General features: G+C 73.1%; 49 protein-coding genes and 1 pseudogene (1 of these 50 running past the window's edge). 29 read left to right on the top strand and 21 right to left on the bottom strand.

Annotated elements, in window-relative coordinates:
• The 6 genes from ABZY91_RS16880 to ABZY91_RS16855 form a co-directional block, all read right to left on the bottom strand.
• Positions 1-321 carry the 5' portion of a hypothetical protein gene (locus ABZY91_RS16880; RefSeq protein WP_329882427.1) on the bottom strand. 114 nt of this gene lie to the left of the window's left edge, so 321 of the gene's 435 nt are visible here — the first part of the coding sequence; the start codon lies at positions 319-321; the stop codon falls past the left edge of the window.
• A gap of 161 nt (positions 322-482) precedes the next feature.
• Positions 483-1589 carry a winged helix DNA-binding domain-containing protein gene (locus ABZY91_RS16875; protein WP_355403080.1) on the bottom strand — a complete coding sequence of 369 codons (1107 nt, stop codon included), beginning with the start codon at positions 1587-1589 and terminating at the stop codon, positions 483-485.
• The gene (locus ABZY91_RS16870) at positions 1586-2314 is read right to left on the bottom strand and encodes a glycerophosphodiester phosphodiesterase (RefSeq protein ID WP_355403078.1); all 729 of its coding nucleotides are present in this window, start codon (positions 2312-2314) and stop codon (positions 1586-1588) included. The genes ABZY91_RS16875 and ABZY91_RS16870 overlap by 4 nt, the downstream gene beginning before the upstream one ends.
• 174 nt (positions 2315-2488) lie before the next feature.
• Positions 2489-2935 carry a hypothetical protein gene (locus ABZY91_RS16865; RefSeq protein WP_355403076.1) on the bottom strand — a complete coding sequence of 149 codons (447 nt, stop codon included), beginning with the start codon at positions 2933-2935 and terminating at the stop codon, positions 2489-2491.
• Positions 2936-2971: 36 nt separating this feature from the next.
• Positions 2972-3385: a TOBE domain-containing protein gene (locus ABZY91_RS16860; RefSeq protein ID WP_355403074.1), complete on the bottom strand. Its 414-nt coding sequence runs from the start codon at positions 3383-3385 to the stop codon at positions 2972-2974.
• 238 nt (positions 3386-3623) lie between these two features.
• Positions 3624-4880: an ROK family transcriptional regulator gene (locus ABZY91_RS16855; RefSeq protein ID WP_355403072.1), complete on the bottom strand. Its 1257-nt coding sequence runs from the start codon at positions 4878-4880 to the stop codon at positions 3624-3626.
• A 204-nt stretch (positions 4881-5084) separates the two neighbouring features.
• Between ABZY91_RS16855 and ABZY91_RS16850 the strand changes: the two genes are divergently transcribed.
• From ABZY91_RS16850 to ABZY91_RS16810, 9 genes are all read left to right on the top strand, one after another.
• On the top strand, positions 5085-6389 hold the full coding sequence (locus tag ABZY91_RS16850) for an MFS transporter (RefSeq protein ID WP_355403070.1): 1305 nt from the start codon (positions 5085-5087) through the stop codon (positions 6387-6389).
• Positions 6390-6752: 363 nt separating this feature from the next.
• Positions 6753-7322, top strand: coding sequence for an RICIN domain-containing protein (locus tag ABZY91_RS16845; RefSeq protein WP_355403068.1), 570 nt, complete (start codon positions 6753-6755; stop codon positions 7320-7322).
• Between the two features lie 104 nt (positions 7323-7426).
• Positions 7427-7969, top strand: coding sequence for an RICIN domain-containing protein (locus ABZY91_RS16840; RefSeq protein ID WP_355403066.1), 543 nt, complete (start codon positions 7427-7429; stop codon positions 7967-7969).
• Positions 7970-8029: 60 nt separating this feature from the next.
• Positions 8030-8563, top strand: a complete 534-nt coding sequence (locus ABZY91_RS16835; RefSeq protein WP_355403064.1) for an RICIN domain-containing protein — start codon at positions 8030-8032, stop codon at positions 8561-8563.
• A gap of 41 nt (positions 8564-8604) precedes the next feature.
• Positions 8605-9153 (top strand): RICIN domain-containing protein, encoded by a 549-nt coding sequence (locus ABZY91_RS16830; RefSeq protein WP_355403062.1) that lies wholly within the window; start codon positions 8605-8607, stop codon positions 9151-9153.
• 66 nt (positions 9154-9219) lie between these two features.
• Positions 9220-9981 carry a VTT domain-containing protein gene (locus ABZY91_RS16825; RefSeq protein ID WP_355403060.1) on the top strand — a complete coding sequence of 254 codons (762 nt, stop codon included), beginning with the start codon at positions 9220-9222 and terminating at the stop codon, positions 9979-9981.
• A 355-nt stretch (positions 9982-10336) separates the two neighbouring features.
• The gene (locus ABZY91_RS16820; protein ID WP_329882440.1) at positions 10337-10729 is read left to right on the top strand and encodes a cell division protein SepF; all 393 of its coding nucleotides are present in this window, start codon (positions 10337-10339) and stop codon (positions 10727-10729) included.
• Between the two features lie 137 nt (positions 10730-10866).
• A complete protein-coding gene (locus ABZY91_RS16815) occupies positions 10867-11463 on the top strand; it encodes a helix-turn-helix domain-containing protein (RefSeq protein ID WP_355403058.1) in 597 nt (198 codons plus the stop codon).
• Positions 11464-11510: 47 nt separating this feature from the next.
• Complete coding sequence (locus tag ABZY91_RS16810; RefSeq protein ID WP_355403056.1) at positions 11511-13070, top strand: MFS transporter; 1560 nt, start codon at positions 11511-11513, stop codon at positions 13068-13070.
• Positions 13071-13176: 106 nt separating this feature from the next.
• Here the strand turns inward: ABZY91_RS16810 and ABZY91_RS16805 are convergent, their stop codons facing one another.
• From ABZY91_RS16805 to ABZY91_RS16775, 7 genes are all read right to left on the bottom strand, one after another.
• Positions 13177-15642, bottom strand: coding sequence for a SpoIIE family protein phosphatase (locus ABZY91_RS16805; RefSeq protein ID WP_355403054.1), 2466 nt, complete (start codon positions 15640-15642; stop codon positions 13177-13179).
• A 148-nt stretch (positions 15643-15790) separates the two neighbouring features.
• Entirely contained in the window at positions 15791-16411 is a 621-nt protein-coding gene (locus tag ABZY91_RS16800; RefSeq protein ID WP_355403052.1) for a TetR/AcrR family transcriptional regulator, read from the bottom strand.
• A 157-nt stretch (positions 16412-16568) separates the two neighbouring features.
• Positions 16569-18152, bottom strand: a complete 1584-nt coding sequence (locus ABZY91_RS16795; RefSeq protein WP_355403093.1) for a 4-coumarate--CoA ligase family protein — start codon at positions 18150-18152, stop codon at positions 16569-16571.
• Between the two features lie 322 nt (positions 18153-18474).
• Complete coding sequence (locus ABZY91_RS16790; protein ID WP_355403050.1) at positions 18475-19662, bottom strand: acyl-CoA dehydrogenase; 1188 nt, start codon at positions 19660-19662, stop codon at positions 18475-18477.
• Between the two features lie 120 nt (positions 19663-19782).
• On the bottom strand, positions 19783-21741 hold the full coding sequence (locus ABZY91_RS16785) for a biotin carboxylase N-terminal domain-containing protein (RefSeq protein ID WP_355403091.1): 1959 nt from the start codon (positions 21739-21741) through the stop codon (positions 19783-19785).
• A 14-nt stretch (positions 21742-21755) separates the two neighbouring features.
• Positions 21756-23354 carry a carboxyl transferase domain-containing protein gene (locus ABZY91_RS16780; protein WP_329950758.1) on the bottom strand — a complete coding sequence of 533 codons (1599 nt, stop codon included), beginning with the start codon at positions 23352-23354 and terminating at the stop codon, positions 21756-21758.
• Positions 23351-25138 carry an acyclic terpene utilization AtuA family protein gene (locus ABZY91_RS16775; protein WP_355403048.1) on the bottom strand — a complete coding sequence of 596 codons (1788 nt, stop codon included), beginning with the start codon at positions 25136-25138 and terminating at the stop codon, positions 23351-23353. Before ABZY91_RS16775 ends, ABZY91_RS16780 begins: the two co-directional genes overlap by 4 nt.
• Before the next feature lie 299 nt (positions 25139-25437).
• On the opposite strand from ABZY91_RS16775, the gene ABZY91_RS16770 reads away from it, so the two are divergent.
• The 4 genes from ABZY91_RS16770 to ABZY91_RS16755 are packed head-to-tail and all read left to right on the top strand — an operon-like array spanning position 25438 to position 31621.
• A complete protein-coding gene (locus ABZY91_RS16770; RefSeq protein ID WP_355403046.1) occupies positions 25438-26241 on the top strand; it encodes a TnsA-like heteromeric transposase endonuclease subunit in 804 nt (267 codons plus the stop codon).
• Positions 26238-28472, top strand: a complete 2235-nt coding sequence (locus tag ABZY91_RS16765) for a transposase (RefSeq protein WP_355403044.1) — start codon at positions 26238-26240, stop codon at positions 28470-28472. Before ABZY91_RS16770 ends, ABZY91_RS16765 begins: the two co-directional genes overlap by 4 nt.
• Complete coding sequence (locus ABZY91_RS16760; RefSeq protein ID WP_355403042.1) at positions 28469-29734, top strand: AAA family ATPase; 1266 nt, start codon at positions 28469-28471, stop codon at positions 29732-29734. Before ABZY91_RS16765 ends, ABZY91_RS16760 begins: the two co-directional genes overlap by 4 nt.
• Before the next feature lie 9 nt (positions 29735-29743).
• A complete protein-coding gene (locus ABZY91_RS16755; RefSeq protein ID WP_355403040.1) occupies positions 29744-31621 on the top strand; it encodes a TniQ family protein in 1878 nt (625 codons plus the stop codon).
• Between the two features lie 115 nt (positions 31622-31736).
• Here the strand turns inward: ABZY91_RS16755 and ABZY91_RS16750 are convergent, their stop codons facing one another.
• Both ABZY91_RS16750 and ABZY91_RS16745 read right to left on the bottom strand, forming a co-directional pair.
• A complete protein-coding gene (locus ABZY91_RS16750) occupies positions 31737-32279 on the bottom strand; it encodes a DUF6368 family protein (protein ID WP_355403038.1) in 543 nt (180 codons plus the stop codon).
• Between the two features lie 80 nt (positions 32280-32359).
• Positions 32360-32830 (bottom strand): DUF4279 domain-containing protein, encoded by a 471-nt coding sequence (locus ABZY91_RS16745; protein ID WP_355403036.1) that lies wholly within the window; start codon positions 32828-32830, stop codon positions 32360-32362.
• 136 nt (positions 32831-32966) lie between these two features.
• On the opposite strand from ABZY91_RS16745, the gene ABZY91_RS16740 reads away from it, so the two are divergent.
• On the top strand, positions 32967-33209 hold the full coding sequence (locus ABZY91_RS16740; protein ID WP_355403034.1) for a hypothetical protein: 243 nt from the start codon (positions 32967-32969) through the stop codon (positions 33207-33209).
• A gap of 14 nt (positions 33210-33223) precedes the next feature.
• Here the strand turns inward: ABZY91_RS16740 and ABZY91_RS16735 are convergent, their stop codons facing one another.
• On the bottom strand, positions 33224-33586 hold the full coding sequence (locus ABZY91_RS16735) for a hypothetical protein (RefSeq protein WP_355403032.1): 363 nt from the start codon (positions 33584-33586) through the stop codon (positions 33224-33226).
• Positions 33587-33909: 323 nt separating this feature from the next.
• Here ABZY91_RS16735 and ABZY91_RS16730 point away from each other — a divergent pair.
• The 6 genes and pseudogenes from ABZY91_RS16730 to ABZY91_RS16705 all read left to right on the top strand — a co-directional run.
• Positions 33910-34725 (top strand): annotated as a pseudogene (locus ABZY91_RS16730) (site-specific integrase); the annotation flags it as partial.
• 517 nt (positions 34726-35242) lie between these two features.
• Positions 35243-35791, top strand: a complete 549-nt coding sequence (locus tag ABZY91_RS16725) for a SigE family RNA polymerase sigma factor (protein WP_355403030.1) — start codon at positions 35243-35245, stop codon at positions 35789-35791.
• Positions 35788-36366 (top strand): PASTA domain-containing protein, encoded by a 579-nt coding sequence (locus tag ABZY91_RS16720; RefSeq protein ID WP_355403028.1) that lies wholly within the window; start codon positions 35788-35790, stop codon positions 36364-36366. The genes ABZY91_RS16725 and ABZY91_RS16720 overlap by 4 nt, the downstream gene beginning before the upstream one ends.
• 725 nt (positions 36367-37091) lie before the next feature.
• Complete coding sequence (locus tag ABZY91_RS16715) at positions 37092-37604, top strand: hypothetical protein (RefSeq protein ID WP_355403026.1); 513 nt, start codon at positions 37092-37094, stop codon at positions 37602-37604.
• Between the two features lie 666 nt (positions 37605-38270).
• The gene (locus ABZY91_RS16710; RefSeq protein ID WP_355403024.1) at positions 38271-39503 is read left to right on the top strand and encodes a hypothetical protein; all 1233 of its coding nucleotides are present in this window, start codon (positions 38271-38273) and stop codon (positions 39501-39503) included.
• Between the two features lie 243 nt (positions 39504-39746).
• Positions 39747-40715, top strand: coding sequence for an HD domain-containing protein (locus tag ABZY91_RS16705; protein ID WP_355403022.1), 969 nt, complete (start codon positions 39747-39749; stop codon positions 40713-40715).
• A gap of 95 nt (positions 40716-40810) precedes the next feature.
• Here ABZY91_RS16705 and ABZY91_RS16700 read toward each other — a convergent pair whose 3' ends face one another.
• The 5 genes from ABZY91_RS16700 to ABZY91_RS16680 form a co-directional block, all read right to left on the bottom strand.
• Complete coding sequence (locus ABZY91_RS16700) at positions 40811-41401, bottom strand: DinB family protein (protein ID WP_355403020.1); 591 nt, start codon at positions 41399-41401, stop codon at positions 40811-40813.
• 136 nt (positions 41402-41537) lie between these two features.
• Positions 41538-41969, bottom strand: coding sequence for a nuclear transport factor 2 family protein (locus ABZY91_RS16695; RefSeq protein WP_355403018.1), 432 nt, complete (start codon positions 41967-41969; stop codon positions 41538-41540).
• A 220-nt stretch (positions 41970-42189) separates the two neighbouring features.
• Positions 42190-43449: a hypothetical protein gene (locus ABZY91_RS16690; protein ID WP_329950767.1), complete on the bottom strand. Its 1260-nt coding sequence runs from the start codon at positions 43447-43449 to the stop codon at positions 42190-42192.
• Between the two features lie 219 nt (positions 43450-43668).
• Positions 43669-44097 carry a nucleoside deaminase gene (locus tag ABZY91_RS16685; RefSeq protein ID WP_355403016.1) on the bottom strand — a complete coding sequence of 143 codons (429 nt, stop codon included), beginning with the start codon at positions 44095-44097 and terminating at the stop codon, positions 43669-43671.
• Positions 44094-44996 (bottom strand): LLM class flavin-dependent oxidoreductase, encoded by a 903-nt coding sequence (locus tag ABZY91_RS16680; RefSeq protein WP_355403015.1) that lies wholly within the window; start codon positions 44994-44996, stop codon positions 44094-44096. Before ABZY91_RS16680 ends, ABZY91_RS16685 begins: the two co-directional genes overlap by 4 nt.
• A gap of 382 nt (positions 44997-45378) precedes the next feature.
• Here ABZY91_RS16680 and ABZY91_RS16675 point away from each other — a divergent pair, with 382 nt between their 5' ends.
• The 9 genes from ABZY91_RS16675 (at position 45379) to ABZY91_RS16635 (ending at position 57604) form a co-directional block, all read left to right on the top strand.
• Positions 45379-46377 (top strand): aldo/keto reductase, encoded by a 999-nt coding sequence (locus tag ABZY91_RS16675; protein ID WP_355403013.1) that lies wholly within the window; start codon positions 45379-45381, stop codon positions 46375-46377.
• A 283-nt stretch (positions 46378-46660) separates the two neighbouring features.
• On the top strand, positions 46661-48100 hold the full coding sequence (locus tag ABZY91_RS16670) for a hypothetical protein (protein WP_329950770.1): 1440 nt from the start codon (positions 46661-46663) through the stop codon (positions 48098-48100).
• Positions 48097-49269 carry a hypothetical protein gene (locus tag ABZY91_RS16665; RefSeq protein WP_355403011.1) on the top strand — a complete coding sequence of 391 codons (1173 nt, stop codon included), beginning with the start codon at positions 48097-48099 and terminating at the stop codon, positions 49267-49269. The genes ABZY91_RS16670 and ABZY91_RS16665 overlap by 4 nt, the downstream gene beginning before the upstream one ends.
• Before the next feature lie 341 nt (positions 49270-49610).
• Complete coding sequence (locus ABZY91_RS16660) at positions 49611-50969, top strand: hypothetical protein (protein WP_355403009.1); 1359 nt, start codon at positions 49611-49613, stop codon at positions 50967-50969.
• On the top strand, positions 50966-51703 hold the full coding sequence (locus ABZY91_RS16655) for a hypothetical protein (protein ID WP_355403007.1): 738 nt from the start codon (positions 50966-50968) through the stop codon (positions 51701-51703). The genes ABZY91_RS16660 and ABZY91_RS16655 overlap by 4 nt, the downstream gene beginning before the upstream one ends.
• A 152-nt stretch (positions 51704-51855) precedes the next feature.
• The gene (locus tag ABZY91_RS16650) at positions 51856-53214 is read left to right on the top strand and encodes a hypothetical protein (protein WP_355403005.1); all 1359 of its coding nucleotides are present in this window, start codon (positions 51856-51858) and stop codon (positions 53212-53214) included.
• 84 nt (positions 53215-53298) lie between these two features.
• Positions 53299-54534, top strand: a complete 1236-nt coding sequence (locus tag ABZY91_RS16645; RefSeq protein WP_355403089.1) for a MoxR family ATPase — start codon at positions 53299-53301, stop codon at positions 54532-54534.
• Positions 54531-56063, top strand: a complete 1533-nt coding sequence (locus ABZY91_RS16640) for a VWA-like domain-containing protein (protein ID WP_355403003.1) — start codon at positions 54531-54533, stop codon at positions 56061-56063. Before ABZY91_RS16645 ends, ABZY91_RS16640 begins: the two co-directional genes overlap by 4 nt.
• A 176-nt stretch (positions 56064-56239) precedes the next feature.
• Complete coding sequence (locus ABZY91_RS16635) at positions 56240-57604, top strand: M14 family metallopeptidase (protein WP_355403001.1); 1365 nt, start codon at positions 56240-56242, stop codon at positions 57602-57604.
• Positions 57605-57671 lie beyond the last annotated feature (67 nt).

The raw sequence follows: 57671 nt of genomic DNA, 5'->3' as shown, positions 1-57671 counted from the left end.
ACCGTCGACCGGGCCGCCGGGGAGGACGACGTGGAAGGAGTACGGCTCGGCGGCCTGGTAGAGCACCCACTCGAAGGGCTCGGCGGCACCGACGACCTGCTGGTTCACCTCCGGCCTGCCCTCCAGCCCGAGGAAGCTGCCGTGCCGGAGGTTCTTGACGACGACGTTCCCGTTGCTCTGCGCGGCCACCTCCCACTCCTGCTCGCCGGGCCCACCGGTCGGCGGGAGGACGACCACGAACTCCTTCGCTTCCTGGAGGGTGAGCAGTTGCTCCTCCGGCTTGCCGATGGCGTAGACGCCGTCCGGTACAGGTGCTGCCATTGTCGACTCCACTTCACGGGGCGGCGCCGCGTGCGGCGCCGCCGTCCGACGGGTGGGTCGATTCAAGCCAGGCCGGCCGCTCCGTGCACGGACCACCCGCCGCAGGACACTCGAACGAGTCGCCCTCCCCGAACACCGGACCGACCGTCGAACGTCCGCCCCTACTCCGGGTCCTCGAAGCGGACCGCCCCGCCCCCGCCCGCGAACGCCAGCACCCGCTCGGCCTCCGCCTCGGCCGCACGCCGGTCGGCCCGGGCCTGCGGCACGAACGGGCGGACCGTCACCACCCGCTCACCGGGCCGGTCCTCGGCCAGCCGCCAGCTCCCGGCGACGAGTCCGTCCACCAGCAGGGTGCCGAGCACGATGCCGTTCTGCGTCATCACCCGGCCCCGGTACTCCTCGGGCAGCACGCGGGTGCGGTCGGCGTGCGAGAGGAGCAGGTTGTCGAACGGCGCGACCAGCCGGACCGGCGCCGGGGTGTCCGGGTCGGGCCGGGGCGCGTCGGGCAGGTCGTGGAGCAGCCGGCCGTGGTCGTCGCGGAAGGTGACCAGACCGGGGGCGAGGCGCTTCAGCACCGGGGCGAGCCGGCTGAGGCCGCACCACTTCTGCAGGTCGGCGACAGTGGCCGGACCGAAGGCCGCCAGGTAGCGCAGGGCGAGGTCGTCGAGCGAGGGCGCAGGATCGAGCGGACGGCCGAGCCAGTCCTCGGCGGTGGTGTGCGCGGCGGGGCCGCCACGGCCCCAGAGGCCGCGCGGCGGGACCTGCACCAGCGGCAGCAGGCAGCGCGCCGCCTGCGCCAGCGCGGCCGGGTCGCGGTCGGCGCGGGTGGCCGCCAGCTCGACGCCGAGCCGCTGGAACGTCCGGGGTTCCTCCTCCACCAGGGCGCGGGCCTCGGCGGCCAGCGCGTCGAGGTCGAGACCGTCCAGGCGCTTGCCGAAGGTGGCGCGCAGCCCCTGGTCCAGCACCGGCTGGAGCAACGGGCGCAGTGTGAGGCAGTCCTCCGCCGTGACCAGGTGGATGGTGCCGCGCTGGAGGGCGATCCGGACGGCCTGCCGCCCCTCGATCAGCTCGTCGAGCGCGTCCGGGGTGAAGCCGTCCAGCCGGGCGAGCAGCCCGAGGTAGGGCGGCTGCGGGACGGCCTGGGCCTGGAGGCCGCCGAGGTGCCCGATCATCGCGGCCGGGGTGGCGGCGGTACGGGTCAGCAGGTGCTGCCGGGCCAGCAGCGCGCGGCCGAGCGCTCTCGGCCCGAGGACCTCGCCGTCGTTCACCGGCTGCCGTCCAGGACGGAGCGCAGGACGGCGATCCGGTTGCTGGTGATCGAGTCGACACCTGCGGCGCGCAGCCTGCGCATGGTGCGGCGCAGGTCGGCGGTCCAGGTGGAGACGGCGAGCCCGGCGTGGTGCGCGGCTGCGGTGAACTCCGGGGTGGCCAGGCCGAACGGCGGGTTGAGGTAGTGCGGGCGCAGGTCGTCCAGCAGGGCGCGGACGGGCAGCCGGGGCTGCTTCCAGGTGAGCGCGATCTCCGCCCCGGGGGCGAGCGCGCGGACGGCGAGCATCGCGGTGGCCGGGCCGCAGAACGCGACCCGCCGCTCGGCGCCGAGCCCGGTGACGGCCTCCCAGGCCGCCGCGGCGGGCGTCGGGTCGTCGAGGTCGATGAGCAGCCTGGCCGTCGGCGACGCCTCCGCGGCCTTGAGCGCCTCGGCGAGGGTGGGGACGGCGTACTGCCCGTCACCCAGGTCGTCGAGCTGCTCGGCGGTGACCCGGTCGAGTGCGCGCGGGTCACCCCAGAGCCGTTCCAGCGTCGCGTCGTGCAGCAGGACCGGGACGCGGTCCCTGGTGAGCCGGACGTCGACCTCGACGGCGTCGGCCCCGGCGGCGAGCGCCGACTCGATCGACGGGAGGGTGTTCTCGCGGTACCGGTACGGGTCGCCCCGGTGGGCGACGGCCAGCACCGGGCGGGGGGCGGAGCCCTGCGGGCGGGGTGAGTCGGTCATCGGTCCGTTCATCGGTTCACTCATCGGTGCGCGCATCAATTCGCTCATCGGGTCGCTCGTCGGGTCGATCATCGGGTCGGTGGTCGGGTCGGTCGTCGGCCGGTGGGAGGTGCGCGGTCGAGGGGTACGCCGGGCCGGCGGGCACCGCGGACACTGCGGGCACCGGCCGGGTGGTCAGCGGATCTTCCCCGCGAGCCACGGGGTGAGGACCGGCAGGGTGACGGCCTCGCGGTAGGCGGGCTCACCCGGCACGGTGACGATCATGGTGCAGGCGGGCGGGAAGGCCCGCCGCTTGAGGTGGACCAGATCGGACCAGACCGAGTTCAGGAAGGCCGGCACGCTGTCGCGCGGGACGTCGAAGGCGATGTGGTCGACCGTCACCACGGCCTCGTCGTGGACGAAGAGCCGGACGGTGATCCCGGGCCGGCCCGGGATCTCCACCAGGGCCTCGTGGGGTATCGCGGCCAGCTCGTCACCACCGCCGCCGGTGCCGACCAGACCGGCGAAGGTCCGGTCGTGACCGATGTCGTGATCGGTGCTCACCGCACGGCCGTGCCGGGCGGCCATCGCCTCGATCGCGAAGACGGCGCTCTGGGTGGACGGCAGCGGGGGGTGGGGCATCGGGCGATCCTCTCCTGACGGGTTCTCGGGTCGCGCTCAGCGCCGTTCGATCATCACATTGGTGGACTTGATGACGGCAGTGGCAGGCGCTCCGGGCACCAGCTCCAGCTCCTCCGCGGACTCCCGGCTGATCAGCGAGACCACCCGGAACGGCCCGGCCTGGATCTCCACCTGGGCGGCGACGTCGCCGAGCACGACGTCGGTGACGATGCCGGGAAAGCGGTTGCGCGCGGACGAGGCACGCCCTTCGGTCGCATTCTCCGGGCGGGCCAGCTCGCGGGCGAAGGCGGCCAGCTGGGCGCCGGGGACGATCCGGTGACCGTGCTCGTCACGCTCGGCGACGACCCGGCCTGCATCCACCCAGCGCCGCATGGTGTCGGCGCTCACGCCGAGCAGCGCCGCGGCCTCGCTGATGCGGTACGGGTTGACCGGTGCCCCGGGCTGGCCCATGGTGCGACTCCTGACGATCGTTCGGGTGCCGGTACGCGTGACGGCGGACGCGGTGCGGACACGGCGGGCCCTGGCCGGAGCCCCCCGCGGCCATCCTGCCGTACCGGGTGCCCGCACGGCCAAGCGGCGCCCGGCCGGGCCGCCGCCGGCGACGGCACGGCCGGCCCGGATGGGTCCGTCGACCGGCCCGCCCGCCCGACGGCCGGTCCGCCGGAGGGCGTCCGCCGCCCCTGCGTGCCTACGGCTCGCCGAAGAGGTCCCGGCGGACGGCGTCACCGGCGGTGAGGACGGCGCCGCCGAGCACCGCGCCGCCGCCCGCCTCGCCGGCCCGGACCTCGGTGCGCAGCGGGGAGAGCATCGCGAGCCGACGTTCCACCCGGGCGGCGAGCTCGGCGCCGCCGGCCCGGCCGGTCTCGCCGCCGAGGACGACGCAGCCCGGGTCCAGGACGACGCAGACGGCCGAGGCCCCGACGGCGATCCGCTCGGCCAGCTCCTCCAGGAAGGGCCCGCCCGGCTGATCGTCACCGGGCGCGCGCAGGGCGGCCCGGACGGCGGCCTCGGCGGCGGAGGCGTCGTCGGCGGGGTCGGCGGGCAGCCCGTGGGCGCGGGCCAGCGCGCAGACGGCCGCGCTGCCGGCCAGCCCGTGGAAGCCGCCCTCGCAGCTGGTCGCACTGGGCAGGCCGGTGGAGCCGGGAACGGGCAGGAAGCAGATCTCACCGGTGCCGCCGCTCGCCCCGCGGCGCAGCCTGCCGTCGAGGACGACGGCGGCGCCGACGCTGTGGCCGAGCCAGATGAGCACGAAGTCCTCCCGGTCGCGGGCGGCACCGGTCCGGTACTCGGCGCGGCCGGCCAGGTTGACCTCGTTCTCCAGGATCACGTCGGTGCCGGGGAGCGCCCGCAGGGCGGCGAGGAGTTCGGCGTGCCAGGCGGGCAGCTCGCCGGTGGACTGGAGGCGGCCGGTGGCGGGGTCGACCAGGCCGGGGGCGCCGACGGCGACGGTGTGCAGGTGGCCGGCGCCGGCCCGGGCGGCGGTGTCGAGCAGGGTGCGGACGATCCGGGCCGCGGTGTCGCGGTCGGCACTCGCACGGTCGGCGGCGGGGCGGTCGACGGCGGCGGGGCCGTCGACCGCGGAGTCGCCACCGGGCACGTCGACCGGGATGTCCGCGGAGGCGAGGACCTGTCCGGCGAGGTCGGCGACGACCAGCGAGACGCCGCCCTCGCGGACGTCGACGGCCGCGAGGTGCGCACGGGAGGCGACCAGCGCGTAGAGCCGGGCGTTCGGGCCGCGCCGCTGCTCACCGCGCTCGCCGACCACGGCGACGAGCCCGGTGCGCTGCAACCGTTCGAGCAGGTCGGCGACGGTGGGCCGGGAGAGGCCGGTGAGGTCGCGCAGCTCGGTGGCGGTGAGGGGTCCCTGGTCGAGCAGCAGGTTGAGCGCCAACCGGTCGTTGATCGCCCGGGCGGTGCTCGGCGTGGCCGTACGCGCGGTGGTCATGGGCGGACATCCTTCCAGAGTGTTTCTATCAGGGTCCCTTCCTGATAATTTATCCCACGTCGCCGCCGCACACCGACGACCCCGCGCGGGCACCGATCACAGGTACCGCTCGACGGGTACCACCCCCAGCAGCAGCCACCCACCAGGAACCACCACCTCAGGGCACCGCCGCGCCTCCGGCGCGGCGGGGAGGGAAGAAGCCGGATGACCAGCACCTCGACCGCAGGACCACCCCTCGACACACTGGACTCACCACGCCGGGCCAGGGCCTCCATCTCCCTCGTCTTCGCCGTGCACGGGGCCGTGAGCGGCACGTTCGTCAGCCGGATCCCGTGGATCCAGGACCGTCTCGACCTCTCCCCCGGCCAGCTGGGCCTGGCCCTGGTGATGCCCGCGATCGGCTCGTCCCTCGCGATGCCGCTGGCCGGACGGTTCGTCCACCGCTACGGCGGCCGGGCGGCGGTCCGCGGGCTGCTCTCGCTCTGGTGCCTGGCCCTGATCCTGCCGCCCCTCGCCCCCTCGCTGCCGCTCCTCTGCCCGGCCCTCCTGCTCTACGGGGCCAGCGCCGGCATGGCCGACGTCGCGATGAACGCCCAGGGCGTGGAGATCGAGCAGCGGCTCGGCCGCTCGATCATGTCCGGACTGCACGGGATGTGGAGCGCCGGCGGGCTGCTGGCCGCCGGGTTCGGCATCGTCGCCGCCCACCAGGACCTCGACGCGCGCCTCCAGCTCGCCGTCACCGCGCTCGTCCTGCTGGCCGTCAGCCAGCCGGTCTGCCGCGCCCTGCCCGACCTGCGGGCTCCGGACGGGGCCGAGGAGCCGCCGCGGTTCGCACTGCCGCCGCGCAGCTCGCTGGTGATCGGACTGGTCGGCTTCTGCGCGGTGTTCGCCGAGGGCGCGTCGATGGACTGGAGCGGCGTCTACCTCCGGGACGTCACCGGCGCCTCGTCGACCGTGGCCGCCGCCGCGTACACCGCCTTCTCCCTCACCATGGCCGTCAGCCGGCTCGCGGGCGACGCGGCGATCCGCCGGCTCGGCGCCGTCCGGGCCACCAGGCTCAGCGGGGCGATCGCCACCGCCGGCGGCCTGCTGGTCGTCGTCGCCGACAGCCCGGCCCTGGCCATCCCCGGCTTCGCGCTGATCGGGGTCGGCGTCGCGGTGGTGGTGCCGCTGGCCTTCGCCGCGGCCGGCCGGATCGGCACCAACCCGAGCCAGGCCATCGCCGGCGTCGCCACCGTCACCTACACCTCCGGGCTGATCGCGCCCGCGATCGTCGGCGGGCTGGCGCAGGCCACCTCGCTCACCGTCTCGTTCGGGGTCGTCACCGCGCTCTCCGTCGCCCTGTTCCTCAGCGCGGGCGCCCTGCGCCGGGCCGAGCCCGACCGGGCGCCGGCCACCGCCCAGAAGCCCGCTCCGGAGCGCACCCCTCACCCCGCCCCGCACCCCGCACCGGCCGCCGTCCCGGGCCGGACCGACCGCACCGGAACCGGGCAGCGGAAGGACGGCTGAACCCGCTGCCGGAACCGTCCTCCGGCGCGCACCACCCGACCCCGCAACGCCCCGACCCCCCGACCACCGAAACGCCCCGGCCGCAGCCACCCCGCGGCCGGGGCGCACGCGTTCGCGCCCTCCGCCGCTCCCCGCACGCCCCGCCCGCACACCCTCGGCCACCGAACCCGGCCACTTCTCAGGGTTCATGAACTTTCCTCAGGTGCCGCACAACCCTTTCGAATGATCCTCAGTCGAACCCTGCGAACCGGTCGGGGGGACCGGGTACATCCGACCATCCGCCCTTGACTCCCGGCGCTTCGTGGTGAGCACGGACCGCCGTGTCCCAGGTATGTCCATATTCGAACACGCCGTGAGGGCCCCATGACCCGTCGCACCATCGTGAAGCGTCGTCCCGGCTCGGCCTCCGCAGCGGCCGTCCTCGCCCTCGTCACGACCGCCGTACTCGCCGGCGCCGGCCCCGCGGCGGCGTACGAGGTCCCGACGGAGATCATCACCATCGACCAGAACGTCGTGATCTCCCCGATCCACACCCGGATGTGCCTGGAGGTCGCCGACTGGCGCACCGACGACGGCGCACCCGTCCGGCAGTGGCCCTGCACCGGCGGCGCCAACCAGAAGTGGCGGATCACCGAAGGGGCCGTCGTCAACGTCCACAGCGGCAAGTGCCTGGAGATCCCCGGGTACAGCACCACCCCCGGCACCCCGGTCGGACAGTGGGCCTGCAACGGGGGGAGCAACCAGCGCTGGAGGATCACCGGTCTCTTCTACGGGTTGCGCACCTACCGGGAGTTCGTCAACGTCCACAGCGGGCTCGCCCTCGACGTGGCCGAGGTCTCCTTCGACCCCGGCGCCCCGGCGATCCAGTGGCCGCGCAGCACCGTCGTCAACCAGTTCTTCTTCGTCTGGAAGGACGGCAGCACCCCGCTCTGAAAGCGGTGGACCGCGCCGGTGCGGGGCGGGTCCGCCACCCCGCCCCGCACCGGTCCCCTCCGGTACCGCGACCACCCGACCCGACCCACCGTCAGGAGAAGACCGTGAGCACTCCCACCGCACTCGCCCGGCGGGCCGGCTCCACCGCCGCCTGCCTCGCCCTCGCCCTCGGACTGGCCGTCACCGCCCCGTCCCCGCCCGCGCACGCCGCGGACTCCGCGCACTTCCAGCTCGGGAACCTCGCCGTCGGCAAGTGCCTGGAGGTCGCCGACTGGCGCACCGACGACGGCGCCCCGGTCCGGACGTGGACCTGCACCGGCGGCGACAACCAGAAGTGGTACTGGACCGACCGCGACGAGCTGGTGAACGTCCACAGCGGCAAGTGCCTGGAGATCCCCGGGTACAGCACCACCTGGGGCACCCAGGGCGGCCAGTGGAGTTGCAACCGGGGACGCAACCAGACCTGGAGCGACGCCAACCGGCTCCACAGCGGCAGCCGCACTATCGTCAACCTGAACAGCGGCCTCAACCTCGACGTCTCGGGCTCCGACCCGGCCGACGGCACGCCCGTCATCCAGTGGGGTCCGACCGGCGGTTACAACCAGGTCTGGGCGCCCTCGCCGTTCCCGCCCGGCCCGCACCACTGACCCCGGAGCCGTCCGGGCCGTCCTCCCCGTTCGCGAACCCACCCCACCGCAGGAGGAACCATGGGCACCGCCCGCCGTACGCTCGCCGTCCGTCTCGGCCCCGCCGCCGTCCTCGCCGGTGCGCTCGCACTGGCGGTACCGGCGCCGGCCGGGGCCGCCGACAGCACCCCGTTCGAGATCAACAGCGCCGCCACCGGCAAGTGCCTGGAGGTAGCGGACTGGCGCACCGACGACGGCGCACCCGTCCGCCAGTGGACCTGCACCGGCGGCGACAACCAGAAGTGGGTCCGGACCGACCGCGGCGAGTTCGTCAACGTCCGCAGCGGCAAGTGCCTGGAGATCCCCGGATACAGCACCACCTGGGGCACCCGGGCCGGCCAGTGGACCTGCAACGGCGGGCTCAACCAGACCTGGACCGAGACCGTCGTCCACCACAGCGGGATCCGCACCCTGACCAACGGTCACAGCGGTCTCCTGCTCGACCTCACCGGCTCCAGCGCCGACGACGGCACCCCCGTGGCCCAGTGGGGGAAGAACAACGGCCTCAACCAGGTCTGGTTCTACTCGCCGTGGCCGGCCGGCAGCGTCCGCTAGACAACTCCAGCACCCCGTCTCGACAGCGAAGGGACCACCCCATGCGCGCATCCCTCGGCAGCCGGCTCGCCTCCGGCGCCGCCGTCCTCGCCCTCGCGTCCGGCCTCGCCGTGACCGGGTCGGCCTCGGCGGCCGCCTCGGAGCAGATACCGAGCTACACCCCCTACTTCGAGCTCTTCAACCACTCCACCGGCAAGTGCCTGGAGGTCTCCGACTGGCGCAGGGACGCGGGTGCGCCCGTCCGCCAGTGGACCTGCACGGGCGGGGCCAACCAGCAGTGGGCGGCCAACAGCAACGGGTTCCTGGTCAACCGGAACAGCGGGCTGTGCCTCGACATCCCGGGCGGCAGCACCGTCTGGGGCGAACGGCCCGTCCAGTCGCACTGCGCACCGCGACCGGCGTCGGGCAGCCAGCGCTGGTACGTCCCCGGGGTCAACAGCGACCCGGTCGGCACCGTCGGCAACGGCAACGGCCTGGTGCTCGACGTGGCCGGGTACGACGCGAGCGACGGCGCCCCGGTGATCCAGTGGGGCGCCAACGGGGGACTCAACCAGCTGTGGACCGGCCTCCGGCCGCCCGTCCGACTCTGAGCACGGGCGCGGGCACGGACGGTCCCGCCTCCCGGACCGGTGACGTCCGCGGTTAGGCTCGGGGGCGTGCCCGCAGCCGTGACACCCCCGACGCCGCCCGTACCGGCAGAGACCGGCCCCGTGCCGACGGACGCCTCGCCGGCGGTGTCCTCACCGACGGTTCCCGCGCCCGCGGGGCGTCTGCCGCGCGCGGTCCGGGTCCGGTTCGCGGCGCTCCTGGCGATCCTCGGTGCCGCGGCCGGCTCGCTCCTGCTGTGGAGCCCGACGGCGCTGCTCGACGGCGGGCTCCCGCCCGGCGTGCCGCCGGCTCCCGTGTTCGTGGCGATCTACGCACTGGGCACGGTGGCGTTCTTCCCCCGGCCGGCGCTCAACGCGGCCGCGGGGCTGCTGCTGGGCGTGCAGCAGGGCGTGGTGCTGGCCGTCCTCGGCACCACGCTCGGCGCGGCAATGGCGTTCGTCCTGGCCCGCCGGCTCGGGCGGGACGCGCTCCGCCCCTACCTGCGCGGGCGGCTGCTGCTCTCCCTGGACCGCCGCTTCACCGAGCAGGGCTTCCGCAGCGTCTTCCTGCTGCGGTTGCTGCCCGGGCTGCCGTTCCAGGCGGGCAACTACGGCGCCGCCTTCTCCGGGGTGCCGTTCGTCCCCTTCGTCACCGCGACGGCGCTGGGGGTGACGCCGTTGACGGCGGTCTACGTCACGGCCGCGGCCACCGCGCGCGAGCCCGGGTCGACGGCGTTCCTGCTGTCGGCCGGGGCCATCGGGGTGCTCTGCCTGGTGAGTCTGGTCTCGCTGTGGCGGGCCGCCGCCCGGCGGCGCTCGACCGCGGCCTGAGCGCCCGGCGCCCGACCCGGTGCGCCGGGCGCGTCGGACCCGCCGATCCGCTCGGCCGGCCGGGGGTCACTGTCGGACGTGTGTGAAATCGTTCCCGCATTGTTGACAGAAGGTCAATTGCGCGGTGACCGCGACCGATATGGTCTACGCGCGCAACCGTACGTCGCGCACCAGCGTCGCAAGAGGTGTCCGGGTCCGCCCGGGCTTCCGGCGCGGCACGACTCGTACGGGGGTCGCGAGCGGGCACGGTACCGGTGATCAGTGCGATACTCGGACAGTTCCGACGAGTGGATGACGTGTCAAAAGGACACGCGCACCCGGGGGACCTGTACGGAACGAGGCAGGGAGGCGCGGCATGGGAGCACTTCGCGACGAGCACCACAACGGGTGGCTGATGCCCTCCGGGAACTACCCGGCCGCGGTGTACGACGACGAGTGGGTCGAGCAGGAGACGGTGCAGTCCTCCCCAGCCCCCACCAAGATCGTCTCCCTGCGGCCGACCGGATTCGAGGCAGCCCGCACGGTCGGCGAGCACATCCGGGCCAGCATCCCGGTGGTCATGGACCTCACCGAGATGGACGAGGCCGAGGCCAAGCGCATGGTCGACTTCGCCTCCGGTCTGATCTTCGGCACCCGTGGCGGCATCGAGCGGATCGCCCGCCGGGTGTTCCTGCTGACCCCGGCGGACGTCGAGGTGATGGTCATCGACCGACCCCTGGACGAGACCGGGTTCTACAACCAGAGCTGACCGCAGAAGCCCGCGACCGGGGACGGCAGGTGCCGTCCCCGGTTTTTTGCTGCCCGCCGCCCATCGACTCTCGCCTCATCTGCGTCATCGGAATTAATTTTGAGACATCCATGTCTCATTCAGCGTACACTCGCTCCATGGCCACCGATCGTGACTCCGTCCTCGAAGCCGCTGTCGGCGTGCTCTCCCGCCGCCCGACCGCCCACCTCGACGAGATCGCCCGCGCCGCGGGCATCAGCCGCGCCACCCTGCACCGGCTCTTCCCGGGCCGTGACGCGCTGATCCGCGAGGTCGGCCTGCTCGGGCTCCGCCGGTTCGGCGCCGCGCTCGACACCGCGGCCGTCGAGGAGGGCGACGCTCACACCGCGCTGCGCCGCCTGGTCGACGCGGTCGTCCCGGACGCCGCGCTCTGCGCGTTCCTGGCCGGCGAGAACCAGCTCTACGACGACGCCGACATCAACGACCTCTGGGACTCCCAGATCGACCGGATGCACGCACTCTTCCTGCGCGGGCAGCAGCAGGGCGCCTTCCGGATCGAACTCTCGGCGGCCTGGCTGAGCGAGGCCTTCTTCGACCTGGTGGCCGGCATCGGCTGGGCCATCCAGGACGGCCGGCTCGCCCCGCGCGACGCCGCGTTCTCGCTGGCCGAACTGTTCCTCGGCGGCGCGCTGCGCAGCTCCCGGCCGCAGCCCCACCCGCAGCCTCAGCCTCAGCCTCAGCCTCAGCCGCACTGATCTCCACCATCCACGCACCTCGGACCGGAAACCGGACACCGATACCCATGAGCAGCACCGTCCACCTCCGCCCCCGCCAGCGCTGGACCGGCCTCGCCGTCCTCGTCCTGGCCGTCACCCTGGTCGCCGTCGACGCGACCGTCCTCTCGCTGGCCATCCCCTCGATCAGCGAGACCCTGCGGCCCAGCGGCACCCAGCTGCTCTGGATCGGCGACGCCTACTCCTTCGTCCTGGCCGGCCTGCTGGTCTCGATGGGCGCGCTCAGTGACCGGATCGGCCGCAAGAAGCTGCTGCTGGCCGGCTCCGCCGCGTTCGGCGCCGCCTCGCTGCTCGCCGCCTACGCCCCCACCGCCGGCTGGCTGATCGTCGCCCGCGCGCTGCTCGGCGTCGCCGGGGCGACCGTCATGCCGTCCACGCTCTCGCTGATCCGCTCGCTCTTCCCGGACGACCGGGAGCGGGCCACCGCGATCGGCATCTGGGGCGCGGCGGCCACCGCCGGCGCCGCGCTCGGCCCGGTGGTCGGCGGGGTGCTGCTGGAGCACTTCTGGTGGGGCTCGGTCTTCCTGCTCAACATCCCGGTGCTGCTCCTGCTGCTGGTGCTCGGTGCCTGGCTGCTGCCCGAGTCGAAGGACCCGAAGCCCGGCCGCTGGGACGTGCTGAGCGTGCTGCTCTCCCTCACCGGTGTGATCGGCGTGGTCTACGCGATCAAGGAGGCCGCCGCCCACGGCCTCGTCCGCTGGGACGTGCCGGTCGCGGCCGTCCTGGGCGCGGCGGCGCTGACCGTCTTCGTCCGCCGCCAGCTGCGGCTGGAGACCCCGCTGCTGGACGTCCGGCTCTTCACCGACCGTCGCTTCACCGCCGCCGTCCTCGCGTCGCTGACCGCGCTGATCGGGCTCTCCGGCGTGGTCTTCGTGACCTCGCAGTACCTGCAGCTGGTACGCGGCTACCCGCCGCTGAAGGCCGGCCTGGCCGAGCTGCCGGCCTTCGCCGGCGCGGTGGTCGGCGGCCTGCTGACCGCGCGGCTGGTCCGCCGCACGGGTGCCCGCACGGCGCTGACCGCCGGACTGCTGACGATGGGCGTCGGGATCGGCATCCTCGGCTGGATCCAGCAGGACACCACCTACCTGGTGCTGGCCGCCGCCTTCCTCCTGGTCGGCACGGCCGAGGGCGTGGTCTACACGCTCGGCGCCGACCTGGTGCTGGGTGCCGCGCCCGCCGACAAGGCAGGCGCCGCGTCCGCGGTCTCCGAGACGGCGTACGAGCTGGGCACCGCGCTCGGCATCGCGCTGGTCGGCTCGGTGGTCGGCGCACTGTACGTGGGCCGGCTGGTCGTCCCCGCCGAGGCCGGGTCTGCGGCGGCGCAGGCCGGTGAGTCGCTGGGCGGCGCGGTCGAGGCCGCGCACGGACTGCCGGAGACGCTGGCCGCTCCGCTGCTGGCCAGTGCCCGGGACGCCTTCGTCCACGGGCTGAACGTCGCGGCGGTCCTGGCGGGCGTGCTGCTGCTGGGCGCGGCCCTGCTGGCCTGGCGGCTGCTGCGGAAGCTGCCCGACGCGGCCCCGCAGCAGGAGCCGAAGGAGGAGCGGACGCCGGAGAAGGCCGGGGTGTAGTCACGGCACGCGGGGCCCGGTCCGATCGTCGATCGGACCGGGCCCCGTCGTGTGCCGGGCCCGACGGTTCGCGCCGGACGGACGCTTTCGGGCAGGCCCGGCGGCGTCACACCGCGCCGAAGGGGAGCTCCAGCTCCGCCCAGACCACCTTGCCGTCGCGGGTCAGCCGGCTCCCCCAGCGCTGGGCGAGTTCGCTGACCAGGAACATGCCGCGCCCGCCCTCGTCCTGCTCGGCGAAGGGGCGCAGCTGGGGCGTCTGGCCGCCGGCGTCCGCGACCTCCAGGGTGAGCACCCGGTCGCGGAAGAGCCGGAGCCGGCGCGGGGCGTCGGCGTGCAGCAGGGCGTTCGTGACCAGCTCGCTGACCAGCAGCTCGGCGTAGTCGGAGAGGCCGGACAGGCCCCAGCCGTCGAGCGTGCTGCGGGTGAAGCGGCGGGCCATGCCGGGGAGCCTCCCGCCGCCGGTGAGCGGCAGGGTGGCGACCCGGTCCGCGGGCAGCGGCAGCACCCGGGCCATGATCATCGCGATGTCGTCGTCGGTGCCATCGGTGACCAGCGCGCCGAGGACGGCGTCGCAGCTCTCCTCCAGGGTGCGTCCGGGGCCGGAGAGGGTGCGGGCGAACAGGTCGATGCCCTCGTCGAGGTCGTGGCCTCGGCGTTCGACCAGGCCGTCGGTGTAGAGGGCGACCATGGCGCCCTCGGGGAGGCTGAACCCGACGGATTCGAAGGCCACGCCGCCGACCCCGAGCGGGACGCCCGGCGGCACCTCCACCCGGCGGGCGGTGCCGTCGGGGGCCACCCAGACGGGCGGCAGGTGGCCCGCCGAGGCGACCTGGACGGTGCGCTCCAGGGGGTCGTAGACGGCGCAGATACAGGTGGCGAACTGGCCCTCGCCGATGCCGGAGGCGGTCTCGTCCAGCCGGGTGAGCACCTGCTCGGGCGGCATGTCCAGGGTGGCGAGGGTGCGGGCGACGGTGCGCAGCTGGCCCATGGTGGCGGCGGCCCGGATGCCGTGGCCCATGACGTCGCCGACGACCAGGGCGACCCGCCCGCAGGAGAGCGGCACGACGTCGAACCAGTCGCCGCCGACCTCGCTGGTGACGCTGGAGGGCAGGTAGCGGTAGGCGATCTCCAGACCCAGGGTCCGGTGGATCTCCTGGGGCAGCAGGCTGCGCTGGAGGGTGAGCGCGGTCTCGCGCTCGCGCCGGTAGAGCCGGGCGTTGTCGATGGCGAGGGCGGTGCGGGCGATCAGCTCCTCGGCGAGCGCGACGTCCGCGGCGGTGAACGGCTCGGGGTTGCGCATGCGGATGAACTCGGCGCCGCCCAGCACCATGCCCCGCGCGGTGAGCGGGAGCATCAGGTACGAGTGGATGCCCGCCTCGATGCCGGGGGCGACGCGGTCCTCGGAGGCGACCAGCCCGCGCAGCACCTCCTCGTCGACGTGGGCGCGCAGCAGCGGGCGGCCGCTGCGCAGGCACTGGGTGTAGCTGCGGCCGGGGGCGTACTCGGAGACCTCGCCGATGGTGTCGACGGCGTGGACCAGTCCGGACTCGTAGGACTCGCCGACGGCGACAGCGCGCAGCTGGACGGAGCGGTCCTCAGGGATGGCGGTGGGCTCGGAGCCGCGCAGCACCGTTTCGAGCAGGTCCACGGTGGCGAAGTCGGCGAACCGCGGGACGACCGCCTCGATCAGCTCCTCGGCGGTGCGCTGGAGGTCGAGGGTGGTGCCGATCCGGGCGGTGGCCTCGGCGATGGTGGAGAGACGTTCCTGCGCGCGGGCGGCGCGGGCCTCGGCCTGGAAGCGCTCGGTGACGTCGATGATCGACGAACAGACGCCGAAGACCCGGCCGGTGGAGTCCTCCAGCCGGAAGTAGGAGGCGGACCAGGCGCGGTCGCGGCGCGGGTCCCCGGGGACGCGGCCGTGCGAGCGGGCGTCGACGACGGGGCGGCCGGTGGCGAGCACCTGGCGCATGGTCTGTTCTATCTCGGCGCTGTTGATGCCGGGCAGCACGCTGCTGATCCGGCGGCCGAGGTGGGCGGCGATGGGGACGCCGTTCATCCGGGCCAGCGACTCGTTCAGCCGCACGTAGCGCAGGTCGGTGTCGTAGACGGCCATCCCGATCGGGGACTGGCCGAAGATGCCGTCGAGGACGGCGAGGTCCGCCTCGACGCGGTGCAGGGCGACGGTGTCGGAGGCGGTGGCGAGCAGCAGCAGGGTGCCGCCGGGGCCGGAGATCGGGTAGGTGCGGAACTCCAGCTCGACGGTGTGACCGTCGCGGTGGCGGACGGGGAAGACGCCCGACCAGCCCTTGCCGCCCATGATGCGTTCGAAGAGCTCCAGCACTTCGGGGCGGTCGTCCGAGGCGGTGAGCAGCTGGGCCGCGTAGCTGCCGACGGCCTCGTCGGCGGGGTAGCCGAGCAGTGCCTCGGCGTCCTCGCTCCAGTGGAGGATCAGACCGTCGTCCTGGAGCAGGGCGGTGGCGAGCGGAACGAGCCGATGGCCGTCCAGACGTGCGGAGGTGCCGCCCGGATCGGGGCCGGCGGCGTCGGTCGCGTCCCACTCGTGTCTCCGCATGATCAGGCAGCACCCCGGTTCGGCTCGTGCCCGGCCGGGCGGGGCCTCGCGGTCCGTGCCGGCCGGGGTTCTTCTCCAGACTGCACGGACATCGGCCGCCCGGCGACCCCTTGGTGAAGGGTCGGCCGGTCGTTCAGGTGTACGGGCGTCATGGGCGTACCGGCCGCAGCGTACCCTCAAGAACGCCCGCCCACTGCCGGATCACTCCGGATCGTCGTGCACTGTCGTCGGTGAGCAGGTTCGCCAGGCCGAGACCGCGTGCCATGTCGAGGGTGGCCTGCACCGTCTCGCGAACACCGGGAACGCTTTCGTCGGCCCCGAGGAACTCGACGGCGGCCCGGTGGGCCTCGCGTCCGACGTGTCCCTCCAGGCCGATGATCCGGTCGCGCAGCGACTCCTCGGTGGCGGCGGCGACCCACAGGTGGAGGGCCGCGCGGAACAGCGGGCCGGTGTAGAGGCGGACGATCATGCCGACGACGGCCTCGGTGCGCGCCGGGCCCGCGACCGGCAGCTCGTCCGCGTGGGCCCGGACGGCGGCCAGCCGCTCGGCGGTGACGTGCTCGACCGCCGCGGTGAAGAGGTCCTCGCGGGTCGGGAAGTGGTGCTGGGCCGCGCCCCGGGAGACACCGGCCCGCTCGGCGACGACGGCGACGGTGGAGCCGTTCCAGCCGAGCTCGGCGAGGCAGTCGACGGCCGCCGCCAGCAGCCGCGCCCGGGTGGCGCGGCTGCGGTCCTGCTGGGGGGCGCGGGCGGCGGGGTGCGTGGTCATCTGCGGTGGCGGTTCCGTTCGTGCGAGGGCCGGCGGGCGGGGCCGGGGACGGCGACCGGCCCGGGGGCCCGGGGGGTGCGCCAGATCCTGCCAGACCACGGCCCGCGCGGTGCGGCCGGTGACGCCCCGGGTCGTTCGGCGACGCGGCGGGTGCCCGTCAGCGGGCGGCCTCCCGGGCCCGCAGCTCCCGGCGCAGGATCTTGCCCGCCGGGGACTTGGGGACGACCTCCAGGAACTCGACCACGCGGACCTTCTTGTACGGGGCGACCTGCCCGGCCACGAAGGCCGCCACCTCCTCCTCGGTGAGCGCGCTGCCCGGGGCCCGCACCACGAAGGCCTTGGGGCACTCGGTGCCCTCGGCGTTGCGCACGCCGATCACCGCCGCGTCGGCGATCTGCGGGTGGCTGAGCAGCAGCGCCTCCAGTTCGGCGGGGGCGACCTGGTACCCCTTGTACTTGATCAGCTCCTTCACCCGGTCGACGATGTGCAGGTAGCCGCGGTCGTCGACGAAGCCGACGTCACCGGTGTGCAGCCAGCCGTCGGCGTCGACGGTGGCGGCGGTCTCGGACGCGCGGCCGAGGTAGCCCTTCATCACCTGGGGGCCGCGGATCAGCAGCTCGCCGCGTTCACCGGGGCCGAGGTCCGGGTCGCTGCCGTCGAGGGCGGCGACGCGCAGCTCGGTGGAGGGGACCATCCGGCCGACCGAGCCCGGGGGCGGGTCGGTCTCGGAGGGGGAGACCAGGTGGCTGACCGGGGAGAGCTCGGTCATGCCGTAGCCCTGGAGGATGTGCGGCAGGCCGAGGCGGCGGGCGCAGGACTCGGCGAGATCGCCGTCCAGCGGGGCCGCCGCGCAGAGCAGGTACTCGACCGAGGACAGGTCGTAGCGGTCGACCACCGGGTGCCGGGCCAGCGCGAGGGCGATCGGCGGGGCCACGATCAGGGCCTGGACGCGCTGCTCCTCGATGGTGCGGCAGAACTGTTCCAGGTCGAAGCGGGGCAGCACGACGACGGTGGCACCGCAGCGCAGCGGCTGGTTGAGCAGGGCGGCGAGGCCGTAGATGTGGAAGAAGGGGAGGACGGCGAGCACCCGTTCGCCCTCTGCGGGGCGGTAGAGGGCGTCGGTCTGGGCGAGGTTGGTGGCGATCGATCGGTGGGTGAGCATCACCCCCTTGGGCATCCCGGTGGTGCCGCTGGAGTACGGCAGGACGGCGATGTCGGTCGCCGGGTCGAGGTCGATCCCGGGTGCGGGGCCGGTGGCGGCGAGCAGGTCGGCGAGCGAGCGGTGGCCCGGGACGCCGTCGAGGACGATGATCTCGGCGAGCGGCCGGCCTTCGGCGGCGAGCTTCTCGGCGGCGGCCCGGGCGGTGGGCAGGAACGCCGAGACGGTGATCAGCCAGCGGGCGCCGCTGTCGGCCAGCTGGCCGGCGAGGTCGCCGGCGGTGGCGAAGGAGGAGACGGTGGTGACGGTGGCGCCGGCCCGACCGGCGCCGTAGCAGGCCATCGGGTAGCCGATGGAGTTGGGACTGAACAGGGCCACCACGTCGCCCTGGCGGACGCCCGCCTCGGCCAGTCCGGCCGCGACCCGGCGGACGGCGCGGCCGAGCTGGGCGTGGGTGACCGTCTCGCCGGTGACACCGTCGACCAGGGCGGGCCGGTCACCGTGGCGTTCGGCGCCGCCCAGGACGGCCTCGTGCAGGGGCAGGTCGACGATGCCGACGTCCGGGAACTCGCTGTGGAACACCAAGGAGTGCCTCCTGTGCGGAAATTGGCGCGGGGCGGGGTGGCCGGCGGGAGGTCCGGGACGACCGGCCGCACGGTGCGCACAGGAGCATACGGACAGTGGCCGGGCGGTGCGTCGTAGTGACGAACGTTTGGCGGAGCGCGCGGGGCGCAAGAAGGGGCGCGGTCCGCGAACACCGAGGTCGGAGGGCCGGACGCCTCCGGAGACGGTCAGATGCCAGAACGATGATGCGACGATCCGTTCGAGGGCTCGGCGCGGTGGGGCGGCAGGGAGTCCTCGGGGCGGGGCCGGCCCCGCCCCGTCCGGGACCGGTCCGGCCCGCCTAGTAGGACCTGGGCAGCCCGAGCGTGTGCTGGGCCACGTAGTTGAGCACCATCTCGCGGCTGACCGGGGCGACCCGGCCGACCCTGGTCGCGGCGAGCAGGGCCCCGAGGCCGTACTCCTGGGTGAGGCCGTTGCCGCCGAGGGTCTGAACGGCCTGGTCGACCGTCCGGGCGGCCGCCTCCCCCGCCGCGTACTTCGCCATGTTGGCGGCCTCGCCTGCGGCCCGGTCGTCGCCCGCGTCGTAGAGCAGACCCGCCTTCTGGGTCATCAGCCGCGCCAGCTCGATCTCCACCGCGCACCGGGCGAGCGGGTGCGCCAGGCCCTGGTGCGCGCCGATCGGGGTCGACCAGACGGTGCGGGTCTTCGCGTACTCGACGGCCTTGCCGAGCGCCTGGCGGGCCAGACCGAGGGAGAACGCGGCGGTCATGATCCGCTCGGGGTTGAGGCCCGCGAAGAGCTGGAGCAGCCCCGCGCCCTCGTCCCCGACCAGGGCGTCGGCGGGCAGCCGGACCTCGTCCAGGAAGACCTGGAACTGGCGTTCGGGGGAGACCAGTTCCATCGGGATCGGCCGGAACTCGAAGCCCGGGGTCCCGCGCGGCACGACGAACAGGGCGGGCTTGAGCCGCCCGGTGCGGGCGTCCTCGGTGCGGGCGACGAACAGGACGGCGTCGGAGTGGTCGATGCCGGAGACGAACACCTTGCGGCCGGTCAGCAGCCAGTCCCCGCCGTCGCGGCGCGCGACGGTGGAGATCCGGTGCGTGTTGGAGCCGGCGTCCGGCTCGGTGATACCGAAGGCCATCCGCCGGCTGCCGTCGGCCAGTCCGGGCAGCCAGTGCCGCTTCTGCTCCTCGGTGCCGAAACGGGCCACGACCGTGCCGCAGATCGCCGGGGAGACGATCAGGAGCAGCAACGGGCACCCGGCCGTGCCGAGTTCCTCCAGGACGATGGCGAGGTCGGTGATCCCGCCGCCACCACCGCCGTACTCGGCGGGGAGGTTCACCCCGAGATAGCCGGCCTTCCCGGCATCGGCCCAGAGCTCGTCGACGGGCTCGCCGGCGCGGGCCTTGGCCAGGTAGTAGGCGGAGCCGTAACGGGCGCCGAGGTCGGCGACGGCGCGGCGCAGCGCCTGGCGTTCGGGGGTCTCGACGAGCGGGCTGCCGGGGGCGGTGGTGCGCGGTGCGGACATGGCCTGGTCCTTCCGGGCGGGGGCGAGGGCTCTCGGTACGGGGGCGGAGGCGGAGGCGGGGGCGGCCTGCGAGCCGGGGCCGGGGCCCGGCTCGGCTCGGCCGTTCCGGGCGGGCGGTGCTCAGGTGGCGGGCTGCACGACGGCGAGCAGGGTGCCGAGCTCCACCTGCTGGCCCGGGGCGGCCCGGAGCTCGGCGAGGACGCCGTCGGTGGGAGCGGTGACGCGGTGCTCCATCTTCATCGCCTCCAGCCAGAGCAGCGGCTGCCCGGCCGTGACGGTGTCGCCGACGGCGGCGACGGTGCGGACGACGGTGCCCGGCATCGGGGCGAGCAGCGCGCCCGGGTCGGTCCGCGCGGCGGGGTCGGGGAAGCGGTCCGACACGGTGAGCACGGTGGTGCCGGACGGTGTGTCGACGTACACGCGGTCGCCGTGGCGGGTGACGTCGAAGGTCCGGCGGAGCGGGCCGGTCCGCAGCGTGACGCGCTCCGGCGAGGAGTCGACCAGGACCGTGTCCGGGTGGCCCTCGGCCCGCAGGCCGTCGCGGGTGAGCCGGTAGCGGACCTCCGTCTCGACGCCGTCGGCGGTCCGGTAGCGCTTCACCTGTGGCTGGGAGGGGAGGTTGCGCCAGCCCGACGGCAGTGCGGTCCGGCGGCCCGCCGCGTCGGCGAGCGCGGCGGCGAGGGCGGCGAGGGCCCGGTCAGCACCGTCGGGGGCGCCACCACGGGCGCCGGCGGGGGCCGGGGCGGCCGGCGCGACGAGCTCGGCCGCGTGCTCGGTCAGGAAGGCGGTGTGCAGGCGCCCCGCCAGGAACTCCGGGTGCCGGAGCGCGCGCACCAGCAACTCCCGGTTGGTGACGGGCCCGTGGATGCGGGCCCGGGCGAGCGCGTCCGCCAGCCGCCGGGCGGCGGCCGACCGGGTCGGCCCCCAGGCGATCACCTTCGCCAGCATCGCGTCGTAGTGCGCCGTGATCTCGCCGCCGTCGGCGACGCCGGAGTCCAGCCGTAGCCCGCGCCCGGTGAACTCGGTGTGCGGGAGCGGGATCCCGAAACGGTGCAGGACTCCGGTGGAGGGCCGCCAGGCGTGGTCCGGGTCCTCCGCGTAGAGGCGGGCCTCGATCGCGCAGCCGACCGTTTCCGGCGCGGGCCCGGTGAGCCTCCCGCCCTCGGCGACGGTGAGCTGGAGGGCGACCAGGTCGAGGCCGGTGACGGCTTCGGTGACCGGATGCTCCACCTGGAGACGGGTGTTCATCTCCAGGAAGTAGAACCGCCCGTCCGGCGCGAGCAGGAACTCCGCCGTCCCCGCGCCGACGTACCCGGTGGCCCGGGCGGCGGCGACGGCGGCTTCGTGCAGGGCGGCGCGCACCGCCGGGTCGAGGCCGGGCGCGGGCGCCTCCTCGACGACCTTCTGGTGCCGCCGCTGCAACGAGCAGTCACGGTCGCCCACCGCCCACACCGTCCCGTGCGCGTCGGCGAGCACCTGCACCTCGACGTGCCGGCCGGCGGGCAGGTAGCGCTCGCAGAACACCTCGTCGGAGTCGAAGGCCCTCGCCGCCTCCACCCTGGCCGAAGCCAACTCGCCCTCCAGGTCGGCCAGTCGGCGTACCACCCGCATACCGCGCCCACCGCCGCCGGCGGCCGCCTTGACCAGCAGCGGCAGGTCGGCCTCGACCGGCTCGGCCAAGGCGTCCAGGACGGGCACACCGGCCTTCGTCATCAGCCGCTTGGCGGCCGTCTTGGAGCCCATCGCGGCGATCGCCTCCGGCCCGGGACCGACCCAGACGAGGCCCGCGTCCAGCACGGCCCGCGCGAAACCGGCGTCCTCCGAGAGGAACCCGTACCCGGGGTGGACGGCATCGGCGCCGGCCGCGCGCGCGGCGGCGATCAGGAGGTCGCCGCGCAGGTAGGTGTCGGCGGGCGCCGCACCGGGCAGCCGGACGGCGGTGTCGGCCTCGCGGACGTGCGGGGCATCGGCGTCCGGGTCGGCGTACACGGCCGTGGTGGCGATGCCCAACTCCCGGCACGTGTGCAGGATCCGGCGGGCGATCTCGCCGCGGTTGGCCACCAGCAGGTGGGTGATCAGCACGTTGTCCCCTCTCACATCCGGAAGACGCCATAGCCGGACGCGCCCTCGACCGGCGCGTTGTGGACCGCGGAGAGGCAGAGCCCGAGCACCGTCCGGGTGTCGCGCGGGTCGATCACCCCGTCGTCGTAGAGCCGCCCGGAGAGGAACACCGGCAGCGACTCCGCCTCGATCTGCTGCTCCACCATGGCCCGGATCGCCGCGTCCGCGTCCTCGTCGTAGGGCCGGCCCTTCGCGGCGGCGGACTGCCGCGCGACGATCGACAGCACCCCGGCCAGTTGCTGCGGCCCCATCACCGCCGACTTGGCGCTCGGCCACGCGAACAGGAACCGCGGGTCGTACGCCCGCCCGCACATGCCGTAGTGACCGGCCCCGTAGGAGGCACCCAGCAGCACGGACAGGTGCGGGACGCGGGAGTTGGCGACCGCGTTGATCATCATCGCGCCGTGCTTGATGATGCCGCCCTGCTCGTACGCGCGGCCGACCATGTACCCGGTGGTGTTGTGCAGGAAGAGCAGCGGGACCGCCCGCTGGTTGGCCAGCTGGATGAACTGCGCCGCCTTCTGGGACTCCTGGCTGAACAGGACGCCCTGCGCGTTGGCCAGGATGCCGACCGGGTATCCGTGCAGGCGGGCCCAGCCGGTGGCCAGGCTGGTGCCGTAGAGCGGCTTGAACTCGTCGAAGTCGGAGCCGTCGACGATCCGGGCGATCACCTCGCGCGGGTCGAACGGCACCTTGAGGTCACCCGGGACGATGCCGAGCAGTTCCTCCTCGGCGTACTTCGGCGGCTCGGCCGACGGGTCGGGGTCGGGGCCCGGCTTGCGGTGGTCGAAGCGGGCCACGATCCGGCGGGCGAGGCGCAGCGCGTCCTGCTCGTCCGCCGCGAAGTGATCGGCCAGCCCGGAGGTGCGGGCGTGCATCTCGGCGCCGCCGAGCGACTCGTCGTCCGTCTCCTCCCCGGTGGCCATCTTCACCAGCGGCGGGCCGCCCAGGAACACCTTGGCCCGCTCCGCGACCATCACGGTGTGGTCGGACATCCCGGGCACGTAGGCGCCGCCGGCCGTCGAGTTGCCGAACACCACCGCCACGGTGGGGATCCCGGCGGCGGAGAGCCGGGTGAGGTCGCGGAAGAGGGCGCCGCCGGGGATGAAGATCTCCTTCTGGCTGGGCAGGTCGGCGCCGCCGGACTCGACCAGATTGACCAGGGGGAGACGGTTGGTGAGGGCGATCTCGTTGGCGCGCAGGGCCTTGCGCAGCGTCCACGGGTTGGAGGCTCCGCCGCGCACGGTCGGGTCGTTGGCGGTGATCACGCACTCGACGCCCTCGACCACGCCGATCCCCGTGACCAGTGCGGCGCCCACCGGGTAGTCGCTGCCCCAGGCGGCGAGCGGGGAGAGCTCCAGGAACGGCGAGTCCTGGTCGATCAGCAGCTCGATCCGCTCCCGCGGCAGCAACTTGCCGCGCTCGCGGTGGCGTTCGACGTACCTGGGACCGCCGCCGGCCAGCGCCGCGGCATGCTCGGCGTCGAGTTCGGCCAGCTTGGCGAGCATCGCGGCGCGGTGCCCGGTGAAGTCGGCGCCGCCCGGGTCGAGGCGGGTGGGCAGGACGGTCACAACAGTGCCTCCGGGATGTCGAGGTGGCGCGAGCGCAGCCACTCCCCCAGCGCCTTCGCCTGCGGGTCGAAGCGGTGCCGGGCCGCCACCCCCTCGCCGAGCAGACCGGTGATGGTGAAGTTGAGCGCGCGGAGGTTCGGCAGGGCGTGCCGGACGATCTCCGACTCCGACGTCTCGGGGAGGAGCTCCCGCAGCCGGTCGACGGTGAGGGCGTGCGCGAGCCAGCGCCAGCCGGGCTCGTCGCGGGCCCAGACGCCGAGGTTGGCGTCACCGCCCTTGTCGCCGCTCCTGGCGCCCGCCACCAGGCCGAGCGGTGCCCGGCGGGTGGGACCGCCGTCGGGGAGCGGCTCGGGGAGCCCGTACCCGGCTTCCCCGCCCGGGAGTTGCGGCGCGGGCGGCGGCGGTTCGGGACGCGGCGGTGCGGCGGGCGGCGGTGCGGCGGGCGGGACGGCCACCCGGCGGCCGTCCGGCAGGACCGCCGTGTGCTCGACCACCGCCGCGTCCACGGGCACGGCCGTGAACACCCCGTACGGCGCCCCGGGCCCGGGCGGTGCGACCAGGTGGAAGCCCGGGTAGCCGGCGAGCCCGAGTTCCACCGCCGCCCTGCCGAGGTCGCGGCCGACCCTGGCGGGGTCCGGATCCCGTGCGGTGAGCCGGAGCAGCGCGGAGGAGGTCTCCTCGGTCTCGGCGTCCGGGTGGTCGGTGCGGGCCAGCGTCCAGCGCAGCTCGGCAGGCCGGGATCCGGGCGCCAGCGCCTCCTCGAACTGCCGCCGCACCAGGTCCGCCTTGGCCTCGATGTCCAGCCCGGTGAGGACGAAGACCACCTCGTTGCGGTGCCCGCCCAGCCGGTTGAGCCCGGCCTTGAGCGTGGTGGGCGGGGCCTCGCCGCGCACCCCGTCGATCCGGACCCGGTCCGGGCCCTCCCGGGTGAGCCGGACGGTGTCCAGACGCGCCGTCACGTCCGGCCCCAGGTAGCGCGGTCCACCCGTCTCGTAGAGGAGCTGGGCGGTGACGGTGCCGACGGTGACCGCGCCGCCCGTCCCGGGGTGCTTGGTCACCACGCTGGACCCGTCGGCGTGCAGCTCCGCGACCGGGAAGCCGGGCCGGGTGACGTCGTGCTCCCGGAAGAACGCGTAGTTGCCGCCGGTGGCCTGCGCGCCGCACTCCAGGACGTGCCCGGCGACGACGGCGCCCGCGAGGGCGTCCAGGTCGTCCCCGGTCCAGCCGAAGCGGGCGACGGCCGGCCCGACGACCAACGAGGCGTCGGTCACCCGGCCGGTGACCACCACGTCGGCGCCGGCCGTCAGGCACTCCGCGACGCCGAACGCTCCGAGGTAGGCGTTGGCCGCCAACAGCCCCTCCGGGAGTCCGAGTTCGGCCCGGCGGGGCAGCAGGTCGTCCCCCTCGACGTACGCGACAGCCGGCTCCAGCCCCTGTCGCTTCGCCAACTCCACGACGGCGTCCGCCAGTCGGGCCGGGTTGAGCCCGCCGGCGTTGGTCACGATCCGGACCCCGCGATCCAGGGCCAGGCCGAGGCACTCCTCCATCTGCCGGAGGAAGGTCTTCGCGTACCCGAGGGAGGGATCCCTCAGCCGGTCGCGGGCGAGGATCAGCATGGTCAGCTCGGCCAGGTAGTCCCCGGTGAGCACGTCCAACGGCCCGCCCGTGAGCATCTCCCGCACCGCCGAGAACCGGTCCCCGTAGAACCCCGACGCATTGCCGATCCGCAGCACCGGCCCCGGCCGATCCGCCGCCCCCGAACCCGACTTCGACCCCGATGTCACGCGAGCGCCTCCCCGACCGGTGGCCCGATGTTCGCCGTCGGTGAGCAGAGTGGCACCGTGCGCGAGAAAAAGCAATCACGCCTGCTTGTTTTCACGTCCATGGGCGGGGCCCGCCCGTTCACCGCAGTGTGACTGGCAGCGATAATTGGCCATTGGCGGAGATAGTTGGCCAGAGGGCGATCAAGTAACTGTGAGTTACGAACAGGTTCGGAGATCCATCACCGACCCGCACGCGGGGGTGGTGTCGTGTGCACATGGGTACGCAGACTGCACCCCGGGGTCGTTCCGACGAGTGCAACTTGGTCCATCTGATCGAGCCGTACGGCAGTGATGGCGCCTTCCGTCATCAGCTGGCACTGGACGAGGGCTGGCCCCGCCGCTGGGTGACGACGTGGCTGTTCGACGGGGACCAGGTGGTCTGGCCGGTCCGGAACATCGAGTCGGTGCCTGTGCTGGCGACGCAGCCGATGCGCCGGTTCACCTGGCGAGCCCGACAAATGCATCGCCCTGGGCTGGAGTTCATGGTCTCGACCGGGCGCCAGCACGGCTTCGAGTCGCTGGAAGAAAGGCGCCTGCTGCTCGCGCTGGACTTCCTGCAGGTGTCCGAGGTGCTGCCGCAACCGTTCCTGCTGGACTTTGAACACGCCTCGGGCCGCGCGGCTCACGTCCCGGACTTCCTGGCTCTGATGCCGGGTGGAAGCCGGTGGCTGTTGGACGTGCGCCCTGGCCACCTCATCAAGGACGACGACGCCCTGAAGTTCGCCGCGACGCGGGAGGTCGCAGCTGCGGCCGGATGGCGGTACGCCGTGGTGACGGGATGGCGTCCGAACGTCATGAGCCTCCTGGACGCGTTGTCGGCCCGGCGGCGGCCTGCAGCTGACCCGCTGGGCCTGCAGCCCCAGTTGCTGGAAACGGCGACGGGCGGATCGATGTCCTTTTTGGACCTGGTGGAGTCAACGCAATGGCCGGCCCTCGCCCGCGCTCAGGCCATCCGTCTTCTCTGGCAGCGCCGGTTGGGCATGAGCATGGATGAACCGCTCCAAGACGGCTCACGGATCTGGCTGGGCAACGTCGTCGCCCGACACCAGGAGGGGCGCGCATGACCCGGGGTGTCCTTGTCCTGGCCAGCGGTGTCCAGCTGCGTCTGGGTGATCTCAACTGGACGGTGCAGGAGGTGGAACCACATGTCGGACGGGTCGTGCTGGCCACCGCGGAAGGCCGGCGCGAGCACCGTTCACTCCGCTGGCTCGTGAATCACCCAGACGTCCAGGCAGTTGCCGTGACTGACGTGTCCCAGAACCGGTCCCGCCAGCCGGCAGGTCTTGCCGACCTGACTCCGCAACAGCTTCAGCAGGCCCGCATTCGTGCAGAGCATGTACTCGAAGCGGAGACCGGCTACCGGAGCGGAGATCCCTTCCGGGCCCTGCCTCACGAACCGCGGCCTATCTACGATCCGGCGGTGACCACGCTGACCGAGCGTCAGAAGGCCAAGGCGGCGGAGCTGAAGAACTTCGCCCCTACCGAGGCAGCCGCTCTCGGGCTTCGCTACATGAGCGAGCGGACTCTGCGACGCTTGGCCGGGCGGAGTTCGGAAGAGATCGTGCTCGCCTGCGCGGACGGCCGGTGGTTGCGCGCGAGCGGCGGGCATCCCAGCATTACTGAGGAGATCCGCGAAGCGATCTTCGCGGTGAGGGAGGAGTTCCTGCGGCGCTCGCGGATGAGCATGCTGGCCCGGCATCGCCTGCTGCACCAGTACGTCCGCGAGGTCTTTCCCAACTTCCCACCCGAGGACATTCCCGGCCGCAAGACGCTGACGGCGGTCTGGACAGAGTGGTTCGGTCCGGACGGGTCGCGTCAGCGTTACGTCCGCACAGCCCAGACCGCAGACACCGGCCAGCGGGTCGTGGTTCACCGGCCTGGGCAGGTGATCGCGCTGGACAGCACACCTCTGCCGGTCAAGATCCGCGAGTCGGTCTTCGGCGAGCCGGTGTCAGCGATGCTCTCGCTCGCGCTCGACCTCTACACGCACTCGGTAGTCGCTTTTCGCCTCACGCTGCTGTCGGACACCTCGCTGGATATCGCGATGCTGCTGCGGGACGTGATGATGCCCTTGCCGATGCGGGAAGGCTGGGGCGAGGACATGGAGTGGCCCTATCCGGGGGTCCCGGCGACGCTTGTTGCTGAGTTTGCGGGGCACCGGGTCGCCGCACTGCCGTTCTTCGCACCCGAGACGGTCACCACGGACCATGGCAGCGTCTACAAGAATCACCACATCGTGGACGTCCAGCGGACGCTGGGCTGCAACATTCTGCCTGCACGGACCCTACGGGCCACCGACAAGTCCGCTGTCGAGCGGGCCTTTTCTGCATTCAACTCTCTTCTCCTGGAACACCTGCTGGGGTTCACCGGAGCCGATGTCGCCGACCGGGGCGCCGACCCGGAGAGCGACGCCGTCCTGACGATGTCCCAGATGGAGCACATCATCGCCACTTGGATCGTCAAGATCTGGCAGAACCGCATCCTGGGCGAGTACGCGCCGTCCTGGGCCCCCGAGGAACACCACAGCCCGAACTCCCTGTTCGCAGCGTCGATGCAGCAGGGCGGCTTCGACCTGGAGGTTCCCGGGCCGGAGCTCTACTACAAACTCCTGCCCAGCCATCACGTGAAGATCCACCGCCGTCGCGGGGTGAAGATCCGCGGACTTTGGTACCACGACCCAGCCCTGGACGAAGACCGCTTCCTGCAGCCGTCCGGGCGGGGCGGTCGACACCGAGGCAAGTGGGTGGTCCGATCTGATCGGCGCGACCGCCGCACTGTGTTCTTCCAAGACCCTGACGACGTCGAGCGCTGGCACGTCCTTCGCTGGACCGGGCTGCCGCCGGAGGGGGAGGTTCCGGCGTTCTCGGACAAGACCGTCGAGGCCTTGCTCGCCGAAGTCCGCCAGAAGCGGCTGGCCCCACGGACGGATGCCGATCTCCTACCGGTCCTGCTGGAAATCCTCGGATCGGCGATCCCCGTCAGCGAATGGCCGAGCCAGATGACCAAGCGCGAGAAGACCAGCCGTTCCCGACTGGCCGCGCAGGCTGCGGCTGCAGCAGCCGACCAGACACCGACACGCAAGCCACCGTCGGAGGCTGAGGTGGTCCCCTGGCCCGTCGAAGCAGCCATTGTCGAGAAGGCCGTGGATGCCGACCGGCGCCGCCGGCGCGAAGCGGTGGTTGTCCAGCAACCGACCCCACCGCCACGGCTCGGCGACAGCCTACGGCGCCGCAACGTATTCCTGTTGCCGCCCGACGAGGGCGAGGGTGACCAGCAGATCAAGGAGGACGAATGACAGCGCCCGTGCCACTGAACCCACTTGCTGGACTTCTGGCGAGCAAACCACCGCGCCGGGACACCTTCGAGGGCTGGCAGTACTACCGCAGAATGCGCCGCGCCTTCGTCCCCGCGCCGAGGCTGAGCCTTGACGAGTGGCGGTCGATGAGTCCGCGCCAGCGGTCCCTTCATAACCTGCTCCGCACGGCGACTCATGTGAACCTTCCGCTGCAGGAGACCCCGATGTCGCTCAAGGTGGCTCGCCTGGTCCAACGGCGCATCAGCAACAACGCATTGAAGGTGACTGCCGCGACCTGGCCCGGGGTGATGATCAGCGGTTGGGGCTATCAGGGGAAGACCGAGACGGTCTGTGAAGTCGCTGCCGACTTCGAGGACTCCTGGCAAGACCTCAACGAGTTCATGAACCCTGGTGTGACGCCTGGAACTCGCGCCCTGCACTCGCCGGTCGCCTACGTCCAGACTCCGGTTACCGCCAAGCCGAAGAGTACCTGCGAGGCGATCCTGCACTTCTTCGGCGCGAATACCAGGAATCTGACCCTACCTCAGCTAGTCCGGCAGGTTGCCGGTTCTCTGGACGACCATGGGGTCAGAGTCCTGATCCTCGACGACATCACCCGGCTCCGACTGCACCGGGCCGACGACCAGGACGCACTGGACCTGGTCCGGGCTTTCATGAGCATGAATGTCACCCTCATCCTGATCGGTGTCGACATCGTCGGCTCGGGCCTGCTGCGGGGCGCGAAGTGGGACAAGCGGGAGCGTCAGTGGGTGGTGCCACCCCCAGAAAACGCGCGCATCCATGGCCTGGAGGTCACCCAGACCGAGCGTCGCTTCGAGTTGGTCGAGCTCGACCGCTTCCGCTACACAACTCCCCGTGATATCCAAGCCTTCCATGACTACCTCGGTGGTCTGGAGGACGGCCTTCGCCTGTTCAACGCCGAGCCCGGAATGCTCACCGAAGGCGGCATGCCCGAATACCTGATGCGCCGCACCGGCGGCGTCGTTGGGCTCCTCAACCGCCTTATCGAGGACGGCGCCAAGGAAGCAATTGACGGCGGCCGAGAACTCCTGGACGAGGACCTCCTCGACGAGATCATCATTAGCCTCGATGACCCGGGACGAGATCCGGAAGCCGGTGAGGTTCCCACGATCCCGGCTCCGCTCCCCAGTGCGGAGAACCAAGCCGCCGCCAAACCGAGGCGTAAACGGAACACCGTCTTCGACGATGACGGCCCAGTGGCCGCTCAGGCCCAGGGGTGATCAGTGCCCGTGTCCGCCAACGAGCCAGCCCCGCTGCCCAGAAGCCTCGACCCGCTGCCGGGCGAGAGTCTTCCCGGCTTCATCCTGCGGCTCGCGCACCTCCTCGACCTGGCTCCGAGCGTTCTCATGCGCCAGGCTGGCCTGGCCACTCCAGGTGTCGGCAATCAGTCCTCCCAGGCGCGACACCTGCTGATGATGGAACCCACTGTCCTGGAGTCTTTCGCCCGTTGCACGCGCCTGACCGAGGCCGAGGCAGAAGCGCTCTCCATGCGACGTTTCGTGGGCCGCTATCCAGCTGTCACCGAGGCCCTGGTCAGCCCAGGGGGCACCACCTTGCGCCCGACCGGCAGGCCCCGGGACTGGCTCTTCCTGACCTCCAGCCGCTACTGCCCGCAGTGCCTTGCTGGCGACGGCAGCGAGATCCAACGCCGCCACGGCGGCGCCTGGAAAGTTGAGTGGCACTTTGGGATGGTCTTCGCCTGCCTCCAGCACAACGCTCTACTGGAAGATCTCTGCCCGTCCTGCGTGCAGCCCGCTCACAGCCGCGGCAACTGGAGCGCGACTCGGACACTGATTCCCTCCCAGTGGGTCGCGGGTCTTCATCCCGCGCAATGCCGCACCAAGATCCGGCGGCCGGACGGTCACCAACCCTGCGGCCAGCGACTGGACACTGCAGCCGTCCTGCCGGTCCGGCCGCTCACGCCCGAGCTTGCGTCGCTGCAGCGCAAGATCATCGGCCTGCTGGCACCCAGCCATGACCCGGCGGCCGCCTCCGCTGCGATACGCGATCTGCAGGTCATGTCAGCCGTGGTCTGCGCAACCTGGCCGAAGGCAGCAGCCCATGCAACCTTCGAACTCCCGCACGCCCTGGATGCCTACCTTTCCTCTGCCGGAACAGGTCCTTCGGTCCGAGTGCGATGGGATGCGACACCGCCCAACAGCACTCTCACCGCGGCCCTCCTTGCCCTTGCCGACACGCTTCTCGCCCAGCCACGGCCGACGTTCCAGCGAAGCCTCGGCGTCCTGCTCCAAGACGTCGAACCAGTGATGGCCAGCAACTGGACCAAGACCCGGGGCGCCGTCGCGTCAGGATGTACGCCTCTGACCAGACTTGATGTCGAACACGCCCTCACCCTTCGCTTCCCCAAACCCTCGATGAGGCCCGGACCGGACACCAAACCCATCATCCCCGTCCGCGAGCGCGGGTACCTGCCCGAACATATTCCCCAATGGCTGCCAGATGGCTGGCTCAGCCTTCTTATCAGCGACAGCGCCAGAGCCCGACTCGGAAGTAACGACAGGTTCCGCAGGACTGCCGCCGTTCACCTCGTCCAGGCCGCAACCGGCTCGTCGCTGTTCAGCGCCGCCCAGTTCCTCGGAATTCCGGCATACTGCCTCAGCGGACGCGGACGCACGCTAACCCAAATCACTTCCCCTGACGGCCAGGTCGCCCCACGCCGGGACCTCACGGAAGCTTTCGAGACCCTCGCACAGCACATCGCCCGTCTCCCCGATCCTCCCGACTACAGCCGCCGCCGGCACCAGCTCGCCTTCTGGAACCTCCGCCTTGACGAGTGGTACACCATCGCTGACCAACTTCCGCCTTTGACCAGCAGCACGTCAAAGCCGAAACAGGATGGCCTCATTCGTGAATGCGCTTCGGCCTACATCTGGGCCAAGGCCACAGGCAGCGAATGGGCTCTGGCCCCGTGCTTCCATCCTCCTTTCGCCACCCGCGACCGCCCTGTCCATCCAAATCTCCCTGAATACCGAATGCTCAGTCGAATCCATTACACAGAGAAAGCCTCGGAATACTTCCAGGCCCTGCGACAGGCCCTCGACACATACGCGCACCACCTGGCACTGTCGATCCCAAAATCTCCATGAACTACTTTATGTGCAGTTATGGTGGTCAGCAAATGAAGGACCAAGCAAGCATTGACCTTCTACTCCCTGCGACAATGCATCCTGACTCGCGAGCCGAACATGGCGTCACGGCTAATTATTTGAGGAGTCGGAAGTTCGGTTGAACAGCCCATGCCCGCAGGAACTCTGCCGTGCCGAAAACATTCGGCCACGGGCTGTCCGTCATAGCGATCACACCCGGAAGACCTGCCGCCACGTCAACCTGGTCATCCAGTAGCTCAGCAATAGCGACGCCGCCGACCACGTCCATGATGGCAGCCGTCAACAGGGCCGTGGTGATGTGATCGATCGGCCTATTGCATCCGGCGATGACGTCCACTGCGTGTGTCGGGCTGAAACCGATGAGCGGTTCCAGATTGGGGCCATCCGCGTGCTCGGCCTCGAAAATCTCCTCGTCCCCGATTCCGGGCCCCATGATGTAAACGAGAAATGGCCGGCGCACGTCGACTTCGCCCAGGTCCGCGACGCCGATTCGATCGGCGACTACGTTGAGGTCGTAGCCACCAGGACGCTTCTCCACGAACCAGGCCGACGAGCCCACCAGGACGTCCCGGAGCCGCTCGACTGTCGCGGCAGGAACCGCCTCGGCCAACTCAATCACCAATACTGGACCACCCATAGCGGGAGCCTACTGAACTTGAACTCCTGACGTTGTCGGGGCCCTGACTCCTGTGCCCAGGTAAGTACAAGTTCGCGCGCTCAGATGGTGTCCTCGCCTGGGGTCATGTCGTACTCGTCCACGTCGAGCTCGGCGTCGACTGCGGCGAGGAAGTCCAGGACATCGCGCTCCAGATGCCAGCCGAAGAGGTTGGGCGTGTCGGGAGCGTCCGGGTGGCTGGGCGATTCGTCGTGGTCGGTGTCGTTGAAGTAGCGCACGACTTGCAGGACTGCCCCGCCGCCGCCGTCGGCCAGTTGGCTCACGAGCTCGGCTATGCGGGCTGTGTGGGGCTGGAGCCTGTAGAGGAGCCGGGCGATCTGTTCGTCGACGCTCAGGCCGGGCTCCCGGCAGACGACCTTCCAGCGGTGGCTGACGGGAATCGTCTTCGGCTCGGTGGAGCGGCTGCCGCGGACGGACACCTCGTCAGGGGTGATGCCCAGTTGCGAGGTCATCTCGTCGGCGGAGACGTGCTGGCTGAACAATGCGAAGTACGCGTACTGGCGGAGAGGCATCCGGGGATGATAACGGTGCGAGGAGTGCGCCGAGCGAGATTTGTGCAGGTGGTCCCAGGGTCGGCGGTGACGCGACTTCGGCGTCGCCTGAGCAGTCCCCTTCGCAGCAGCTGCAGCCGCGTGGGAGCATCCGGTCATGCGTCTGATCGCCGATGGGACCAAAGCCGCCTCACGCTTGGTGCTCGTGAACGAACTCGAAACCGATGACGGATACGTCTTCGAGCTGGACAGCCCGCTGTTCTTGGTAGTTGGCGATCGGGTCAGCTTCGAGGCCAGCAACCTCGTCGTCGCTCGCGCGAGCGGTGAACGGATCCGGCGTGCCGGCTCCTGGTCCACACGCTGCCGGATCGGCAATTGCCTCCCCGCCGCCACCTCTTGAGCTCGATGTCGGGCTCAAGAGGGTGGCCGCAGCCACCGACGCGCTGCGGCAAGATTCACCTCGACGTCATCGCTCCATGAGCAGACCTCCAGCCACGACAGGTAGCCTCCCTGCGCGAAGACCAGGACCTCGCCAGGGCACTCGCCGGATTCAGTGAAGAGCTGTGCATCAGCCGCTACCACGGTGCCGGGGCCGGTCGGTGCGGGCTCCACCTCGCTGGTGTCGAGTTCGAGATAGGCGGTACCGCACCCGCATGTGCAACGGGACTTCACGCTGAGTCGTGGAACCTGCTGTCGGAGCGCAACGTGAACTGGTTGGTCCGTGCTCAGTACGAGCTCAAGCACATCGGCTACGTCATCGGGCAGGCTCTCGGTCATTCCGCCACCGTAGCTGACCAGCGCATTCTGGCTCCGGCCACTCCCGGCTCGTTGACCGTGGGGCAGCCGGGGCGCGAACGTCCAGCGCCAGGTCGGTGCCCGCGAGGCGGCCACCGGTGACCTCCAGTCGGCGCTGCAGCACCTTCGACTTTCGAGGCAGCCATGGCCAGTCGGCCAACCCCGGCCTCCGCTACCTTCCGTGATCGAGTACCCGCGGCATTGGCCAACTATCGCTGCCCAAAGTGGCCAACCATCACTGCCAACTCACCCCACCGCCCGCACAGGGCACGCTTTGACTGGCCAACTATCCCTGCCAGTCACACGCAGTTGCGGACGACGAGATCGTCGGCGCGCTGGAACTGCTCTGGGGCAGCTCGGCGGTGAACACCTGGAACGCCCGCCGCGGCGCGGTGCTCTCCTGGACGAGCTGGTGCGCCGAGCGCGGCTACGACGGGCCGCAGGTGCCGGCCTGGGCGAAGCGGATGCCGCCACCGGACTCCGACACCCCGGTGCGCTCGAAGATGGCGATCGATCGGCTGATCGCCCGCCGCGACGTCCACCTGCGGGAGAAGGCGCTGTGGCGGATGCTCTACGAGACGTGCGCCCGCTCCGAGGAGATCCTGGACGTCAACATCGAGGAGCTGGACCTGGCTGGGCGCCGGGCCCCGGTGAAGGCCAAGGGCGCCCAGCCGAAGGTGCGTCGGCGCGGCGCGGAACGCGCCGACTACGTGCTGGAGATGGTGTTCTGGGACGCCGGGACTGCCCGGCTGCTGCCCCGCCTGCTGAGGGGCCGCACCCGCGGGCCGGTGTTCGTCACCCACCGCCGCCCCGGCCCCGGCAAGGTGCTCTCCGCTCGCGACGTCTGCCCCGACACTGGCCCGGCCCGCCTCTCCTACGGTCAGGCCCGCGCGCTGCTTGACCAGCACACCGCCCTGGCTGGGCCGGGCACCGGCTGGGACCCGCACGAGTACCGCCACTCCTCCCTGACCCACCTCGGCGAGCAGGGGGCCTCCGAGCTGATGCCGATGGCCAAGTCCCGGCACAAGAAGGCGGACAACGTCCGGCGGTACTTCAAGCCCTCCGCCGAGGCGATCGCGGACGTCACCAGCCTGCTGGCCCCCGGCGACGCGCGCCGCTGAGGACGGGGGCGGTCGGGACTCGCGAACGCGCCCAGGTCAGAGTATGTATAAGACGGTACGCAAGGCGGTACGCAGACGGTACGCAGCGGTACGCACATGTGAAGCCGCGCCCGGCCATCGACCGGAACCCCCGGAGACGAACGCCGGGGCTGGGTAGCTTCCTGGCAGCCGGTGGTCCCGCTCACTGAGGAGGGCATGCACCAGACTTCCTGCGTCTGACGGTCGGCAGGAGGGTGGGCGCGCCCGGCGGCGGGCCGGGAGGCCGGTCACGGCCGGGTCGGACCGGCGACGGTGAACGCGCGGCCACACAAACGGTCAGTCGGGGCGTCGGCGCGGACGCGCCGTCCGCTTCGCCTGGCCCCGCCCGCACCCCGGGCGGCAGCGGCGCGAGGTCCGGGGACACCCTTCCGTCCCGGCTGTGATTCACGTCACTGCCAGCGGCTCGGTGCAGCATTCGGCCCCGTTCCGCCGTCATGGGGGCAGTGATCGGGACGGGACGAGGAGAGGAGGTCGGCGGGTGAGGTTTCGCAGGAGTGGTCCGGACAACGGATTCACGGAGTTCGTCGCACATCGGTCGGGAGCGTTGTTCCGCACCGCGTATGCGCTGACCGGTGACGTGCACGTGGCCGAGGATCTGGTGCAGGAGGCGCTGGAGCGGGCGTGCCGACAGTGGCGGAAGGTCGCGGTGGCGGACTCGCCGGAGGCGTACGTGCGCAAAGTGCTGGTCAACCTGGCCAACGACCGCTGGCGGCGGCTGTCGCGCCGGGGCGAGCGCCCCGGGCTGTCGGGGGTGCCCGAGATGGCCGACCCCCGGGACCGGTTCGGGCAGGTGGATCTGCGCGCGGAACTGATCGAGGCACTGCTCGGGCTGCCGATGGGCATGCGCAGCGTGGTGGTCCTGTACTACCTGCACGATCTGGACGCCCGGCAGGTCGCCGACGTCCTGGACATCTCTTCGAGTGCGGTGAGGTCCCAGCTCGCCCGCGGCCTGGCCAAGCTGCGCGATTCCGTATCGGGCGCCCAGGCGCCGCACACGCCGTCTGCCGCTTTCGGAGGTACGAAGTGAGGAACACGTCGTTCGGACCGGCCCCGTTCGAGCCGGGCCTCGAAGCCGAGCTGCGTGCCGCGGTGGCCTCCTTCGCCGACGGGCCGACGGCACCGGTCGTCGACGCGGCCGCGATCGAGCGAGCCGTCAGCCGCAGCCGCACCCGCCGGGCGCTCCTCGGCACCGCTGCGGCGTGCTGCGTGCTGGCGTGCGCCACGGTGGGGTTCTTCGCGCTGAAGCCCGTGCCACCCGCGCCCGGCGCCTCCCCGTCCCTGTCCCCACCGGCGAACGGGGCGTGCACCCCGCTCGCCACCGGCACCCCCAAGAGCGGAAGCGCCAATGCGACTCCGACACAGGAGCAGGAGCAGACCGCAGGAGCGGGCATCGCGCTGCCGGACCTGGCTGGCATGCCGGTCGAACAGGCCGGAAGCCTGCTGCGCGGACTCGGACTGAGCTGCACGATCATGCGGCACACGGACTGGAACGCTCCCGCGGGGCAGGTGATCAGCAGTCAGCCCCGGGGCGGCGCAGCACCGGTGGCACCGGGCTCGTCCGTCCTCCTGCTGGTCTCGACGGGCAAACCCGGCGGAACCTGAGCGACCGGGCCCTTCGGCCCGCGCACCGGCCGAGTGACCCAGGGGCCGGTGCCGGGCAGTCCGTCGACCGCGGCGCACCGGCTGGACGCCCGCCCCTCCGGGCCGCTGCTGGACTTTTCCGAGGGGCGCGTGCGGGGAGGGGAGTGGGGGGCGGCTTCATGACGGGCTGGGCGCCGAGGTTTCGTGAGGTACCCACCAGCAGCGATCCGGGCTTAGCGCACGATCTGGCATAGATGTTCCTCAACCCCCTACCCCCACTCACTGAGCTCCAGAGCCACGACACACAACTACTCTCCGCAGTCACGCGCCACGGTCCCCGCCAACTAGCACGGCCAACTCACACACCAACCTGCAGAAACTCCGGCAGGCCCCGCCACCTATGGGTTCCAGTCACAGGATCTGTGACCAGCACCGGTACCCGGCCACGTGCAGAAGCCGTCGGCCGACGCGGGATCAACTGCATTCGCTGTGCGGCTGAGCCGCGGCACGCTGGTCCGAGCAGGAGCGCGGGCCCGTCCGGGGACGGCCCGTCAACAGGAGGACAGCGGGCGCGTGGCCCGTACGGGTGAGGGAGGGGCGCGGTTTTCGCGAGCCGACGGGCGGGGCGGCAGATCGCGGGGCGGTGTTCTGCCCGCCGGACCGCTCCGGGTGTGGTGATCTTCCCCCTGTGGCCGGCGGTGTCCGCCGGCCGGTCCGTCGGTGATGACTAACGGTGAGGAGGCGGCATGTCCGAAGGCGTGGACGTTCCGGAGCGTGACGAGGCCTACTTCAAGGCCCTTGTCGAGCGCGACAGGAAGGGCCTGGAGGGGAGCGGGGGAACCCTGAACCTGCTCACATTCAGGGTGGAGTTCGAGGACGAACGCCGGCCTGCCGTGGCGCGGCAGCTGGACAGCGCGGAAGCACTCGCCGCGACCAAGGCGGACGCGTTCGTCCTGCCCGAGGGCTGCCACTACCGGATCAGGGTCGACTTCCGTGTCGACGATGCGCCCGTGTCCGGGGTCCTGTACACCAGCAGCCACTACCGCAAAGGTCTCAGGGTCGGCCGGGACAAGCAGATGTTGGGTTCGTTCCCGCAGCAGGGAATGCCGCACTCGGCGACCTTCCCCCGTCACGGCTGGGAGGAGGCACCCAGCGGGATGCTGAACCGTGGGAGCTACACCGCCAAGGCGGAGCTCCACGACGACGAGGGCAAGGCACTCGCAGAATTCGAGTACGCCTTCGACATCAGGACGGCCTGACCCGGCGCCCCGGGAGGCAGCGCCGCACCATCCCCTGCGTTCGTCCTTCCGAACTGCACCGACAGGGGCAGGCCCTGGATCCCGGGGCCTGCCCGGCCGGCTGTCTCCGACAACCGTGGCCAGGTGCTCCTGACAGGTCACCCGTCCAGGAAGCCGCCTGCACCCGTGCCCCGGCGCGGCGTCCGCCCGGGCCCGCCTCGCCGCGCTCCGGGCCGATCCGCTCGCGGCCGGGCTCCACGAGAAGGCCCGCCGGCGGTTCGCCCCACTCGACGGCACGCCGGCGGCCGGCACCCGCCGCGACCGCCCCCTCGGGCGCCCGGGTGCCGCTGCCGCCAGGGGCGCCCCGGCGCGGGTCCGCAACGTGCGAAGGCGCCATCGCCCCCTCCCGACGCGTGCACACCTGGGAAGCCTCATCCGGACAGACGGAATCACCTGCGAAGGCGAGGTGCGCCAACTAGAGTCGCGGCCAAGACAGTTCGCCGCCGGGCGCGCGGCCCGACCACCGGCCACCCGCGAGCGGGCGGTACCACCGCCCCGGTGTGCCCGGTGTCCGTACCGGCGGCGAGCAAGCACGGCCCGTCCCGTACCACCGCACCACCGGCCCGTCCGCCGCAACCGCCGCCGGACCGGGCCGACATGTCGCCGAGTAGACAGGGAACCCGTGCCATGGACTTCCGGACCGGCCGCCGTACGGCGATCGCCGTCACCGCCGCCCTCACCGCCGGAGCGCTGCTGGGGGCCGCCCCCGCGACGCCGGCCGCACCCGTCGCGGCCACCGCCCCCACCCCGACCATCCTGCAGACCGGCCTGCCCGCCCGGTCCTTCAGCGACCCCACCGGGGTCAACGACAACGGCGTCGTCGTCGGCTACGCCTACGGGTCCGGCCAGGGCAACGACACCAGCGCCATCCGCTGGAACCCCGACCTCACCCCCACCACCCTCCCCCCGCTGTCCGGCGAGGACTTCGCGCAGGCCCTGGGGGTGAACGACGCGAACCTCGCCATCGGCATCTCCTGGCCCGCCTCCCGGGACCGCTACCGGGCGACGGCCGTCCGCTGGGCCGCCGACGGCACACCCACCGTCCTGCCGCCGCTGCCCGGCGACCAGTACAGCAAGCCCACGGCGATCGGCTCCGGCGGCGCCGTCGTCGGGGTCTCCGGCAACGGCGCCGTGGAGCACGCCGTGGCCTGGCGCCCGGACGGCACCGTCGTCGCTCTCGCCCCGCTGCCCGGGGGCACCAGGAGCGAGGCCGTCGACATCAACGGCGCCGGAGTCGCGATCGGCCGCTCCTCCACGGGGAGCGGCACGTACCGCGGCGTGATCTGGAGCTCCACCGGCACCCCGACCCCGTTCCAGACCGGTCCGACCGGCGGGGCCGGCGACGTGCCGGTCCAGATCAACGACGCCGGCACGGTGATCGGATGGGCCGACCGGCCGCAGTCGACCGGAACCGTCCGGCACGGCCTGGTCCGGTCGCCCAACGGGGCGATCCTCGACCTCGGGGCGAACACCCTGCCGGTCGCGATCAACGGCTCCGGCACCGTCGTGGGCCAGCACCAGCCGAACCCGACCTCCAGCCAGACGTCCGCCGCGAAGTGGAGCCCCACCGGCACCCTCACCCCTCTCCCCCTCGCCGCCTCGTCGGGCGCCAAGTCGACCGCCGTCGGGATCAACGACTCCGGCACCGCGATCGGCTACTCGTGGGACGGCATCCCGGCCCGGCAGTACCAGGCGGGCAAGATCTGGGCCGCCGACGGCACCCTCACGGACCTCGACCCCACCGGCACCACCAACACCACCCTGTTCATCAACAACACGGGCCTGGTCGTCGGGCTCTCGCTGTTCCGGTCTGCGGGAAGTCTCTACCCCTCCCACCTGGCCACCGTCTGGCGTCCGTAGGGTCCGAGTCGCCTGTGCCGCACCGGGATCACCCGCAGGGTGACGCACGAGGCGGCGTGGCGCCGAACCTGCGGGTCGGCGCCACGCCGCACGGCCGGTGACCGGGCGATCAATTGACTGCCCAAGGCCGGCGTCCGCCCGTAGAGTGACCGGATGGCCGGCCGAATGGATCAGAAACCTTTGCAGGAAACCGGAAATGACGCGGTATCACCCGCCCCGACCCATGTGGTGGGCCTGTCACCCGTGTTCACCGACCCGTTGTGGCGGATCCCCGTCCGGCTGAACCCCGTCGAAGTCGCCCTGCTGCGCACCGAACCGCTGCGGCGCCTGCACTTCGTGGCACACGGCGGGGCCTCGACGATCAGCACCCTGCAGTCGTACTCCCGGCTCGAACACACCCTCGGCGTGCTCGCCCTGGTCGCGCACTTCCGTCCGGAGGACGAACTCCTGCGGGTAGCGGCGCTGGTGCACGACATCGGCCACCTGCCGTTGAGCCACACCTTCGAAGGCCTCTCCGGCCTCGACCACCACGCGATCGGCCTGCAGTTGCTGCGGGCCGACCCGATCCGTCCGGTGCTGGAGGAGCACGGGATCAGCGCCGGAGCCGTCGTCGCCGCACTCGGCGCGCAGCCGCCCTCACCGCTCACCAACCGCTCCGGCCTGCTGAATCTCGACCATCTCGACTCCTACGTGCGCAGTGGGCGTGCCGCCGGGCGCCTGGACGCCGATCCGGCCGCACTGCTGGGCCGACTCCGGCTCAAGGACGCCGCGGTGTCGGCCGACCGCGAGACCGCCGCCTCACTGGTCGGCCTGGTCTGCGCGGAAGCACGGCTGCACACCTCGTGGGACAACGTGGGTCCGGTCTCGGTGGTCCGCCGCCTGGCCCGCCGGCTGCTCGACAGCACGGACCTCGCCCCGGCCGGGCTCGCTCGGCTGACCGATCCGCAGCTGTGGTCCGCGCTCGACGCCTGCGAGGCCACGCGGGTGGAGAGTGCCATGATCCGGTACGAGCCGCACCGGCTGAAGGTCACGGCCGGCAGCGCTCCGGGCGTTCCCGGGGACGCCTCCGGCTGGGACTTCTCGCTGCGCAAGATCTACAGCTCCGAGCCGCTGGTGGACGGGCGGCGGATCGAAGTGTCCGCGCCGGAACTGGCCGCCGAGCTCGACGCGCTGAAGTCGCTGTCCACCACGTTCCGCGTCCGGTGGGACTGAGACACCCGGCACGGGGACGCGGGGACGCGACGACGCGAGGGCGCACCGGCGGGCGAAAGGAGAGGACGTCGCCCCCGGTCCGCCCGTCGCACGAGCTACTGGCCCACCCTCCCGTCGACGCACTCGCGCAGCAGGTCGGCGTGCCCGCAGTGTCGGGCGTACTCCTCGATCCGGTGGACCATCAGCTCCCGCACCGCGATCCCGTCCTTCCCCAGGCGCTCGCCGAGGTCCGGGTGCCCGGCCAGGGCGGCATCGGTCGCGGCCTGCTCGCGCGCCAGATCCGCGTACGCGCCGTCGACCACGGCCTGTTCGGCGACGGCTTCGTCGAAGTCCGCGTCGCGCCTGCCGTACAGCTTCGGCAGCGGCTCACCGTCGGTGATCCAGTTCTGCCAGTCCCGTTCCACCTCGGCGAGGTGCCGGACGAGACCGAGCAACGACATCGTCGACGGCGGGACCGACCGGCGCGCGAGCTGTTCGGCGTCGAGGCCCTCGCACTTCATCCGCAGGGTGGTGCGGTAGTCCGCCAGGAAGTTCAGCAGCGTCGCGAGCTCGCCGTCCGGACCGGTCTGGTCCCGGGCACGGGGGTCGTCGTCCGGATCGGCCCACATGTCGGGGTAGACGGTCGCCCGGCTCCATCGTGCGGGCCGGTCGGTCTCGGTCGGGTCGGTCGGGAGGAGGTCGCTCATGCGTTCCATGATCGTCGGAGAGGGGACGGTTCGCCAGCGGGTTTCCCCGCGACGACCGGCGACGACCGGCGGTGACCGTCCCGGCTGCGCGGGCCCCGGCGGTGAGCGTGCCGGCGTGACGCGTGCTCGAACGTCCTCAGCTCATCAACTCGGGCGCGAAGTAGTCCCGCAGGCGAGCGATCCTCCCGTCCCGGACGCGGAAGATCTGCACCAGCGAGACCGTCTCGTCGCCCCCTCCCCCGTCACCGGCCCCGTCACCGGCCCCGTCGAAGACCGTGTCGATCTCGGCGATGAACACGTCGGGATCGGCGGTCACGTGCAGCACGTACCCGGACTTCTCCAGGTTCGGCAACCGGCCGCCCTCCGACTCCCGCTCGTAGTAGGCCGCCATCGTCCGACGGATCTCCTCGCGCCCCACCAGCTTCCTGGGGAAGGCGGCGCCGGCCGGCATCAGCGGCGCTTCGAGGACACCGTCCTCGGTGAAGTTCTCGGCCAGGGCGTCGGCGTTCCGGGTCAGGGAACCCGCGTAGACGTAGCTCTGGAAGATCTGCTGCGGCGTTCGGGACACGGTGGCCTCCCCTGGACTCGGACACGGGGTACCACACCATCACAGGATTGCTTCCGGGACGACCGGTTCCGGGCCGATTCCTGCTCCGGCCCGGGGCCGGGCGCGTTCCGGCGGACCGGCCGGACACGCGTTCGCCCCGCCCACCGGGTGCGGCGGACGGGGCGAACGGGACTGACGGGGCGGACGGACCGCAGACTGGCCTCGGTCAGGTCAGATCAGGTCAGGCGCCCGCGGTGGCCAGGTCCTTGATGTCCTCGTAGCCGAGGCCCAGCTTGTTGTAGAGGCGCACCTCGTCCTCGGTCAGCCCACCGCCCTTGGTCAGCTCCTTCACCTGGGCGTCGGTGAGCGGCGTGGCCGCCGCCGCACCGGCCGAGTCGTCCGCGCCACCCACGGAGGCACCGCCGAGGCCGCCGCCGAGGAGGCCGCCGAAGATGTCCTCGATGTCCGCCGAGGTGATCTCGGCGGCACCGGAGGGCGCCTGGACCGCCGGGGCGTCCTTGCCGAACGCGATCCGCACCGGAAGCGTGGCGCCCGGGGTGGGCTTCTCCTCCAGCTGGGCGAGGTCGAAGGTCACGGCGGACAGCGCGCCGCCGTCCAGGTAGAGGTCCAGGGCCAGCTTGCGGTCAGGCACGTCACTCGGGACGGCCTTCGGCAGCTTGGCCCCGCTCGGAAGCTCCTTGGCCAGCGGCTCGACGGCCTTCAGCAGGTCGTCCGCCAGCTTGCGGGCGGGAGCGCTGAGGGTGATCAGGTCCTTGCCGTCCTTCTTGCCCTTGTCCTCGAAGGAGACGTCACTGGTGAAGATGTTCTTCAGCGACGTCGCGAGGCCCTCCGAGACCTTCGGGTCCAGCGTGGGCGCGGCGGAGGGCGAGGCCCCCGCCTTGCCGCCGGCCGACTTCGCGGAGTCCTGGAGCGCCGACGCGTCGAAGGTGACCCACTTCCCGGTCAGACCGTCCTTCAGGGCCGTCGGCAGGCCCTCCGTCATCTCCTTGACCTGGGCCGGGTCCTCGCCGACCAGCGTGGCGATGCCCGCGAGGTCGGCCTGCGCGTAGGTCTTGCCGCCGACCTGGCGCAGCTCGACCAGCGACGCGCCGCCCTTGCCGGTGAGCGCGTAGGAGAAGGAGACCGACTTGTCCGACAGCGCGTCGACGGTCTTGCCGTCGGCGCCCTTGCTCGGCTTGACGTCCTTGAGCGGCTTGTCCGCGCTGAAGGAGACCGCCAGGCTCACGGCGGAGAGCGCGGCCGCGGTCTCCGCGTCGACCTTCTCGCCGGTGGCGGTGCCGAAGGCCTCGATCTGCGCGGGAGTCGCGTCGATGGAGAACTTCGCACTGAACGACTTGCTGTCGTTGAGCTTCCCGAAGGCGTCGGACACCTTCTCCGCGGCGGTGAGCTGCTGGACGGTACCGCACGCGGCGAGCCCGGCGGCGAGAACGGTGCTGCAGGCGGCGGCGACCAGGGTGGTGCGGACGGTCCTGCGTATCACGGCGTTGATGGGAAGCCTCCTGAGAGCGGCGTAGAGATCGGGGAAGCAACTGGTCCGCTGCCTGTGTACGACAGGACACAGGCAAGCACAGCGCCCCTCGCGCGGGCACCTGCATTTCCCGGCTGCCTCCCCGGAGCGAGCACAAACTACCGCACCCGACCGACAACCCCCCACGCCCCGTCGCAGGTGAACGGGGCGCCGGACGCCGGGCGCCGGGGGTCAGCGGTAGTACGGCTCGACGACGGACCGGGCCTCGTCGAGCAGGGCGGGGCCCTCCTGCGGGACGGGCGGCTGATCGCTGCCCGGCCTGATGTCCAGGAGCTGTTCGCCGGACAGGGCGAACACCACCCGCCGCAGGCCCGCCCGCCGGACGACCGCCGCGCACATCGGGCAGGGCTCGCAGCTGGTGTACAGGGTGGTTCCTGCCGCCGTGGCCGGGTCCAGCTCCCGCGCGGCCCACCGCGCCAGCTTCAACTCCGGGTGTGCGGTGATGTCCTGATCGGTGAGGGTCGTGTTGCGGTCCTCCGCCAGGACCGTCCCGTCCGGGCCCGCGAGCAGCGAGCCGAACGGCGGGTTGCCGCTGTCGCGGGCCTCGGCCGCGAGTGCGACGGCCCGTCGGAGGAGGGCGAGGTCGTGGGGTGCGGTCATGGCTGCTCCGTCGGGTTGCGTCGGCTGCTGCTTCGGCTGTCTCGGCTGTCTCGGCTCTGAGGACGGTGGAGGTGTGCGGCCACCGCGGCGAGCGCCTCCCGGCCCGTCTCCGGGTGGCAGGTCGTGCGCGGGTCCCCGTCGTAGGGGTCGAGGACGACGGTCTCCGCGCCCAGCAGCCGCAGCCGGTCGAGGTCGTCCGTGATCTGCTCGATCGTGCCCTCACCGGCCTTCCGGTCCGGACCGACGATCGGTGCCCCGGTGAGCCGGAGGGCGATCCGTGGCGCGAAGGCCGGTGCGGGGAGCCCCAGTTCGTCGGCGACGGCCTTCAGCCTCACCGCCGCCTCGCACAGCCACGGCATGGTGGGCCGCAGCGGGTGCCAGGCGTCACCGAAGCGCACGGCACGCCGCAACCCGGCGTCGCTGTTCCCGCCGACCCAGACCGGGATCCGCCCGGCACCGTAGTCGGCGGTGTCGGCCCAGGCCGCCCGAACGGCCCGGAGGTGGTCGTCGGTCAGCCGGCCGCGCTGTTCGAACGGGATCCCGAGGGCGGCGAACTCCTGCCGTGCCCAGCCCACCCCCACACCGAGGACCAGCCGGCCACCGCTCAGCCGGTCCAGGTTGGCCGCCATCCGCGCGGTGAGCAGCGGGTGCCGGTACGGGGCGACCAGGACGGTCGTGCCGAGCCGGATCCGGGTGGTGACGCCGGCGAGCCAGGACAGGGTGGTGAAGGGCTCGTAGAACGGGGCCGGATACCGCTCGGCGACGTCGGGCGTGATGACGAGGTGGTCCGAGACCATCAGCAGGTCGAACCCCAGGTCCTCGACGGTGCGGGCCCAGCTCCGCAGGGCTCCCGGGTCGGTGCCGGGGCCGAAGTTGTGGATGTTGACTCCGATCTTCACAGCTCGAAGCCTAGTCAGGCAGGACGTGCCCCCAGAAGGGATTCCCGCCGGTCCAGGGGCCGTTCCGCCGTGGATGCACCGGTGATCGTGACCTGTCGCCGGGAATCCCGCGCAGCACCCTCCCGGGGCCGGCGCGGCGGGTGCGGCCGGGCCCGCGGGCGGACGGGTCGGCCGGCCGTCGCCCGCCCGTGACGGACCGCCCGCTCGCCCCGGCCCTGCCCCTGCTCGGCGCCGGCCCCCGGCCCCCGGCCACGCAGGGGCGGCGCCGGCTCGGCCGGGGCGGCGCAGGTCAGAGGCGGTCCGGGCGGCGTCGGCGGATAGGGTGCGGTGCGGGCGCGGTGACCTTCCGCCGCCCGCCGCGACCCCCGAAGGAGCCCCCACCATGCCGACCGCACCCGCCGCCTCCGCAGCCACCGCCGGGCCGTCGGTCGGACGGTTCGGTCTGGGCACGGCCGCGGTCGGACGGCCCGGCTACCTCACGCTCGGACGCGACCTCGACCTGCCCGCCGAGCGCACCGTCGAGGCGCTGCGGACCCGGACCCACACCCTGCTCGACGCCGCCTACGCGGCGGGCGTGCGGTACTTCGACACCGCCCGCTCGTACGGCCGCGCCGAGGAGTTCCTCGGCGAGTGGCTGGCCTCCCGGCCGGGGAACGTGGCCGACGTGACGATCGGCAGCAAGTGGGGCTACACCTACACCGCCGACTGGCGGACCTCCGGGGTCCCCGTCCACGAGGTCAAGGAGCACTCGACGGCCGTGTTCGACCGTCAGGTCGAGGAGACCCGGACTCTGCTGGGCAGGCGCCCGGACGTGTACCTGGTGCACTCCGTCACGCCCGACAGCCCCGCCCTCACCGACCCCGCCCTGCACACGCGGCTGGCCGGGCTGGCGGCCGAGGGCGTCCGGGTGGGTCTGTCCACCAGCGGCCCGGCGCAGGCCGCGACCGTCCGGGCCGCGCTGGAGGTCGAGGCCGACGGCCGGCCGCTGTTCGCCGCCGTCCAGTCGACCTGGAACGTGCTGGAGCCGTCCGCCGGGCCCGCGCTCGCCGAGGCCCACGCGGCGGGCCTCCTGGTGGTGGTCAAGGAGGGCATGGCCAACGGCCGCCTCGCCGACCGCAACGCCACCGGCCCCGACACCGCCGCGCTGCGCGCCCTCGCCGCCGCCACCGGCGCGTCCTGCGACGCCGTCGCACTGGCCGCCGCGGCCGCCCGGCCCTGGGCGGACGTCGTGCTCTCGGGGGCGGCCACCACCGCGCAGCTGGCCTCCAACCTCACCGCCGCCGGGCTCGGCCTCACATCGGCGCAGCTCGCCGGGCTGGCCCCGATGGCCGAACCGGCCGAGGCGTACTGGCGCACCCGTGCCGCGCTGCCCTGGGCGTGAGCCCCCCACGGGCCCGCCGAAGGCGACTCGGCGACTCGGCGACGAGAGAGCGCGACACCGGGAGCGGCGGGAGGCGGGGCCCGCCGCTCCGGGCCCGCAGCTCCGGGCCGTGGCACCCCGCCCGGCCGCCTCTGCTACGGTCGACGGGCCGGCCGCGGGACTCCGGTGCGACTTCCGAAACGCGCCTCTACAGCATTGATTCGCAGTTCGCGCCCCCATTCCCCGGCCGGCACTCCGGGTCCGGGGTTACGGACGGCAGCACACAGGGGCGGGGAGCTGAACGGTGGAGACGTACGGCGACCTGATCGCCGCCGAGGACGTGCTGCTCTTCGTCAACGCCGCCATCACCGGCACCGGCCAGCGCGAGTTCCACAGCGGCGCGGACGAGCAGCGCCTCTCGCTCGACTTCCTGCACACGTACATGCTCGTCAACTACCGCGGACCGTACGCCGCCGCGCTCGCCCTGGACATCAACGACCACAACGCGGCACTGATCGTCCGGCACCTGCTGGAGAGCGCCCGCGACGCGACCGTCGAGCAGCGGCACACCGAGGGCCGGCTGATCGCGCGCCGGCTGGCGCTGCTGCCCCCGCAGCGGGTCTACCGGCTGATCGCCGACCTGCGCCGGGCCAAGGTCAACAACCGCCGCACCCGCGCCATCGTGCGCGACTGGCTCGCCGCCCGCCCCGACCAGGCGTTCGACGCCGTGAAGTACCGCGCCGGCCTCAAGCTGGCGCTGCGCCACACCCACCTGCGGACCGTGGCGGAGGAGACCGGCGACTTCCTGTACGCCCCGCGCCGCCGCGCCCGGTTCGAGGCCCCGCTGCTCGACGCCTGGCGGCGTGCCCACCACCAGCAGTCGGCCCTCTACGAGCTTCCCTACACGGTGGCCGAGGGCTTCGCCCACCGGCACGGCATCCCCCGTGCCGCCTTCCTGGAACGCATCGCCCCGCGGATGACCGCCCTGGAGCGGCTGCGCCTCCAGGAGTCCGCCCGCGACCACGGCGCCGACGCCGTCCGCACGGACCTGTCCCGGATGCCGCTCACCCGGCTCGCCTCGTACGTGCTCGGGCTGCCGCCCGCCGACCGGACGGCCCGACGGGCGGAGCTGACCGGTGCCCTGCGCGGCGCGGCCCTCCGGGCCGCACGCACCGCCGGTGCGCGGGAGGGCAGTTGGGGGCGGGTCACGGCCGTCCTCGACGACAGCTTCTCCTCGTACGGCTCGGGCACCAAGCGTCGGCGGCCGCTCGCCGCCGCCCTGGCGAGCCACTTCCTGCTGGAGGTGCTCGCCGACGAGTACACCGCGCTGTGGACCTCCGGCCTCACGGACGCGCTGCTCGCCCGCCCCTCGGGCCCGACCCCGCTCGGCCGGCGGATCCTCGACGCCCTCGACACCGCACCGCAGCGGCTGCTGATCGTCTCGGACGGCTGGGACAACGCGCCGCCCGGCCTGGCCGCCGAGGTACTGCGGGTCTGGCGTACCCGGCTGGACCCGCAGCGGCGGACCAGCATCGTGCACCTCAACCCGGTCTACGACGCCGAGGACTTCGACGTCCGGCGCCTCGCCCCGACCGTGCCCACCGCCGGGCTGCGCGACGCCGAGGACCTGCCGGCGCTGGTCGAGTTCGCCCGGTTCGCGGAGGGCCGTACCGACCTCACCGAGCTGACGGACCACCTGGCCGTCCGCACCGAGCGGTTCCTCGCGGCGGGAGCAGGCCGATGACCACCGTTCCGCCGGCGTTCCGGCTCGACCTGGCCGGCCTCGACACCCGGCCCGCCCAGGTGTGGGGCGGCGTGCGGCTGGTGCCGCTGGTCCGGGACGAGCCGGTCGAGGGGCTCCGGCTCCGCCGGGAGCTCTACGAGGACGAGTTCGCCACCGTCGCGGTGGGCCGCCGCTACACGTACAGCTCGTACGTCCCGCACGGCTTCGTCGCGGACTGGAGCGGCGACGGCACCCCGGCGGCGGCGTACGGGACCCGGCTCGACACGTCCTCGCCGGGGACCCCGCCGGAGCTGGTCAAGGTGCACGCACCGCGCCGGATGACCAAGCGGGCGGACCGGACCCGCCTGCGCTTCCTGCCGCTCCACCTCGCCCTCGAAGGCTACCTCTCCCTGCACTTCGGCGGCCCGTCGATCTCCTGGGAGCAGTGGTCCGAACACGCCCTGCGGCGCGGGCTGTCCCCGCGCGCCGAGGAGGCGTACGGCGGCGCCCAGGTCCGCGGACTCGCCGACGCCCTGCGGCAGTTCGAGATCCACCCCGGCCAGTGCGGCGTCGTGCTCTACGTCGCCGACGCGCTCGCCGCCGCGTTCGCCGTCCCGCACCCCGACGACTACCGGGCGCTGCACCGGAGCCTGCTCCTCGACCTCTACGGCGAGCTGATCCACCACTACGGCGTCCTGAGCACGCCGGTCCCCGACTTCCGGGCCGACCTGCGGGCGGCCGGTCCGGTCGACTCCCCGGCCGCGCTCCGGGCCGCCGTCGAGCAGCAGGAGCGCGCCTGGGCGGAGTTCCACGACACGGCCATGGCGGGCGGGCTGCTGGACGCCGACTACCGGCGCCGGACGGTGTACCGGCTCGACCGTTTCACCCTCTCCCGTTTCCTGCCGGACTTCCGGCCCAAGCGGGAGAACCACATCGGTGAGGCGATCACCGACGAGGACGGCCGGATCGCCTACCTCAAGTCCTTCCGCCTCTCCGAGAGCCAGGTCCGCCGGGGTCACCTCCTCGACCGGCTCGCCGCCCATGACTGGCACCTCCCGGCCACCGCCGAGGCCCTGGGCCTCACCGAGGCCCAGCTCGGGCTCCGTCTGGAGTCGGCCGGCTTCGGCGCGCTCCTGCGCCAGGACGTCCTCGACCACTACCGCCGTCACGCCCGCACGGACGGGCGGTAGGGCGGGCGGTAGGGCGGGCTCCACGGGCCGTCGGGGGTCGGGTGCGCGCACGCGCCGTGACGGCGTCCGTGATCGGCGGGCCCGGTCCGGTGACCGTCCGTGGGCATCGTCGGTGGGCGCCGTCCGTGGGCATGGTGCGGTGACCGTGGGCGGAGGATGATGGGAGAAGGTTCGTAGAAGGACGGTCGGCGATGACCCGACACCTGCCCCGCTCGGCCGGCGCGAGCGGCTCCGGCCCTGCCCGGCCCCCCGCGCACCGGCCCCACCGGCCCCACCGGCCCCACCGTGCCCGGAACCGCCCCGGAGGCGGGCGGCGATTGCCGTTAGGGACCGGTCGGCCGGTGCTCCTCGCCCTGGCCGCGGCGCTGCTGGGCGCGGTGGTCGCCGTCGCCTCCGTGCTCTTCGCCCCGGCCGCGCAGGCCCGGGCAACGGTGCGCCTCGACCCGGACCACGGCCCGGCGAAGACCCGGGTGACGGTCGGGGGCGACGGCTTCCGGGCGTGCCTCCCCGGGACCGCCACCGTGCAGTTGACCTGGGACTCCTCACCGGCCGGAACGGCCCAGGTCGGGTCGAAGGGCCGCTTCACCGGAACCGTCGACGTCCCCGCGAACGCCTCTCCGGGTGCCCACGAGGTGACGGCCGGCTGTACCGCTCCGCCGTCACCCGGCACACCGTCGTCACCCGGCACACCGGAACCGCCCGACGACGGCCCGGTCGTCTCCGCGCCCGGCCCCGCCATCGCGCCCCCGCCCGCCGCCGCGGCGGTGACCGTGTCCGCGACGGCGACGTTCACGGTCGAGGCGACGGGGGACGAGGTGACCTCCACCCTGGCCCTGGAGCCTGCGAGCGGACCCGCCGGGCGGCAGTTCACCGCCGAGGGCACCGGTTTCCACTGCACGAAGAGCGCACTCGTCGTGGTGCGGTGGGACGGACAGGTGGTCGCGCGAGGCGCACCCGCCGCCGACGGTTCCTTCAGCCGTCCGCTCACCGTGCCGGCCGACACGCCGCCGGGCGAGCACCCGGTGACGGCGTCCTGCGGCCCCGACTCCCCGTACCACGCCGAGGCGACGTTCACGGTGCCCCCTCCCGGCGGGAGCGGTTCGACCGGATCCCGGGACGGCCGGCCCGAGCTGCGCGCCGCCCCCGCGAGCGGACGGGTGGGCGAGCCGGTCGCGGTCACCGGCGCCGGCTTCGCCTGCCACGGCACCGAGGTCGAGCTGTCCTGGAACGGCACCACCTGGCGGCGGGTCGCCACCGACGACGGCGGACGGTTCACCACGACCACCCGGATCGCCGACGACGCCCGGCCGGGCCGTTACACCCTGCACGCGGTGTGCCCGGCCTACCCGGCCATGGCGGACGACGCCGCCTTCGAGATCCTGGCGCCCGGCCAGGGCAGCGACCCGGCCGCGGGCGGCGACCCTGGCGCGGACGACGCGACGCCCACCACCTGGGTGGTCGGCCCGGCAGCCGGTGGTGCGGCCGTGCTGGCCGCCGCCGCCGGGGCCTACGTCGTCGGCCGACATCGGGGCCCGCGCTGGGCCTCCGGGCACGTCGCCGTCAAGCCCGCCCCCGGTGAACCACCCCGGCCGCGGGTGGACGAGACCGACGACCCGGCGGGCCCGACCCGCACCGTCCGGCTGGAGCCGCGATCCGATCCCGGCACCCACCGCGTCGAGGAGCACGAGGAGGAGGAATGACCGGCGCCACCCTGACCGACCCGGCCACCGCGCGGGACCTGCTGTTCTCGGCGGAGGCCGGCAGCGCCGTGGACGCGCTCACCGGGGCCCTGCGCGAACAAGGCACCGTCGATGCCCTGATGCGCGGTGTCCCCCGGTTCACCGGCGCGGCCGGGCGGGCCGTCGAACACGAAGTGGCCGCGGCGCTGGACGGCCTGCTCGGCCGGAACCTGTTCGAGTGCGCCGCCTCCGGCTGGAGCCGGTACGCGGCCCTGACATCGGCCGCCCGGCGCACCCGGGCCGCCCCCGACACCGAGGAGGTCGTGGCGCTGGCCAGGCACCGCATCACCTCGACCAACAGCCCGCACGTCGACCTGCTGGTGGACGGCACCCCGGTCGGTTCGGTCCGGATGGCGCTGGCCCTCGTCATCGAGCTGGACGGCGTGGTGGCCGTGGTGCGCCGCGCCCGTCTTGCGGAGATCCGGGCCGGGAACTGCACCGTCACCGGCGCGCTGACCGTCGAACGGCAGACCGTCGCGCAGCGTCGGCTCACCTACGACCTGCCCGGCGCGGTGCACCTGCGCCACGGGATCCCGCTGCTGTCCGACGAACCGGAGGCGGCGGATCCGCCGGTCCCCCGGATCCCCCCGATGCCGACGGCGCCCCCCGCACCGCAACCCCTGTCGCCGCCCCCGCCCGTACCGCTGGACGCGCCACCGCACCCACTGCCGGAGGCGGACCGACGCGCCTCGTGACACGGTCACACAGCGGCCACCGGCCCGTCGGCCTCCCCGCTGACGGGCCGACGGAAAACGAGGTGCGGGGTCGAGCGGGCGCGCAGTAGGGTCGGCGCGATGATGACTCCTCCTTCCAGATCGGGGGTCCCGTCCGCGTGAAGTGAGTGCTGATGCTCACTCGAACCGCGAACGGGGACACCCGGCTTTCCTTCTGGCAGCGCGTGCGCGAGTTCGCCGTGCCGCCCACCATGATCGAGACTTCGACCGCCCGCCGCCTGGTCGGTGACTGGGCCGGGGCATGTGCGGCCGCAGGTGTCGATGTCGACCTGGACCTGCGATCCGTCGCACGCGCCCACGGCAGCGATCTCGCGGCGCTGATCCGCGGCGATCTGCGGCACCTGGCGCCGGACCTGTTGCGCTGGCACCTGCCGAGGGTCGCCCCGGACGGGCTGCTGCGCCCCGGGCTGACCGTGCCGCTGGCACGGTACGGCGCGGGCGCGGTGCAGCTCGTGGTCCGGACTCCCCCGGCCTGGGCGGATGCCGGCCAGCGGATCGGCCTCGCGCTGTGGGACGCGTCCCGCGCCGGGTCCCGCGACCGCCGACATCCGCATCCGCACCCGCACCCCCACCCGCATCGGAGGTTCCGGTTCGACCTGCACCGACACCTCTGGGACGCCCGCCGGGCCCACGAGCTAGGGGAACGAGCCGGCGCCGATCGGCCGCCCGCGGACCGGATCCCGGCGCCCCCGGGGTTCGCCTGCGCCGTGGACCGGTGGGCGGCGGAGGCGGGAATCCTGCTCCGCGCCGAGGGCCGGCCCCCCGGGGCCGTGGCCGTTCGTCTCGGTTCACGGCAGCGGCTGGTCCTCGGCCTGCTCGCCGACGGGGGCGGGCTCACCGTACTTCCGTCCACCGCCGACCGGGCCGCCGGGCTGCCGGTACTGCCCGATGCGGCGACCTGGGTGCTGCCGGACCTTGAGCTGCTCCGGGCCGGGCTGATCCGGCCCGATCGCCTGCACCCCCTGGTCGCCGCGGCGTTGGCTCCGGGCCACCGGCCCGCCCCTGCCCCGGCGGGGGCGCCCGACCCCGCCGGGGCACCCCACCCGGTGGAGTGCCGGGGAGCCCTCCACCGGATCGGGCTGGTCGACGGGGTGCTGGTCCCGCTGGACCACGACCCCGCCGAGATCCGCAGGGAGGAGCTGCTGGCCTCCCTGACCGGCACGCCGCTCCCCTGTCTCCAGGTCATCGACCGGGCGCACCGTCACCCGGAGAACCTCGACGACGTCCGCGCACGCCTCGCCCACGGCGACACCGCCGGTGCCCTGGCCGTCGTCGAGGGGCTGCTCGGGCCCGAAGCGCTGCTGCGCGACGGTGCCTTGCGGGACGACCTGGAGGAGGCGGCCCGACGGCGCATCGTCTACGGGCTGTTCCGCGCCGGCCTGGTCGGTTCCCGGCCGGAGCACGTCGGCCGGCCGGGCCTCCGACGCTCTCGCGGCCGCCGCTCGCGCCCGCGCCACGCCGACTCCCGCTGACCCGCCCCAGCACCTCGCCCACCCACCCACCCGCCGTGAACCGGAAGGTCGTCACCCATGCCTGTTTCCACGCCCCTGTCCACCATGCCCGCCACAGCCCCTGTCGCCTCTCGACTCGACGTCGCCGCAGACCTGTTGACCCTGCTCGGCGACACCGCCACCGAACCGCGCCCGGACACCCGGCTGGAAGCCCTGACCCTGGCCGTAGCCGCCGACCTGCCGGTACTGCTCTGGGGCGAGCCCGGGATCGGCAAGACGGCAGCGCTGACCCGGCTCGCCGAAGCCCTGGACCTCCCGCTCACCACCGTGATCGCCAGCGTGCACGAGCCGTCCGACTTCTCCGGGCTGCCCGTCGTCGGGGACGACCCCGCCGAGCAGGGCGTCCCCATGGCCCCACCGGACTGGGCGGTCCGTCTGGTCCGGGCCGGACGAGGACTGCTCTTCCTGGACGAGCTGTCCACCGCGCCACCGGCCGTCCAGGCGGCCCTGCTGCGGCTGGTCCTGGAACGGCGGATCGGCGCACTCCGGCTCCCGCCCGGTGTCAGGATCGTGGCCGCCGCCAATCCGCGCTCCTCGGCGGCGGACGGCTGGGAGCTCAGCCCGCCGCTGGCCAACCGGTTCGTCCATCTCCAGTGGACCCACGATCCCGAGGTGGTGATCCGCGGCCTCGGCGGGACCTGGCCGCGGGCCACCCTGCCGCGGCTCGACCCCCAACGCCTCACCGGGGCCGTGGACTTCGCCCGACGCGCGGTGTGCGGGCTGCTGACCGCCCGCCCCGCACTGGTCCACCGGCTGCCCGAGAACGAGACCCGGCGCGGCGGCGCCTGGCCGTCACCGCGGAGCTGGGAGATGACCCTCCGGCTGATCGCCTTCGCGACCGCCGCCGGATCCGACCGGGAGGTGCTGTCCCTGCTGGTCCGTGGCACGGTGGGGGACGGACCGGGGCTGGAGCTCCTGGCGAGCGTGGACCGGATGGACCTGCCCGATCCCGAGGCGCTGCTCGCCGACCCCGTGGGCGCCGAGCTGCCCGAACGGGGGGACCTCCGGCAGGCCGTCCTCGACGGCGTGGTCGCGGCGGTCCGCCGGCGCCCGGAGCGGTCCCGCTGGGACGCCGCCTGGGCGCTGCTGGTCCGGGCGGTGGAGACCGGGGCTCCGGACCTTGTGGTGGTGCCCGCGACCACGCTCGCCGCCCTGCGCCGGGAGGACTGGGACGTGCCCGCGTCCATCGAGGGACTCGCCGGGGCGGTGGCACTGTCCCGACGGGCCGACCGCGCGGCCGGGCGGGTGGCCGCCGTGTCCGCCGCGAAGGCGGGCCGATGAGCACGCCTGTGCGGGACACCGCACCCGACACCGCCTGGGACGCCGCACCCGACACCGCCTGGGACATCGCGCCCGCCACCGCCCGTGACGCCGCATGGGACGACGATCCCGACACCGCCTGGGACTCCGCGCCCGAGGCCACACCCGGAACCCTCCGGAACGACGATCCCGACACCGCCTGGGACACCGCGCCCGACACCGGCCCGGCGGGCGGGCCCGGAGCCGGGTCGGCGGCCGGGCCCGCCCCGGTGGCCGAACGGCCGACGACCGCGCCGCGGGCGCCCACGGCGCTGGACCTCGACAAGCTGTTCGCCGCCCGCCTGCACGCCGCCCGGGTCCGGCCCTACCTGGCGACGGCCCTGTTCGCCCTCCACGTCGTGGAGTCGCGGCAGGTCCCGACGATGGCCGTCGACCGGCACTGGCGGTGCTACGTCTCGCCGGCGTTCGTCGCGCTGACACCGGTCGAGGAGCTGGCCGGTGTCTGGGTGCACGAGGTGTCGCACCTGCTGCGCGACCACCACGGGCGCAGCGACCGGGTCGCGCGGGAGCGCGGGCTGACCGGTCCGGGCGAGCGGCTGCGCATGAACATCGCCGCGGACTGCGAGATCAACGACGACGTGTTCGGGGACGGGCTGGTCCGGCCGGAGGGGGCGGTCGAGCCGGCGGCCCTGGGGCTGCCCGAGGGCGAGTTGATGGAGGACTACCTGCGCCGATTCCGCCTCGGACCGCAGATGCAGGACGTGGCGTGGCTGGACTGCGGCAGCGGCGCGGACGGGCTGGACCGGGCGTGGGACCTCGGGCCGGACGGGGCACACGGCCTCGGTCCGCACGAACGGGACGCGGTGCGGTTCCGGGTGGCCCAGGGCATCAACGGCCGTCCGGGGTCGGCACCGAAGGGGTGGCGGCGGTGGGCGACGGAGGCGTTCCACACGCCGCAGCCGTGGCGGGAGCTGCTGGGGTCGGCGGTCCGCTCCGCGGCCTCGGGCACCGGCGCGGGCCAGGACTACAGCTACGGCCGGCCGTCGCGGCGCTCGGCGTCGGTGCCCGGCGCCGTGCTGCCGAGCCTGCGGCGCAGGCCGCCGCAGGTGTCCGTGGTGATCGACACGTCCGGGTCGGTCAGCGACGCCGAGTTGGGCAGCGCGCTCCTGGAGGTGGCGGCGATCGCGCGGGCCGTGGGCGGACGGCGCGACCTGGTCACCGTGCTGCCGTGCGACGCGGCGGCCCGCGCGGTGCACCAGTTGTGCCGGGCCGAGGGGATCCCCCTGGTGGGCGGCGGGGGGACGGACCTGCGGACGGGCTTCGCCGCGGCTCTCCGGGCGCGGCCCCGTCCGGACGTGCTCGTCGTCCTGACCGACGGGCAGACACCGTGGCCGGACACCCGGCCGGCGTGCCGGACGGTGATCGGGCTGTTCTCCCGGGGGCGCGCGGGCAGCTCGTGGCGCGAGGACGATCCCGGCTACCGGCCGGACGTCCCGCCCGGGTGGGCCCGGGTGGTGGAGATCGGCGGCGTCGCCCCCGCGACCCGCTGAGCCCTGCGGAGCGCCGCGCGCGCCCGGGTCCGCCCCGGCGGCTCTCCGCAGGACTCGGCGAGGTCTCCCGACCCCAACTCCTTGACGAAAGCATGACATTGACGCACCATCATGCTGGCGCGCGCCGCAGTTCCTCCCCTGTTCCGTCCCTACGGATCCCCCACAGGAGGACAGTCATGCGACTGCCCCGCCGAGGGAAGCCCGCCGCGGCCACCGCCGTCCTGCTGGCCCTCGCACTCGCCTCCCCGCTCACCGTCCAGGCCGCCGCGAACCCGGTGGCCGCTCCGTCCGCGGTCGCGGACCGAGCCGGTGCGGCCGACTCCGCCCGGCAGTACCGCCTCGACGGGCCCCGCACCGTCGCCGAGCGCACCGCCGTCGCCGCCACCGGCGCCTCCGTCGACGCCGTCCGGCCCGACTCGGTCACCGTCACCGCCACCCCCGCCGAGGCCGCCCGCCTCCGGGCGCTCGGCTGGGCCCCCGTCCTGCTGCCCGGCCCCCTGTACGGCGCCGAACCCGGCGAGCAGGGTGTGGGGGCGTCGGTGTACGACTTCCCGTCCGCCGACTCCGGCTACCACAACTACGCGGAGGCCGCCGCCGACATCGACGCCGTCGTGGCCGCCCACCCCGCCATCATGAGCAAGCGCGTCATCGGCACCTCGTACGAGGGCCGGCCGATCGTGGCCGTCAAGATCAGTGACAACGTCGGCACCGACGAGAACGAACCCGAGGTGCTGTTCACCGCCCACCAGCACGCCCGCGAACACCTCACCGTCGAGATGGCCCTGTACCTGCTCCACGAGTTCGGCGACAAGTACGCCACCGACGGCCGGATCGCCAACGCCGTCAACAGCCGCGAGATCTGGGTGGTCCCCGATCTCAACCCCGACGGCGGCGAGTACGACATCGCCACCGGCCGCTACCGCAGCTGGCGCAAGGACCGCCAGCCGAACTCCGGCAGCAGCAACGTCGGCACCGACCTCAACCGCAACTGGAACTACAAGTGGGGCTGCTGCGGCGGCTCCTCCGGATCCACCTCCAGCGAGACCTACCGGGGCAGCGCCCCGGAGTCCGCCAAGGAGGCCAAGGTGGTCGCGGACTTCGTCCGCACCCGGGTCGTCGGCGGCAAGCAGCAGATCACCGCCGCCATCGACTTCCACACGTACAGCGAGCTGGTGCTCTGGCCCTTCGGCTGGACCACGGCCAACACCACCACCGGAATGACGGCCGACGAGTACAACACCTTCGCCACCCTGGGCCGGACCCTGGCCGGCACCAACGGCTACACGCCGGAGCAGTCGAGCGACCTCTACATCACCGACGGCTCGATCGACGACTGGCTGTGGGGCGTGCAGCGGGTCTTCGCCTACACCTTCGAGATGTACCCCGGGCCGAACGGCAGCAGCGGCTTCTACCCGCCCGACGAGGTGATCGGCCGGGAGACCAGCCGCAACCGCGAGGCCGTGCTGCGGCTGGTGGAGACGGCGGACTGCGTGTACCGCGCGATCGGCAAGCAGCAGCAGTACTGCGGCATCGCGAGCTGACGGCGGTCCGCGCCGGGCGGGGCCCCGTTCGGGGTCCCGCCCGGCGTCCGGCCGGGGTGGCCGCGCC

The sequence above is a fragment of the Kitasatospora sp. NPDC002965 genome (genome assembly GCF_040611255.1).
GTDB lineage: Bacteria > Actinomycetota > Actinomycetes > Streptomycetales > Streptomycetaceae > Kitasatospora.
Note: the sequence above shows the minus strand (reverse complement) of the source record. Positions and strands in the feature narration are given on the sequence as shown.

Excerpts from the sequence above, each read along its gene's own strand:
- ABZY91_RS16865 (WP_355403076.1), bottom strand. The coding sequence starts at position 2,935 with ATGCCCCACCCCCCGCTGCCGTCCACCCAGAGCGCCGTCTTCGCGATC.
- ABZY91_RS16820 (WP_329882440.1), top strand. The coding sequence starts at position 10,337 with ATGGGAGCACTTCGCGACGAGCACCACAACGGGTGGCTGATGCCCTCC.
- ABZY91_RS16710 (WP_355403024.1), top strand. The coding sequence starts at position 38,271 with ATGGACTTCCGGACCGGCCGCCGTACGGCGATCGCCGTCACCGCCGCC.
- ABZY91_RS16740 (WP_355403034.1), top strand. The coding sequence starts at position 32,967 with ATGCGTCTGATCGCCGATGGGACCAAAGCCGCCTCACGCTTGGTGCTC.
- ABZY91_RS16760 (WP_355403042.1), top strand. The coding sequence starts at position 28,469 with ATGACAGCGCCCGTGCCACTGAACCCACTTGCTGGACTTCTGGCGAGC.
- ABZY91_RS16745 (WP_355403036.1), bottom strand. The coding sequence starts at position 32,830 with ATGCCTCTCCGCCAGTACGCGTACTTCGCATTGTTCAGCCAGCACGTC.
- ABZY91_RS16635 (WP_355403001.1), top strand. The coding sequence starts at position 56,240 with ATGCGACTGCCCCGCCGAGGGAAGCCCGCCGCGGCCACCGCCGTCCTG.
- ABZY91_RS16685 (WP_355403016.1), bottom strand. The coding sequence starts at position 44,097 with ATGACCGCACCCCACGACCTCGCCCTCCTCCGACGGGCCGTCGCACTC.
- ABZY91_RS16750 (WP_355403038.1), bottom strand. The coding sequence starts at position 32,279 with ATGGGTGGTCCAGTATTGGTGATTGAGTTGGCCGAGGCGGTTCCTGCC.
- ABZY91_RS16675 (WP_355403013.1), top strand. The coding sequence starts at position 45,379 with ATGCCGACCGCACCCGCCGCCTCCGCAGCCACCGCCGGGCCGTCGGTC.
- ABZY91_RS16800 (WP_355403052.1), bottom strand. The coding sequence starts at position 16,411 with ATGACCACGCACCCCGCCGCCCGCGCCCCCCAGCAGGACCGCAGCCGC.
- ABZY91_RS16645 (WP_355403089.1), top strand. The coding sequence starts at position 53,299 with ATGCCCGCCACAGCCCCTGTCGCCTCTCGACTCGACGTCGCCGCAGAC.
- ABZY91_RS16810 (WP_355403056.1), top strand. The coding sequence starts at position 11,511 with ATGAGCAGCACCGTCCACCTCCGCCCCCGCCAGCGCTGGACCGGCCTC.
- ABZY91_RS16835 (WP_355403064.1), top strand. The coding sequence starts at position 8,030 with ATGGGCACCGCCCGCCGTACGCTCGCCGTCCGTCTCGGCCCCGCCGCC.
- ABZY91_RS16650 (WP_355403005.1), top strand. The coding sequence starts at position 51,856 with ATGCTCACTCGAACCGCGAACGGGGACACCCGGCTTTCCTTCTGGCAG.
- ABZY91_RS16815 (WP_355403058.1), top strand. The coding sequence starts at position 10,867 with ATGGCCACCGATCGTGACTCCGTCCTCGAAGCCGCTGTCGGCGTGCTC.
- ABZY91_RS16700 (WP_355403020.1), bottom strand. The coding sequence starts at position 41,401 with ATGAGCGACCTCCTCCCGACCGACCCGACCGAGACCGACCGGCCCGCA.
- ABZY91_RS16870 (WP_355403078.1), bottom strand. The coding sequence starts at position 2,314 with ATGACCGACTCACCCCGCCCGCAGGGCTCCGCCCCCCGCCCGGTGCTG.
- ABZY91_RS16655 (WP_355403007.1), top strand. The coding sequence starts at position 50,966 with ATGACCGGCGCCACCCTGACCGACCCGGCCACCGCGCGGGACCTGCTG.
- ABZY91_RS16715 (WP_355403026.1), top strand. The coding sequence starts at position 37,092 with ATGTCCGAAGGCGTGGACGTTCCGGAGCGTGACGAGGCCTACTTCAAG.
- ABZY91_RS16735 (WP_355403032.1), bottom strand. The coding sequence starts at position 33,586 with ATGACCGAGAGCCTGCCCGATGACGTAGCCGATGTGCTTGAGCTCGTA.
- ABZY91_RS16855 (WP_355403072.1), bottom strand. The coding sequence starts at position 4,880 with ATGACCACCGCGCGTACGGCCACGCCGAGCACCGCCCGGGCGATCAAC.
- ABZY91_RS16790 (WP_355403050.1), bottom strand. The coding sequence starts at position 19,662 with ATGTCCGCACCGCGCACCACCGCCCCCGGCAGCCCGCTCGTCGAGACC.
- ABZY91_RS16805 (WP_355403054.1), bottom strand. The coding sequence starts at position 15,642 with ATGCGGAGACACGAGTGGGACGCGACCGACGCCGCCGGCCCCGATCCG.
- ABZY91_RS16640 (WP_355403003.1), top strand. The coding sequence starts at position 54,531 with ATGAGCACGCCTGTGCGGGACACCGCACCCGACACCGCCTGGGACGCC.
- ABZY91_RS16860 (WP_355403074.1), bottom strand. The coding sequence starts at position 3,385 with ATGGGCCAGCCCGGGGCACCGGTCAACCCGTACCGCATCAGCGAGGCC.
- ABZY91_RS16845 (WP_355403068.1), top strand. The coding sequence starts at position 6,753 with ATGACCCGTCGCACCATCGTGAAGCGTCGTCCCGGCTCGGCCTCCGCA.
- ABZY91_RS16765 (WP_355403044.1), top strand. The coding sequence starts at position 26,238 with ATGACCCGGGGTGTCCTTGTCCTGGCCAGCGGTGTCCAGCTGCGTCTG.
- ABZY91_RS16850 (WP_355403070.1), top strand. The coding sequence starts at position 5,085 with ATGACCAGCACCTCGACCGCAGGACCACCCCTCGACACACTGGACTCA.
- ABZY91_RS16665 (WP_355403011.1), top strand. The coding sequence starts at position 48,097 with ATGACCACCGTTCCGCCGGCGTTCCGGCTCGACCTGGCCGGCCTCGAC.
- ABZY91_RS16830 (WP_355403062.1), top strand. The coding sequence starts at position 8,605 with ATGCGCGCATCCCTCGGCAGCCGGCTCGCCTCCGGCGCCGCCGTCCTC.